This is a genomic window from Pseudomonas sp. MT92, from assembly GCF_058792515.1.
Map to the genome: position 1 here is coordinate 1 of NZ_JBXAFA010000007.1, position 54,665 is coordinate 54,665.

Sequence of the window (54,665 nt, forward strand, 5' to 3'; positions counted from 1 at the left end):
GGCGAATTCTACAGCGTTACTCGCTGCTGTCAACACCTCTTTTTCAACTTCCTTTCGACTTCGATGACCTGAAGCAACCTGCTGCCGAAAACTGCATAACTCATTGTTTATCAAGGAGTTTTCCGTTTCGACTGCGCCGGAAGTGGGGCGAATTATAGGCTTCCAGAATCTGCCGTCAAGCACTGATTTGGGTTTTCTATCAGACAGACAAAATCACCGCTTATATATAGACGTGCCTGCAACGATTGCGCAGTATATTGCCCATTACCAAGAGCAATACCCCAAGCTCTCTACCTTCGGACGATGCCACTCAATGAATGATCAGCCTCGCAGCCTTGCCTCGACCTTGTTTTCGGTCGGCCTGCTATTAATAGCCATGGCATCGATCCAGTCCGGTGCCTCCCTGGCCAAAAGCATGTTCCCTGTTGTCGGCGCACAAGGGACCACCACCCTGCGCCTGATCTTTGCCAGCGTAATCATGCTGCTGTTGCTCCGACCATGGCGGGCGAAGCTCACGGCAAAATCTCTGCGCACTGTCATCGTCTATGGCATGGCGCTGGGCGGAATGAACTTCCTCTTCTATATGTCTTTGCGTACGGTTCCGCTAGGGATCGCGGTGGCGCTGGAGTTTACCGGGCCATTGGCGGTTGCCATCTACGCTTCACGCCGAGCTATCGACTTTTTATGGATCGCCCTGGCAGCTGTCGGTCTCCTGCTATTGATTCCCACAGGAGCAACCACAGCGAGCATCGATTTGGTGGGTGCCGGTTATGCATTGGGGGCCGGTGCCTGCTGGGCGCTGTATATTCTTTTCGGCCAAAAGGCCGGTGCCGACAATGGTGTGCAAACCGCCGCGCTGGGGGTGATGATTGCTGCGCTGTTCGTAGCCCCCATCGGGATTGTTCATGCGGGTGCCGCGCTGCTGACCCCCTCACTGATCCCGATCGCCCTCGGCGTCGCCATTCTCTCCACCGCACTGCCTTACACCCTGGAGATGGTCGCCCTCACACGCATGCCGGCCAGGACTTTCGGCACATTAATGAGTATTGAACCCGCTATTGGCGCCCTTTCAGGGTTGCTGTTCCTCCACGAGTACTTGTCGCTGTCACAGTGGATGGCCATCCTGTGCATCATTCTGGCTTCCGTCGGTGCCACCATGACGATGGGCAGTACCGCAAAGCCCGCTGTTGCGGCAGATTGATACAGGAATTGACGAGACTCTGGTATTTACCGCTCAATTAGGCCATGTTTAGGCCCGCAACCCAGTGACAAACATGGACTTTTCAAGACAGGGATATCAGAACGCTTCATGCGAAAGCGATTACAGCCGAACCCGGGCAAAAGACCCGGGACGCTACAAGGACAGCAATGAAACGAATTTTGATACTGATCGCCGTACTTGCAGTTGCGGGCTGCGCGGCGACATCCCAAACCCAGATCAAACACGGCAAGAAAGGACTGCATATCAACTGTTCCGGCCTGTCGTCTTCCTGGGACAAGTGTTATGCGAGTGCCGCGAACTCATGCGCCCCCAAAGGCTACAAAGTCATCGCCAAGTCAGGGGATGTCGTGGAAGAACCGGGGGATTACCCTTTTGGCCTCAATCCGGCCGGGTATACAAGCCGCAGCATGATCGTCATCTGCAAATAGCTTGAAGCCGCCGTGTCAGGCTCTCGGACTTGCAATCTGGCGGCTGGTCTCATCATAACTGGACTTCAGCACCCTGCGCTGCAGCTCCGGAGTAACGAGCATCCGAGCCACCACCAACGCCCCGATGCACTGCGACAGAATGGCCCAAGCCAGGCTGTCGCTCTCCAGCACCTGCGCCCAGCTTTCCTGAAGCTGGCAGATCCAGTGCTCTGCCTGCTGCCGTATCACTACGTCGGAACGGGCGATCTCGGCACCCAGGACCGGTAATGCACAACCGGTTTCCGGATGATCGACGTGGGACATGCTCAAGTAATGCTTCAAGCATCGCTCGAGTTTATCCCGGTCCTGATCAGCCCCCAGTCGTTCCAGGCTTTGACGCAACTCACGCTCGACAATGGACGCGAACAGCTCGTCCTTCGACGAGAAATGGTTGTAGAACGCGCCCCCGCTCAAACCGATCGCTTTCATCAAGCCGTCCACGCCCACACTGGAAAAACCAGACTTCTTGGCCGACACCGAGCTGCTTTGCAGCAGTTTTTCCTTGGTTTCCAGCTTGTGATTGGCCGAGTAACGCATTGCCTTCCCCCTGAGTTGATCGCCTTGACGCTGGCCCGATCGTAGCATAACGTTCGTTCAGTTAACGATCGTTTATCAAAGGGCTACCCATGAATAACAAGAAGGTCGTACTGGTTGTAGGGGCAGGTGATGCCACAGGTGGCGCCATCGCCAAACGCTTTGCACAGGAAGGTTTCATCGCCTGCGTCACCCGGCGCAGTGCGGAAAAACTCCAGCCGCTGGTAGATTCCATCAAGGCCAATGGTGACGAGGCCCATGGTTTTGCCTGCGATGCACGCAAGGAAGATGACGTGATCGCGCTGGTCGAGCAGATCGAAAGCGAAATTGGCCCCATCGAGGCGTTCGTGTTCAACATCGGCGCCAACGTGCCTTGCAGTATTCTCGAAGAAACCGCCCGCAAGTATTTCAAGATTTGGGAAATGGCCTGTTTCTCAGGGTTTCTCAATGCCCGTGAAGTGGCCAAACGCATGGCCAAACGGGAACGGGGCACGATCCTCTTCACCGGAGCCACTGCTGGAATGCGTGGTGCCGCAGGCTTTGCCGCATTTGCAGGTGCCAAGCACGGGATTCGTGCATTGGCGCAAAGCATGGCTCGCGAACTAGGGCCGATGAACATCCATGTCGCCCACATCATCGTCGACGGCGCCATCGATACCGATTTCATCCGCGACAACCTCCCCGAAAAGTACGCGACCAAGGACCAGGACGGCATCCTCAATCCCGATCACATTGCCGAGAACTACTGGTACCTGCACAGCCAGCCACGCGACGCCTGGACCTTCGAACTGGACCTGCGCCCCTGGAGCGAACGCTGGTAAGCCCTCCCGAATAACAATAAGCAGAGAGCATCAACCATGAGCAAAACCGTGGAGTTCTATTTTGACCTGGGCAGCCCGGCCACCTATCTGGCGTACACACAGTTGCCAAAGATCTGTGAGCGGACCGGCAGCCAGCTGACCTATATTCCGATCCTGCTCGGCGGCGTGTTCAAGGCAACCGGCAACGCCTCGCCAGCGACCGTCCCGGCCAAGGGCCGCTACATGTTTCAGGACCTCGACCGTTATGCCAGACGCTACGGCGTGCCACTGAAATTCAACCCGCACTTCCCGATCAACACCTTGATGCTCATGCGCGCCGTCACCGGAATGCAGCTGCGCCATCCAGAGCGCTTTGCCACCTTCATCGATTGCCTGTTCAAGGCGCTCTGGGTCGACGGTCGCAGCCTCGACGAACCGACAACCGTTGCGGCAGTGCTGACCGAGAACGGCTTTGACCCCAACGAAGTGCTGCCCCTGACCGCCGATGAGCACATCAAGGCCGTGCTCAAGGACAACACTGAGAAAGCGGTGCAACGTGGCGTTTTCGGCGCACCCAGCATGTTTGTCGATAATCAGCTGTTCTTCGGCCAGGACCGTCTGGACTTCGTCGTGGAAGCCCTGGGTTAAATATCGATGACCAACCGCCCTTGCGCCGCTCCCGACAGGAGCAGCTCATGGGCGGCCTCGGCGGATTCCAGGTTGAACCAGTGCGGATCGAGAATGGGCACCACACTGCCCGCTTCTATCAGCCTCGCCGCCTCCTGAAGGATCCGGCCATGGTGCTCACGCCCCTTCCCTGTCAACAAAGGTAACAAGGTGAACACGCCGAAATAGGTTGCTCCGCGAAAGGACAGCGGTGCCAGGCTGTGCTGTCCCCAACCGAGGCAACTCACCACATGACCGTGATAGACCCGTGCCGCCTTGAATGACGCATCCAGGGCTTCACCGCCTACCGTGTCATAGACAATGTCAAAACCCTCCCCGTCCGTATGCTCAGCCACGTAGGCCTCCACCGACGTCTTTCGGTAATCAATGAAGGTCGCGCCCAAGCCTTCGATGATTTCCTGCTGTCCCGTCGACCCGGTGGCGAACACCTTGGCACCGAACGCGCGAGCGATTTGCACCGCCACATGCCCGACACCTCCTGCACCACCGTGAATCAGCACTTTCTGACCCGCACGCACCCGAGCGCGATCGACCAATCCTTCCCACGCCGTAATCAACACCAATGGCAATCCCGCCGCTTCGCGCATGCTCAGATTGGCCGGCTTGCGCGCCAGCAGACGCGCATCGACCACCGCGTATTCAGCCAGAGAACCCTGGGCGCCGCCGATTCCCGTCGCCATGGCATACACCTCATCGCCGGGCAGCCAGTCACTGACATCCCCGCCTGAGGCTTCGATGGTGCCCGCCAGATCTATACCCAGTACGGCTGGCAGTGGCTGGCGCGCGTGGGCGGCCTGGCCCGAACGGATTTTCCTGTCCAGCGGGTTGACCCCGCTGGCCGCGATCCGCACCAGTACCTGTCCCGCTCCAGGCACCGGTCGCTGAATCGAAGCCAGGCGCAGGGGGGCATTAGCAGAGTCAACAATCAGCGCGCGCATATGCATTGAGTCATTCATTTCGGCTATTCCCGTCAAAGGTGGTGGAGCCATCTTCCAACAAGCCACTCATGCCGATAAGACGCCGAATAGCTATAGTGATCATTCCCATCTGGCATCAATGAGAAATCCCGTGGACAAACTCCATGCAATGGCGATTTTCGTCCGGGTGGTCGAACGCGGCAGCTTTTCCGCCGTCGCCCGGGAAATGCAGACCACCCAGCCGACCATCAGCAAAGTACTGCGCGCACTGGAAATCGAGCTGAGTGGAAAGCTGATCGCACGCAGTACCCGTCGGTTATCCCTGACCGATGAAGGCCAGCGCTACTACAGCGAGTGCCGACAAATCCTCGCCGCCGTCGATGCAGCCGAGCACCGTTTCCAATCCGGCAGAGAAACGATTGCCGGTCATCTGCGCATCGGCTCGTCGGTCAGCTTCGGGCGCTTGCAGATTGCTCCGCGCCTGCCGGCATTCCTCAAGCGATATCCAGAGATTGAAATCGACCTGCAATTGAATGATCAGAACCAGGACCTGGTCAGCGAAGGCCTGGACGTGACGTTCAGGATCGGGCCATTGAATGACAGTGGCCTGATCGCTCGTCACATCGGTACCACCCACCGGGTAACCGTCGCAACGCCCGCCTACCTCAAGCAACACGGTCAACCACAAACACCGCAGCAATTGAGCGAACACAACTGCCTGCTATTCAACCTGCTGAACAGTCAGAACCTGTGGGTTTACGAGCGCGACGAACAACTTCACGAGGTGCGGATCAAGGGCAACGCCCAAAGCAACAACTCCGAGGCGATTCGCGAGATGGTGCTGGGTGGCTTGGGTATTGCGATGTCACCGGTGTGGCTGTTCAGCGAGGATCTGAAAGCCGGCAGAGTGACAGCGATTCTGCGCGAGTACACCGCGCAATCACTTCCAATACATGCAGTGTCCCCGGCGAATCGTCGCCAATCCGCCAGGGTCAAAGCCTTTGTCGACTACATGAGCCAGGCGCTGCAAGCGGCGCCCGAACTGCAGGCGGTCAAATAGCCGCGGTACGGGTGTTCAACCACTCCAGTGCCGCACCGTCGAGCAACGGGCTCAAGCGCTTGCGCACTTCGGCGTGGTAAGCATTGAACCACTGCTTTTCTTCTTCCGACAGCAGCGACGGTTCCAGGCAACGGGTGTCGATCGGGCACAGGGTCAGGGTTTCGAACTTCAGGAACTCACCGAATTCGCTGGTGCCCGCTTCGCGGTTCATCGCCAGGTTTTCGATCCGCACACCCCAGCGGCCCGGGCGGTAAGTGCCGGGCTCGATGGAGGTGATCATGCCCGGTTGCATCGCGGTTTGCGGTGCGGGTGCTGCCTGATAGGCAATGACTTGCGGGCCTTCGTGAACGTTGAGGAAGTAGCCAACGCCGTGACCGGTGCCATGGCCGTAATCGACGCTTTCGGCCCAGATCGGCGCACGGGCTATCGAGTCCAGCAGCGGCGACAGGATGCCTTTCGGGAATTGCGCACGGGACAAGGCAATCACGCCTTTGAGCACACGGGTGCAATCGCGCTTCTGCTCGGCCGTCGGTGTGCCGACCGGGACCATCCGCGTGATGTCCGTAGTGCCCCCCAGGTACTGGCCGCCGGAATCGATCAGCAGCAGACCATCACCTTCGATCACCGCGTGTTCTTCTTCGGTGGCGTGGTAATGCGGCATGGCGCCGTTGGCGTTGAACGCGGCGATGGTGTTGAAGCTCAGCGACACATAACCCGGACGGCGTTCACGGGCGGCGGTCAGTTTCTCGTCGATGGTCAGCTCGGTGATGCGCTCGCTGCCCGTGAGTGCCGAGTCCAGCCAGGTGAAGAATTCGCAGAGCGCCGCGCCATCCTGCTCCATGGCCTGACGGATGTGCTCGGCGTCAGCCAGGCTTTTTTGCGACTTGGCCAGGGTGGTCGGGTTCAAGCCTTCGACCAGCTTGACGCCGCTGTCGAGGTTATCCAGCAATCCCGCCGTGACCCGCGCCGGGTCGACCAGCAAGCTCGCCCCTTTCGGAACGGCCCGCAACGCGTCGGCCACTTCGCTGTAATCGCGCAGGGTCACGCCATCCTGTTCAAGGACCGCACGCAGTTCGGCATCGACCTTGCTCAACGCCACGAACAGGGTGGCCTGCTGCTGGCTGATCAAGGCGAAGGAAACGAACACCGGATTGAACGACACATCGCCGCCGCGCAGGTTGAACAGCCAGGCGATGTCATCGAGGGTGGCGATGAAATGCCAGTCAGCGCCGCGCGCCAGCAGGGTTTCCCGCAGTTTGGCCAGTTTCTCGCCACGGCTGACGGTCGCCTGCGGAGGCAAGTGCTGATAGATCGGTGCATTCGGCAGGCTCGGGCGGTCGTTCCAGACCTCGCTCAACAGATCGATATCCGTGCGCAGACGAGCGCCACGCTCTTCCAGCTTGCCGCTCAACGTACGTGCGGAGGCCACGGCCATCACCGCACCGTCGACCGCGACCACACCGCCTTCCGGGGTTTGCTCAGCCAGCCAGTCCAGCGGCCCCGGTTGACCCGGTTGCAGCTTGACCAGTTCGATGCCGCTGCCCTTGAGCTCCTTGGTCGCCTGCTCCCAGTAACGGCTGTCGGCCCAGACGCCAGCAAAGTCCGCAGTCACGATCAGGGTGCCGACCGAGCCATGGAAGCCCGACAACCACTGCCGGCCCTGCCAGTAGCCCGGCAGGTATTCGGACAGGTGCGGGTCCGCCGACGGCACCAACAGGGCGTGAATACCCTCGCGGCTCATCAGTTCACGGGTTTGCGCCAGGCGCTGGGGCACCGATCCATTGATCGAAGACTGCGTACTCATCATGACTCCTGCTAACCACTCATCATTATTGTTTAGCGCCGATCGGTGTCGGCGCTTCGAGGCGCTACTGCCAGAATGCCGGAGCACTGGCGCAGGCCGTTTTAATCAGTTGTACCGCTTGATCGATGTCCTGCTCGGTGGTGAAACGCCCCAGGCTCAAGCGAATGGTGCGACTCGCCAAACGCGCGTCATGCCCCAGGGCCAGCAGCACATGGGACGGAGCATTGCTTGCGGAATTGCAGGCCGAGGTCGCGGAAAATGCAATCGAGGTGAGCAACGCCGCCGAATTGAACTCGCCTTCACTGAAGGTCAGGCTCAGGGTATGGGGGATGCGTCGGGTCGGGCTGCCATTGAGGCGCACGCCGGGAATGCCCAGCAATTGATCGAGCAGGCGTTCGCGCAAACGCACGATCAAGGCTTTTTCTTCATCGAACGCAGCCGCCGCCAGGGCAAATGCCGCGCCCATGGCGGCAATCTGGTGAGTGGCCAGGGTGCCGGAACGCAGGCCACCCTCGTGACCACCCCCGTGAATCTGCGCCTGCAAACGCTGGTGCGCGCGCGGCCCGACATACAGCGCGCCAATGCCTTTGGGTCCGTAGAGCTTGTGCGCCGAGAACGACATCAGATCCACCGGCCATTGCGCCAGATCGATCTGCACTTTGCCCGCACCCTGCGCCGCGTCGACATGAAACAAGGCGTCGCGATCACGCACCACCTGGCCAATGGCCGGGATGTCGTTGACCGTGCCCAGCTCGTTGTTGACCAGCATCAGCGACACCAGGAAGGTGTCCTCACGCATGGCTTCGCTGACGGCTTGCGCGGTGATCAGGCCGTCGGCGTCCGGCACCAGATAGGTCACTGCCACACCCGCGTCCTGCAATTGTCTTGCGGTATCGAGGATGGCCTTGTGTTCGATTTGGCTGGTGATGATGTGGCCGCCGGCAACGCCGCGGGCCTGGGCAACGCCCTTGAGGGCAAGGTTGTTCGATTCGGTTGCGCCGGAAGTCCAGACAATCTGTTCAGGCGTGGCGCCGACCAGTTCGGCGACCTGGCGCCGTGCCTGCTCAACGGTTTGCCGGGCCTGTTGGCCGAATGCGTGGGAGCTGGATGCCGGGTTGCCAAAGTTGCCGCTGAAACCCAGACACTCGACCATGACCTTGATGACCCGCTCATCCACCGGCGTGGTGGCGGCATAGTCGAAATACAACGGACGTTTATTCATAAAAGACTCGCAGAGCGTGTTCCGGGATCAGGAGGCTCGTCACTGTAAACATCAACACGCAGCCTCGTGAGCGGCGCCCGGTTTCAGAACGTTACCAATACCTGATCGGATGCTGTTAAAGAAGTACCACTTCATTAAAAGTGCGTAGGAACGCTCCTGAAAAGCGAGCTTAACAGGCATCGGTCGACCGGTTGAAGCAATGCGTCAGCGAAAGCTTTCGAGCAACAGCGGATACAGCGAAGCCACCAGCAACGCGGCCATGCCCCAGTTGAACAGGCGCAACCAGCGACGGTCCTTCAGGACGTTACGCAACAGCGTGCCGCACGCAGCCCAAACGCCCACGCTCGGCAGGTTGATCAGGGCGAATACCGCGGCAATCACGATGACATTGGTGAAGTAACCCTGCATCGGCGTGTAAGTGCTGATGGCACCGATGGCCATGATCCAGGCCTTGGGATTGACCCACTGGAACGCGGCGGCGCCAAGGTAGCTGATGGGTTTTCCTTCAACCTGCTCGCCATCCGAGACTGGCCCGGAATGGGCGATTTTCCACGCCAGGTACAGCAAATACGCGGCACCGACATAACGCAGCACGGCGTAGAGCAATGGATACGTCTGAAACACCGCGCCCAGGCCAAAGCCCACCGCCACGACCAGCACGAAGAATCCGCAGGTAATGCCAAGCATGTGAGGAATGGTGCGGTTAAAGCCGAAGTTCACCCCGGATGCCAGCAACATCGTGTTGTTCGGGCCTGGTGTGATCGAAGTGACGAGGGCGAACAGGGCGAAGCCCAGCAGCAAATCGAGCGAGAGTGTCATGGGTGGCAGTCCATCAGGGTCGGTCAGGTAACGACCCTATCGCACACCCCGGGGGAAACCCACGGACAGTTGGGTAAACTTCCGGCAGTACAGTTTTCGCTTAGCTAGGACGTCCGTGAAGCTGTACAGCACGTCCAGCGTTCATCTCACCCTGTTTGTCGAAACCGAACGATTTTTGCGGCACACCGAGCAATTCGGCTTTTTTCGCCTGGTATTCGTCGAACGACAGACCCCGGCGATTCAATGCTTCCAGGGCGAGTTCCTGGGTTTCTTCAGCGGTGTAGGGCCTCAGTTCCGGAGCAGGCTGACTGGCGCATCCGGCGAGAACGGAGACGGTCAGCAGCAACAAAGTGGCGATCAGAGGTTTCATGTTCAGGCGTCCTGGCATCTGGGTTCGGGGCAATGAACACAGGCTACTCGCGCCTTTGGCCGGGTAAAAATCATCGCTCTCGATAGTCGCTATCGAGTTTTCCTGATGCTGCCAACCTGTAGCAGCTCTTATATTCAAAAAAGATCTATAAATATCAATCAACGATCTTTTGAGGAATAACAAATAGCCTTTATAACAACTGCATCCCCTGACGCACTGTTGCTCACGCAACTGTTCGCCAGGCAACAGTCAATCAACAAACAGCCCTTGGAAATCAACAGCGCGGCCTGATCAAGTCGCCGCAAGCCCCGTAGAACGTGGCTTCGAGGGATTGGTACAGCTCTTGCTCAATGGGGAAAAGCCCAGTGATGACTCACTGCTCCCACAGCAACTGTTTAAAAAGGAACTGATCATGTCACGTCCATTGAAAGTCGTTGCCGTCTCCGGCGGCACCTGGCGTCCCTCCCGCACCCTGGTGCTGACCCAAGCGCTGTTAGCGCAGCTGGCCGAGCAACTGCCGATCGAGAGCCAGTTGATCGAACTGGGTGACATCGCCCGGCCTTTGGGCGCGGCGCTGTCTCGCCAGGAACTGAGTGAGGACGTCGAAGCCGAACTGCAAGCGATTGAAAATGCCGATCTGCTGATTGTCGCCGCGCCGGTTTATCGCGGTTCCTACCCTGGCCTGCTCAAGCACCTGTTCGACCTGATCGATCTGAATGCACTGGTCAACACCCCGGTACTGCTGGCCGCCACCGGTGGCAGCGAACGTCATGCGCTGGTGCTCGATCATCAGCTGCGCCCCCTGTTCAGTTTTTTCCAGGCGTTGACCTTGCCGATTGGCGTCTATGCCACCGAAGCCGATTTCTCCAATTACCAGATCACCAGCGAACTGCTCAGGGCCCGCATTCAATTGGCTGCAGAACGCGCGGCGCCGTTGTTCGGCGTGCACCCCAACAATCTGCTGAAAATCGCTTAAGGAATTCGTCATGGATGTTTTCTGGTTTCTGCCGACCCACGGCGACGGACATTACCTGGGCACCACTCAGGGCGCACGCCCGGTCACCCTCAACTACCTGAAACAAGTGGCACAGGCCGCGGACAGCCTCGGCTACCACGGTGTATTGATTCCCACCGGACGCTCCTGCGAAGACTCATGGGTGATCGCTTCAGCCCTGGTGCCGCTCACCGAGCGCTTGCGTTATCTGGTGGCGATCCGCCCGGGGATCATTTCGCCAACGGTGTCGGCGCGCATGGCCGCCACCCTGGATCGGCTATCCGGTGGCCGCTTGCTGATCAATGTGGTGACCGGCGGTGATCCCGACGAAAACCGTGGCGACGGCAGCTTCCTCGATCACAGCGAACGCTACGAAGTCACCGACGAGTTCCTGAAGATCTGGCGCCGGGTATTGCAAGGCGAATCGGTGGACTTCGAAGGCAAACACCTGCGGGTACAGAACGCCAAGGCGCTGTATCCACCAGTGCAGAAACCTTATCCGCCGCTGTACTTCGGCGGCTCGTCCGATGCCGCACACGACCTGGCCGCCGAGCAGGTCGATGTCTACCTGACCTGGGGCGAACCACCGGCCGCCGTGGCGCAGAAACTCGCCGATGTCCGTGAACGTGCCGCCCGTCACGGGCGCACCGTGAAGTTCGGGATTCGTTTGCATGTGATCGTCCGCGAAACCGCTGAAGAAGCGTGGAAAGCCGCAGACAAACTGATCGAACACATCAGCGACGAAACCATTGCCGCCGCACAGAAGTCGTTCTCGCGCTTCGACTCCGAGGGTCAACGGCGCATGGCCGCGCTGCATGACGGGCGGCGCGACAACCTGGAGATCTCGCCCAATCTGTGGGCCGGCGTCGGCCTGGTGCGTGGCGGTGCCGGGACGGCGCTGGTCGGCGACCCACAGCAGGTCGCCGCGCGCATCAAGGAGTACGCGGACCTGGGGATCGAGAGTTTCATCTTCTCTGGCTACCCGCATCTCGAAGAAGCGTATCGCTTTGCCGAACTGGTCTTCCCGCTGCTGCCCGAGCCGTACGCGAGTCTCGCCGGGCGTGGCGTCACCAATCTCACCGGGCCGTTTGGCGAAATGATCGCCAATGATGTGTTGCCGGCCAAAGCCACAGCCTGATCCACGCAATACCTGTAGGAGCGAGCTTGCTCGCTCCTACAGGGGATCTGCGTCTTTTGAAAAGGAAAACAGCGTGACTGCCAAGCCGCAAAGCGCCCTGATCCCCCCGTTGCAGACCGCCCGTCAATTGGCCGCCGAATTTGCCCTGACCGCCGTCGAGCGCGACGAACGCGGCGGTACACCCAAGGCCGAGCGTGACGCGCTGCGCCACAGCGGGCTGCTCGCGTTAAGCATTCCCACCCGGTTCGGCGGCCTCGGCGCCAACTGGAGCGAAACCCTGACCATCGTGCGTGAGTTCGCCAAAGTCGACAGTTCGATTGCCCATGTGTTCGGCTTCCATCACCTGATGCTCGCCACCGTGCGCCTGTTCGCCCGCCCCGAACAATGGCAGCCATGGTTTGAACAAACGGCGCGCAAGAACTGGTTCTGGGGCAATGCCCTCAACCCGCTGGACACCCGCACCGTGGTGAAAAAACTCGATGGCTGGCGCGAGTTTTCCGGCAAGAAAAGCTTCTGCTCCGGCGCCAGCGATTCGGAGATGCTGATCGCTTCGGCGGTGGACGAAAGTGCCGGCGGCAAACTGCTGATCGCCGCCATCCCCAGCGGTCGCAGCGGCATCACCTTGCACAATGACTGGAACAACATGGGCCAGCGCCAGACCGACAGCGGCAGCGCCACCTTTGAACGGGTGCGGGTCGAAGAATCAGAACTGCTGCTCGATCCAGGTCCGTTGAGCACGCCGTTCGCTTGCCTGCGCCCACTGATTGCCCAGCTGACGTTCACCCATATGTTCCTCGGCATTGCCGAGGGAGCGTTCGAAGAAGCGCGCCAATACACACTGACCGAGACTCGGCCATGGCACAAATCCAGCGCCCGGGAAGTCAGCCAAGACCCTTATGTACTCGGCCACTACGGCGAATTCTGGGTGGCCCTCGAAGGGGTGCGGCTGTTGGTGGAGCGCGCGGCTGACTTGCTCGACAAGGCTTGGGCGAAAGGCCCGAACCTGAGCGCCGAAGAGCGCGGACATGTGGCCACCGCCATCGCCACGGCCAAGGTCGCCGCCACGCGCAATGGCCTGGAACTGTGCAGCCGCTTGTTCGAAGTCACCGGCGCACGCTCGACCCACGCCTCGCTGCGCCTGGACCGCCACTGGCGCAACCTGCGCACGCAAACCCTGCACGACCCGGTGGATTACAAACTCCATGAACTGGGTGACTGGGCGCTGAACCAGGCCTTGCCGATTCCGACTTTCTATTCATAACTGCCCAACAAGGAGCGTGCCCCATGCAACTGCTGACCTTACCGCCCTCGCCCGCTCTGGCCACGTCGATCCGCGCCACGGCCCAGGTGTTCGAAGACCCGAAATCCCAAGCCTTGCTCGCCCACTTGCAACAAGTCGCCCCGAGCGAAGCCAGTGTGTTGATCATTGGCGAAACCGGCACCGGCAAGGAGTTGGTGGCACGCCATATCCACAACCTCAGCGCCCGGCGCAACCGGCCGTTTGTGGCGGTGAACTGCGGTGCGTTCTCTGAATCCCTGGTCGAGGCCGAGCTGTTCGGCCATGAAAAAGGCGCCTTCACCGGCGCCCTCAGCGCCAAGGCCGGCTGGTTCGAAGAGGCGGACGGCGGCACCCTGTTCCTCGATGAAATCGGTGATTTACCGATGGCCATTCAAGTCAAGTTGTTGCGGGTGCTGCAAGAGCGCGAAGTGGTGCGCCTGGGTTCGCGCAAGAGCATTCCCATCGACGTGCGGGTGTTGGCAGCGACCAACGTGCAACTGGAGAAAGCCATCAACGCCGGCCATTTCCGCGAGGATCTGTACTACCGGCTGGACGTGGTCAGCCTGGAGCTGAGCCCGCTGCGTGATCGCCCCGGCGACATCCTGCCCCTGACCCGTCACTTCATCGACGCCTACAGTCAGCGCCTCGGCTACGGCAGCATCACTATCAGCAAAGAAGCTGAACTGAAACTGCGCAGCTACAGTTGGCCGGGCAACATCCGAGAGCTGGAAAACGTCATTCACCACACCCTGTTGATCTGCCGTAACGGCATCATCGAACGCGATGACCTGCGCTTGTCCAACATGCGTATCGAGCGTCAGGACGATCACCACGCCCAAGTCGACGACTCAGCCGAGGCCCTGCTCGACCGGGCATTCCAAAAGCTGTTCGAGGAACAGGCCGGCGCGCTGCATGAAAAAGTCGAGGACGCCTTGCTGCGGGCGGCCTACCGCTTCAGCCACTACAACCAGGTGCACACCGCCGCGCTGCTGGGCCTGAGCCGCAACGTGACCCGCACGCGCCTGATCAAGATCGGCGAACTGGCGGTGAACAAGCGACGACCGACGGAAAACGTGCAGGGCGAGCGCTTGATGCAGTTGTCCATCTAACAGGCGCTTGCGCCGACTGCTGCGAATGACGGTTGCTGATGTGCTCGGGGCTCGGCTATTGGCATCCGGGACAGATCTGAAATTGTGGCGCGGCCATCGCGGGCAAGCCACGCTCCCACAGGGTTTGAGTAGTTTGCACATTTCGTGAACGACCCAAAAAGCTGTGGGAGCGTGGCTTGCCCGCGATGGCGTCCTTGTCCTCAATAGAGAATCAGAACCCCGGCGCAATCTGCCCCTTGTAGCGCGTCAAAATGAACTGCCGAACCTCATCGGAGTTCAACGCCTTGGCCAGTTTCTGCACGCCTGGGTCGTTGATGTTGTCTGGTCGCGCCACCAGGAATTCGACGTACAGACTCTTGCCCTTCTCGACGATCAACGCGCTGTTGGTGTCGATCCCCGCTTCCAGCGCGTAGTTGGCGAAGACGAACGCCAAATCCACCTGACTCACCGAACGCGCCAGCAGCGCGCCTTCCAGCTCACGGATTTTCAGGTGCTTGGGGTTTTCGGCGATGTCCCGTTGCGTCGCCAGGGTGTTGCTCGGGTCCTTGAGCTTGATCAGTCCCGCTTCGTGCAACAGCACCAAAGCGCGACCGGTGTTCACCGGATCGTTGGGGATCGACACGGTGGCGCCGTCCTTGAGCTCGGAAATGTTTTTGATCTTGGTCGAATAGGCCCCGAACGGTTCGATGTGCACACCGACCACCGGCACCAGGTCGGTGTGGCGGGTCTTGTTGTAGTCATCGAGAAACGGCCGGTACTGGTAGTAGTTGGCGTCGAGGTTCTTCAGCGCCAGTTGCTGGTTGGGCTGGATGAAATCGGTGAAGACCTTGATGTCCAGGTCTACGCCTTCCCTGGCCAGGGTCGGTTTGACGAATTCGAGGATTTCCGCGTGCGGCACCGGCGTGGCGCCGACGGTCAGTTTTTCGTTGGCGTGAACGCTCAGCGAAATCAAGGCAGCCAGAACGGCCAGGGTCTTTTTCATGTTGTGCTCCTAGGCAGATAGAGTGGCCGTCGTGGGGCGGACGTGGGGCCGATTGTTGGTTTTGAACAGAATGTTTATCGGTGGCTGTAGCGCGCCACCAGTCGGTCGCCGCTCATTTGCAAGGCCTGGACCAGGATCAACAGCAGCACTACGGTGACCACCATCACGTCGGTCTGGAACCGCTGGTAGCCATAGCGGATCGCCAGGTCACCCAGACCACCGCCGCCGATCACACCGGCCATCGCGGTGTAGTCCACCAGCACGATGGCGGTCACTGTCACCGCCGCCAGCAGCCCTCCCCGCGCCTCGGGCAGTAAAGTGAAGCGGATGATTTGCCAAGTGTTGGCGCCCATGGCCTGGGTCGCCTCCACCACTCCGCGATCGACTTCGCGCAATGCGGTTTCCACCAGCCGCGCGAAGAATGGCGTGCAACCGACCACCAGCGGCGGAATGGTCCCCGGCACGCCCAGGGACGTGCCCACCAGTAAGGTGGTCAGGGGAATCAGCACGATCAGCAAAATGATGAACGGCAGCGAACGCAGCATGTTCACGATCACCGACAGCACCCGGTAAACCCCGACCGCTTCATGCAACTGGCGCTTGCCGGTGAGGAACAGCAACACCCCCAGCGGCAAACCCAGCAACACGGTGAAACCAAGGGCCGCACCGAGCATGCTCAGGGTGTCGAGACAGGCCTGGCCGATGTCGGCCCAATAAATGTTCTTGAACAATTCAGCCATGGTCACGACCAGTCATGACGCGGCGGTTTCACGCCGTTGAGCAGCCAGTTGCCGACCACGTGGTATTTCCAGCGCACCGGATCGTGCAAGGTATGCACCCGCGCGTTACGCCAGTGGCGGTCAAAATTATGTTTCTTCAGGGTCGAACGAGTACCGCCCAGTTCAAACAGCTTGTTACTCGCTTCAATGGCGATCTCGGTGGTCAGCACCTTGGCCCTGGCCACGGCCAGGGACGCCAGGGCCACGTTGTCCTCATCCGGTGCCGGGCGCGCCGCGTCCAGTGCCCGTCCTGCCCTTTCCAGCAAGGCTTCGGCGGCTTCCAGGCGAATGTCCAGGCCACCGACCTGAATGATGGTCAGCGGATCTTCGCTGGCCCTTTCCACACCTGCGTCGATCCATGGCCGGGCGAATTGCCGGACGAAGGCGATGGTGTCGCGCAGGGCAGCGCGGGCAATGCCGGCATCGATGGCGGCCGTGGTCAACTGGGCGAGCGGGCCGGCCAGGGTCGGGTTTTCGTAGGAGCGATAAGTCGGGAACAGGTTGAACGCCGAGACGTGCAGATCTTCGGCCAGCACGGTGCCGCTGGAGGTGGTGCGCTGGCCGATGCTGTCCCAGTCGTCGACGATCACCAGCCCTTGAGTGCCGCGCTGGACGAACGCCAACTGGCCTTTCTGTTCTTCATCCAGCGCCAGCACCGCGAGCCAGTGCGCATACAACGATCCCGTGCAATACCCCTTGCGTCCGTTGATCACATGGCCGTCGCCGTAACGGCGGAGGGTCGCCTGAATATCCTGCACATTCTTGCCGCCGGTTTCCGACAAGGCGTTGGCGAACCGATGCCCCTGCAGTGCCAGCCCAAAGAAATGCGCCTGCTGCTCCGGGGTGCCTTGCAGACGAATGTCTTCCAGCAGGCAGTAATGGTTTTGCGGGATCTGCCCCAGGGAAGGATCGGCCGCCGAAATGATCGCGATCACCTGCGCCAATACCGCGTAGGACACCTGGGCTCCGCCAAATTCCCTGGGCACCGTAATGCCCCACAGCCCGCTGTTGGAGAACAGATCGACGATATCGGCGGGCACCTGGCGGGTGCGGTCACGTTCGGCGTCCTGCTCCAGCAAAATCGTGGCGATATGCTCGGCTACGCGCAGGGCTTCGGCTTCGCTGGCGATCCGGTGGGCGGCCGGCGGGTTGATCGGATAAACGGCAGATTCAGACATACAGGACTCTCGATACCAGTGTTTACCGAAGGTCATTGCAGCTTCTGTGCCTGACGACGAGACCCCGTTTTTTCGGGCGTTTAAACGAACGTTGGCGGGTTCGACAATGCCGAAGTCAAGGCAATATGTTGCTTCACTGTTGATTGCCGGACAGTGGCGCTGCTGCCGAACGCCGTGATCTTTTTGTGAACTTGGCGAGTGCTGAAGATCAAACACAAGACATCGCCTTTTTCGTCAGGACCTACACTGGGAGTCCTGCCGAAAAGCAGCGAAACGAGATCTTCCATCTACAACAAATCAGGGAGAACGATCATGAGCGTCAAACCTATTCCAGAGGGCTATCACAGCATCACCCCGTACCTGGGCATCAAAAAAGCGGCCGAAGCCATCGATTTTTACAAGAAAGCCTTCGGCGCCATTGAGGTCATGCGCCTGTCCATGCCCGACGGCGGTATCGGTCACGCCGAACTGCGTATCGGCGACTGCCCGATCATGCTCGGTACACCGTGCGACCAAGGCCCGTTGAGCAATCCGGACCAATCGCCATCCGTGGGGCTGCATTTGTATGTGACCGATGTGGACAAGTCCTATAACCAGGCCATTGCGGCGGGCGGCATTGTGGTGTCGGAGGTCAAGGACCAGTTTTATGGCGACCGTTCAGGGACGTTGAAAGACCCCTATGGCCATCTGTGGTTTTTGGCCTCGCGCAAGGAAGATCTGACCCAGGAACAGATCGAACTGCGGGCGAAGGAGATGTTTCAGCAGGGTTAGTGATTTCATGGGTGGCGAGGGGGCTTGCCCCTCGCCACAGGTAGCAACAACAAGTCTCCCGAAAGAAACGGCCTCTCGAAATACGAAACATTTTCTTTCATATCCCTCTTCGGGATTTCCCATACTCATCCGTCTTATCTAGATGCAGTCCTGTCGCGCCGGTAAAAGCCGCGTCCGGCCCCGGATCGACCTCATCGCTGCGAAGCCCGTGGCAGAGGCCTTCTCATCGAACCAAGACCCTTGATCATGTCGAAGAAATCCCGTTCCAAACTCTGGTTTCTGGTCCACAGCTGGCTGGCGCTGCCGATCTGGTTTTTTGTCCTGATCGTCTGTGTGACCGGCACTCTGGCGGTGGTCAGTCAGGAAATTCTCTGGCTGGCCAACCCGCCCATGCGCGCCAGCCAGCCCTCGGACGATGCACCACGGCTCAACTACGACCAAATTGTCGCCGCCATCAAGAAGGCCGAGCCCGACACACTGATCGAAAGCATCAGCCGGCCCGACGAGTCACACTTTGCTCTGGACGTGGAAGTCAGCTACCCCGACGGGCGTTCGGCGACGGTCTATGTCAATCCTTACACCGGCACCATTCAAGGCACGGCCCCGACCTTCGACTTCAAGGCCTTTACCCGAGCGCTGCATGGCTGGTGGCTGGTGCCATTCACCAATGGCTACAGTTGGGGCTGGTACCTGGTGTCGTTCCTCAGCCTGCCGATGCTGGCGTCCCTGGTGACCGGGCTGGTGGTGTACAAGCGTTTCTGGAAAGGCTTTTTTCGCCCGACCCTGCGGATTCGTCACGGGGCGCGCATTTTCTGGGGCGATTTCCACCGCCTCAGCGGCATCTGGTCGATCTGGTTCATCGCAGTGATTTCCATCACCAGTACCTGGTTCCTGATCCAGGCGTTCTTGTTCGATAACCAGATCTCGATCTCCACCGAACCGGTCACCGCCGTGGTACCCCGTGAAAGCGTACCGCTCAGCGCCGATGGTTCGCCGGCACCGATGATCAGCCTGGAGACCGCGATCCGCCAGGCCAGGGCACGTATTCCCGGACTCGACGAGGGTTTTGTCAGCCTGCCCGACAATGCCTACGGCTATCTGTCGGTGGGCGGTCGCAGCGGGTATCCGTTGATGTACCAGACCGTAGACATCAACCCCTATACCGGCGATGTCGCCGCCACACGCCTGCTCTCGGACCGCTCGGGCCTGGAGTGGGTGACCGAGTCCATGCGGCCGCTGCACACCGGAGATTTTGGCGGGATCTGGATCAAGCTGATCTGGTTTTTCTTCGGCCTGTTGCTGAGCATGATGGTGCTCAGCGGCCTGTTGATCTGGACCAAGCGAACCGCCCTGGCCACGGCCAATGCCCTCAAGCGCAACCACAAAACGTCACGCAGCCAGACGGCTGCGGCCATCCGCCACGAGTCCAGGCAGGTCAGCCAATGAACCCGGTCACCGCTGAAAAACCGCGTTCGCCGCTGAGCCGTTTATGGCACAAATGGCGCTTTCACCTCAACGTTCTGCTGTTGCTGGTGCCGCTGGGTTTCATGCCCGAGTATTTCGCCGACGCTGCGCTGTCGCGGGGTGACACCGGCCTGGGCGAACGGGACATCGGCGAAGTCACCGTCGGCCCGTGGAGCCTGCGCCTGGCCGAGTTGCACGACGAGGCCCCACAGCTCGATGGCCCGGCCGGCTACATGAAGAGTTTCAACGCGGCGCTGTGCGCCCGCTGCCGCGAACAGGTCAAGGCGACTTACCTGCGCATCGGCAAACCGCGCAGCCTGCGCGCCGCCGGGGTGATTTTCGTCGGCACGCCGTACCGCATGAGCGCGATGTTGCCGATCCCGGCCAGAACCAGGGCCGACGCGGAACTGTGGATCACCATGGAAGGTTGGGACGGCGCGATGCACCAGGCATCCATTCCTCTGAGCCAGGCCTCCCCCGCCACCCTCGCCTGGCTGAGCACACAAAGAGGTACACCATGATCGACCTTATTCGCCAGGTGAGCGCCGCACTGCTGATGTTCAGCGCCAGCGCCCTGGCCCATAACCCGATCTGCGAATGCAAAGCCATCGACGCCGGGCAGATCAAGTGCACGGGCGGTTTTTCCGATGGCAGCGGCGCGCCTGGCGTGACCCTGGATGTGATCGGTTACGACGAAACCATTCTCGTGCCCGGCAGGCTCGGAGCCGATTCGACCCTGACCTTCAAGAAGCCGGACACCGAGTTTTATGTGCTGTTCGACGTGGGGCCCGGCCACGTGGTCGAAATCGATCAGGCGGACATTCAGGCCCCATGAGCAGCCCAACCGCGCCCATCGTCCGCCCGGTCGGTGCCAGCCTTGAAACCGCGCCTGCCCCCCACCGCGACGAAACCACTCCGGTTGCACTTCACAAAACGCCACCTTGCCATTGCTTGCGGCCATCGCGATGCCAAAGGGTATGTCCTGCAACAGGGCGAGATTCGTTTACAACCGTGGGTCACCCAACCAGGGCTGAGGTGTTCGATGGTTTTGTTGTGCGACTCTAAACCTTCTGGGAGCGGGCTCGCTGTGCTTATCAGACCGGTTGCAACGGCATCGTCAACTCAACCCGCAACCCGTCCGGTCGACTGTCGAAACGCAGGGTGCAGCCGCAGCGCTGGACGATGGCCTGAACAATCGCCAGGCCAAGGCCGCAGCCGGTGCTTTGACCGTTGCGCCAGAAGCGTTGGGTCAAGTGCTGCAGATCGTCTTGAGCAATGCCCGGCCCGTGATCCCGCACCACGAACTGCACGCGATCGCCGTTGGTTTGCAAACTCAACTCCACCGGACCTTCACCAGAGGTATGGCGCAGGGCGTTGTCCAGCAGGTTGCGCAACGCCGCGATCGACAGCACGGCGGGCATTTGCACCGGGGCGTGCGAAAGCCTGGCCGGCACCTCGAACCGGATACGCTCGCGATCACCGCCGGCCGCATCTTGTATCGCCAGTTTCGCCACTTGCTCGGCGCTGCATTGCACGCCGTCATCGAACGACAGACTGCCTTCGACCCGTGCCAGTAACAGCAATTGCTCCAGGGTCCGGTGCAGGCGGTCGGCCCCCTCTTCGGCCCGGGCCAGGGACTGATCCCGCGCGGCACCCTCGGTCATGCGCGCCACCTGCAGGTGGGTCTTGATCGCGGTCAAAGGGCTGCGCAACTCGTGAGCCGCATCGCCGGTCAGTCGGCGCTCACGCTCGATGGTCTTGCCGATTCGCTGGAACAACTGATTTTGCGTATCCAGCAAGGGTTGCAGTTCGCTGGGCAAAGGCTGGACCTGCAAGGGCTCGAGCGAATCAGGGCTGCGCCGCATTAGCGCATCGCGCATGCGATTGAGCGGCGCGAGCCCTTGGCCGATCCCCAGCCACAGCAGGCACAGACAAACGAGCAGCGCCACGCCCACCGGCACGGAAGCGGCCAGCAGGATCGACATGTTCAACGCCTCGCGCTCGATCTGCCGGTCGGCGGTGGTGATCCGCAGATCGCCACGGGCCAAGGTGAAACTGCGCCACGGCGCACCATCGATCATCTGATCGTGGAAGCCCATTTTCTCCGCTTCCAGGGTTTGCCCCGGATCACTATGGCTACGGGCAAGAATTTCCCCGCGCAACGAACTGACCTGACAGGCCATGCCACCGGGGATATTCAGTTGTTCGGCGCTGAAATGGGTGCCCTCGCCCTTGCTCGGCACGGGCGGCAATTGCTCCATCAACCCGGCCACCATCCGCGCCGAGGCCACCAGCCGCTGGTCGAGGGAAAACATCATTTGATTGCGCAGGTCGCTGAGCATCCAGGCCGCAGCCAGCGCCCAGATCAACGCAAACGCGGCACCGAGCGTCAGGCTCAGGCGCAAACGCAAACTCATCACTTCTGAGGTTCTCCACCATCAGCCGGTCCCAGGCGATAGCCCAGGCCGCGCACGGTCTCGACAATGCCATTGCCGAGTTTGCGCCGCAGGTGATGGATGTGGACATTGAGGGCGTTGCTTTCCAGTTCGTCGTTGAACCCGTAGACGCTGTCCTTGAGCTGCTCGGTCGACAATACGCGGCCACGGTTGTGCAACAGGGCCTGCAACAGCGACTGTTCACGACGCGACAGGTCCACCGGCTGGCCGGCGAGCGTGGTCTCGCGACTGCTCGGGTCATAGGTCAGGGCGCCGTGTTCGATCAGGTTGACGCTGCGTCCCGCCACCCGACGCAACAAGGTGTGCAGGCGTGCAGCCAGTTCACGCAGGTCAAAAGGTTTGAGCAGGTAGTCGTCGGCACCGGCCTGCAGGCCGTCGACGCGGTCGGTGACCGAGTCCCGGGCCGTCAGGATCAACACCGGCAACTCCAGGCCGTTGTGGCGCAGTTGCTGCAATAACTTCAGACCGTCCTCGTCAGGCAACCCGAGGTCGAGCACCATCACATCGAACTCCGCGACCTTGAGCATCGCCCGTGCGGCGGACGCCGTGGCCACGTGCTCCACGGTCAAGCCCTGGGCGGAGAGGCCGGCGACGATGCCGCTGGCGATCAACTCATCGTCTTCGCAAACCAGAACGTGCATGGCAACTCCACGAGTAAAAAGGCGAGTCAAACAGTTGAGGATTAAGCGGTAATTATGGCAAGGGCACCGGCCGACGAACAGCGCGGAGCTGACGGCAGGACGTTCGTCCGGACCTCAACACAATCCATCCACTTTCAAGGCAAATTAGCCAGCGAGAAAAGCGAAACAAACAGCCATCAAAATCCCCTATAAAAATTCATATAAAACGGTAGTTTCAAACCCGGCTTCGATATAAGGCAAGCCGAGATTGTCCAACTAATGAAACACATTTATCTGAAAGGATTCAGATCATGCCGAAACTTGAAAACGTGGTTGCCGTGGATTGGCGATCCGGTAAGGACCGCTGCTACTTCTTCTTCAAAGACAACAATACCTATACCCGATTTGATATCGGAACCAACAACGTACCGCAGGGATATCCCGCCGAAGTCAACGCCGGCAATTGGGGACAGTTTCACACTCACGTAAAAAGCCTGCGCTTCGGATTTACGACCACAGGGCTCCCTGACGGCACGGCAAACGGTTCTGACGATGACATTCTATGGTTCTTCTATGACGACAACGGCACGCCCATGGTCTGTAAGTACGATCAGGATCTGGACGAAGTCAGGCGCACTCAACCCGTTGCCAAAACGATATGGGCGCCGTTACTGCCGTACTTTTACCGCATCGTCGCCGGAACCTGGTGGCCTCGACCCGGGTATAGCCTGAGCTTTCGATTTCTCATGAATGACGGGCACTCCCTCACCTACGATTACAAACAACAACGCCTAAAACATGAAACCATCAACGCCAGTTCGTGGCCCGGGCTGGAGCCGTACAAACACCGAATAATCACCGCTGTGCAAAACGACCGCACGCTGGCCGACAGCTACCTCTATATTTTCCTGACCAACCATCAATACATCCGCTACAACATGCCGCTCAACCGCGCGCAGTCCCGCCCCATCAATGTCGACGACGAGTCGTGGCCCGGTTTGTTGGACGACTGACCCTGCAACGAGGCCCTTTCCCTCAGGATCGGGCCTCACCGCAGTGGTTAATCATCGGTTAATCGCCACCGCCCATTGTGCATGCACTTGCACAGAACCAAGGCTTATTCATGCGTCGTCTGTTTTTACTTTTTTTTCTCTTGCTCTCGGGTCTGGCCCAGGCGGGAACCAATCCGTTTGAGACCAAACCCGACTTTCTTCCGGTCGGTAAAGCTTTCACTTTCACCTCTGAACGCCTGGAATCCGGTGAAACCCAACTGTTCTGGCAGATTGCCGATGGCTATTACCTGTATCAAAAGCGCCTGAAATTCGATGGCTTGCCTGCTGAACAGCATCCAGCGCTGCCGGAAGGCGAAGCTCACAGCGACGAGTTTTTCGGTGATCAGCAGGTCTATCGCCAGGGCCTGGAACTGAAGATTCCCGCCGGTGCCAGCGGCCAGATCAAGGTGGGTTTCCAGGGTTGTGCCGATGCCGGTTTGTGCTATCCGCCGCAGACCCAAGTCGTCGATCTGGGGGGTAAAGTTGCCAGCGTCGCGACAGACGAAGCCGCGGATCAAGCCTTGGCCAATGGCCTGCAGCAGCGGGCACTCGGCTGGAGCCTTCTGGTGTTCTTCGGCCTGGGCCTGCTGCTGGCCTTTACCCCGTGCTCGCTGCCCATGTTGCCGATCCTGGCCGGGCTGATCGTCGGCAGCGGCGCCTCGCCCAAGCGCGGTTTTGCCCTGGCCAGCAGTTATGTGGTGAGCATGGCGCTGGTCTATGCGGCGATGGGCGTGCTCGCGGCGCTGCTCGGTGCGAACCTGCAGGCACTGTTACAGAACCCGTGGCTGCTCGGCAGTTTCGCGGCGATTTTCGTCCTGCTGGCGTTGCCGATGTTCGGTTTCTTCGAACTGCAGCTGCCGGTGGCCGTACGCGATCGCCTGGAAAACGTTTCGCGCAATCAGCGTGGTGGCAGTCTGGTCGGTGCCGTTGTACTGGGGGCCTTGTCGGGCCTGCTGGTCGGCCCGTGCATGACCGCTCCGCTGGCCGGCGCCCTGCTCTACATCGCACAAAGCGGTAACGCGCTGCATGGCGGGTTGATCCTGTTTGCCATGGGCATCGGCATCGGCGTGCCACTGTTGCTGCTGGTGACCGTCGGTAATCGCTTCCTGCCCAAACCTGGCGCCTGGATGAACCTGCTCAAAGGCATCTTCGGCTTCCTGTTCCTCGCCACCGCGTTGCTGATGCTGCGCCCGGTGCTGGATGAGTCGCTGTGGGTCGGCTTGTGTGGGGCGTTGTTGTTGATTGCGGCGTATAGCGCCTGGAAACAGTCGGAAGGCTTTGGCCGTGTCGCTCATCTGTTCGGCGCCAGTTCACTGCTGCTCGGGTTGTGGGGCAGTCTGTTGATGATCGGTGCGGCGGGTGGCGCGGATGATCTGTTCAAGCCATTGCAGGTCTATAGCGTCGTCAACGCGCGCGGCGCCACAAACCCGGTCGGCCACGACGCCTTCACCACCATCAAGGACCCCGCCGAACTGCAACGGCAACTCGACGCGGCGCAGGCTCAGGGCCAGTGGGTGCTGCTGGATTACTATGCGGACTGGTGCGTGTCCTGCAAGGTCATGGAAAAACAGGTGTTCGCCAAAACTGACGTGCTCCAAGCCCTGAGCGACGTACGCTTGCTCCGCCTGGACGTCACCGCCGACAATGCCGCCAGTCGCCAATTGCTCGGCCGCTATAAAGTGCCGGGACCACCGAGCCTGCTGTGGATCGGTGCCGATGGCAACGAGCGTCGCAGCCAACGCATCACTGGCGAGGTCGATGCCACCACTTTCCTGCAACGCTGGACCACCACCCGAGACGCCCGTTAATGCTGACATTCACTCTCGGCACCTTTGCCATTGCGCTTAACCATCTACTGCTGATCAGTGCATTGGCACTGGCGACATTCGTCGGCTGGCGGGTGGCCAAGCGCGGTGGCGAAAACCCCGAGTCGGTGCTGTTCAGTCTGTTCCTGATCGGCATGCTCGCGGCGCGGATCAGTTTCGTCGCCGTTTACTGGATGCACTATCGCAACGATCCCTGGCAGATCATCGACCTACGCGACGGCGGTTTCCTCGCCTGGCCGGGAGTGATCGCGCTGGTACTTGCCACGCTGTACCGCGCCTGGCGCCGTCCGGGACTGCGCCGCCCGTTGGGCTTTGGCGTGGCGAGTGGCCTGGCCTTCTGGCTGCTGGCGACGTTCTCCTTGAGTATCTACGAACAAGGCACGCGCCTGCCGGACATCACCCTGCGCAACGCCGCCGGTGAAACCGTGCAACTGGCCGACTACAAGGGCGGTCCGCTGGTCATCAATCTCTGGGCCACCTGGTGTCCACCGTGTCGCCGGGAAATGCCTGTGCTCGAAAGCGCCCAGCAACAACGCCCGGACCTGACCTTCTTGTTCGTCAATCAGGCGGAAAGCATGCAAAGTGTCAGCACCTTTCTGGAAACCCAGGGCCTGAGCCTGTCCAACGTGCTGTTCGACGGTAGCGGCCGTTTGGGCCATGCCGTCGGCTCCATGGCGTTGCCGACTACGCTGTTCTATAGCCCTGAGGGTCGCCTGCTGGGCAGCCATCTGGGCGAGTTGTCGCAAGCCAGCCTGGCTCGCGCACTGGAAAATTTCGATACCGCTCCTGCCACCTCTTCAAGGAAACTGCCATGCCCCGCCTCCGCCACCTGCTGACCCTGAGCCTGGGTGCCGCCCTGCTGCACTTGCCATCGGTGCAGGCTGAAGAGCTGCCCGAGGCGATCAAGAAGATCGAAGCCAAAGGCGCGAAAATCGTCGGCCAGTTCGACGCTCCCGATGGCCTGCGCGGTTATGCGGCGCAATATCAGAACCGCGGCATGGCGCTGTACCTGACACCGGATGGCAAGCATGTGCTGCTGGGCAATCTGTACGACGCCGAGGGCAATGACCTGAGCAGCGCGCCGTTGCAGAAACTGGTCTACGGGCCTATGTCCAAGGAGGTCTGGGGCAAGTTCGAGGCGAGCAGCTGGATCGGCGACGGCGACAAGAGTGCCCCGCGCATCGTCTACCTGTTCAGCGATCCGAACTGCCCCTACTGCAACCTGTTCTGGGAACAGGCGCGGCCATGGGTCAAGGCTGGCAAGGTGCAGTTGCGCCACATCATGGTCGGTATCATTCGCGAAGACAGTCCGGGCAAGTCCGCCGCACTGCTCGCCGCCAAGGACCCGCAAAAAGCCCTGGCGGACCACGAAGCCGCTGGCAAGGGCAGTTCGCTCAAGGCGTTGAAGGATGTACCACCGGCGATTCAAGCGAAACTCGCGGCGAACATGCAGTTGATGGAAGACCTGGAGTTGCAAGCCACGCCGGCGATCTTCTACATGGACGACAAGGGCGAGCTGCAACAGCAGCAAGGTGCGCCGTCGCCGGACAAACTGGTGAAGATTCTCGGGCCCAAGTGACCTCATCGGCCCCTTCGCGAGCAATGGGGCCATTACAACCGACTAGTGTCTCTCGGCTAAAAAACCGAGCAACACTTCAGTGACGAACTGCGGATTTTCCAGATTGGAAATATGCCCCGCGTCCGGCACCCACACACACGGGCAACCGATCAGCTCGGCCATTTCCCGCGCTTCGCCGGGTGGGCGTGGCTTGTCCTGATCGCCACAGATCACCAGCGTCGTCGCGGCGTTCAATTCGCCCAGGCGTGGCAACAGGTCCTCTCGGCCAAAGGTGATCCGCCCCATCGGCACGATGCTTTCGCGCAGGCGCTCAGGCGGCAACGCGGCGAGTTTGGCGCGGAAGTCCCGGTACAGTGCCGACTGCGGATCGATGCCCGGACGGAAAAAGATCGGCACCACGATGTCGAGCAGTTGCGGCGATATTTCGCCGCTTTCCTCGATCATCTTGAACAGCGAAAAATAGTATTGCCGGGTCGGCTCCGGCTCGACGCCGACATAGGTGTCCATCAGCACCAGGCCGTTGAGTCGTTGCGCAGACGACAACGCCAACCGCACGCCCCACATGCCACCGACCGAAAGCCCCACCAGCGTGAAGCGTTCTATTTCCAGATGATCGATCAACGCCAGCGCCTGACGAGCGATATCGTCCAGCGACCGTGTGCCCTGCGGAAGTCGCCCGGATTCACCATGGCCCCACAGGTCCAGCGCAATCACCCGATACTGTTGCGACAACGCAGCAATCTGCGGCGCCCACATGTTCTGGTCCCACAGGTAACTGCCGGCCAGCAGCACCGCCGGGCCAGTGCCTTGATCAATATAGTGAAGGGCTTGTCCGTCTATGGTCAGGAAGGGCATCGGATGACTCCGCTTGAAAAAATGGAGCCGGAAGGCTGAGCTGCTGACGACCGGCAGTCAATCGCGAAAATGTACGCGATTGTACAGCGCCTTGCGATCCAGTTTGCCATGGAGCGGGCTCACGATAATCGTCGACAGTTCAACGATGTAACGCATTCCGGGGCGTGAAATTCAAGCGGGGTCGGTCAATTCGCGAGCTGCGGCGCGCTCTGTGTCGCCGGGACCGGCAACACCGCAATTTTGTACGGATCGAATATCCTCAGCATCTGACCGTTATCCCGCAGCCCTTGCAACAACTTGCCGAATGCCTCGCTGCTGATGGGCGAGGCCGGGCGCAGGATCGCGTAATGGTGATAGACCTGATCGACGCGCTCGGACACCAGAAATTGATCGGCGACCTTGTCGTTGCGCAAAAAATAGTCGCTGAGATAGGAACGCGTGACCAGGGCGATGTCGGCGCGCCCGCGCAGCACCATCAGCAAATTGCTGTCATGGGAATACGTCAGCGTAGCGTTGTAGTTCTGCGCGAGGAATTTGGGATCGGCATTGAAACCGGCAAATTCGTAGTGATAGCCGCTGAACATCGCCAGACGCTTGCCCGTCAGGTCGGCAAAGTAGTTTTGCTGCCGCACTGGCTGACCTTCATGCTGGCGCTGCGCGACAAAAATCTCGGCGTCTTCCAGGCCCATGTCGACACTGGTGTGGGGGATGTCCTTCCAGCCCCAGTCGGGGTTTTCGAAGATCGCCATATCGACCCGCCCTTGTTTGAAATCACCGAAACGCCGGGGAATGGAGGTGGGCACCAGGACGAACTGATAGTCGTTTTGCAGGGCATTGAGCGCCTCGACCAATTGCGGCAGCAAACCGGTGTCGGCACCGGACTCCGGGCGCACGGTGTAGGGCGGAAAGTGCGCCGCACCGATACGCACCAACTGTGCAGCCTGGGACGGCATCATCCATAACGCAGCAAGCGCCATCAGCAAAAGCCGCGAAGCCGTCCGAATTGGCGAAGGCATCAAAACTACCACTCCAAAAAAGTACTGCATCAATGCATTCAAGCTAGGCGGTTTCACCCAATTAGCCAGTTTCCTGCCGACCAATGCAATCTAATTATTTTTCCCCCAGCACCAGAATCAGCGCCTCGTCGGCCAGTTGATCGAGGCTCATGCTGCCACCGGCGCGAAACCAGGTGGTGGTCCAGGACAGTGCCCCGGTGAGAAAGCGTCGCGTGACAAACACATCACCGCGAATGAGACCGGCACTCTTCGCTTCCCCCAGTACCTGCAACCAGATGTCTTCGTAAATATCGCGCAACGCCAGGACCTTGGCCTGACCGTCCTCGGACAGTGAGCGCCATTCGTAGACCAGCACCGCCATGGCCTCGCCACTGCCGCCCATGATCGACTGCAATTCACAACGGATCAGCGCCAGCACCCGCTCGCGCACGTTGCTGGCGTCGGCGATGGCTGCACGCATCAGCGCGGTGTTGTAGCGAATGGTCTCCTCCATCACAGCCCGCAGGATTTCTTCCTTGCTTTTGAAGTGATGAAAAATGCTCCCTGACTGAATGCCCACGGCACCGGCCAGATCACGCACCGTGGTGCGTTCGTAGCCTTTATTGCGAAACAGGTGAGCCGCCACTTGCAGGAGCTTGCCGCGGGCACTGTCCGGATCGGTCAATTGGCCGTTTTCGACCAGTTCGTGCATGACCCTCAGGGCTTTTTGCTCGTCCACCCGTTTTCTCCTACAGTCGAGATCACCGCTAAAACAGCGGGGTTGCGCGGGCAATTTAAGCTGCTGCCCGCAACCAAGCAAGCGCTCGGGCAGAAGTTATTTTAGCCGTTTACAAACCAAGCGCTTGCTTGGTAGTCTCGAAACACTTCTGTCGGAGGTGGTTATGGAGTTGACTGCGCCAAAAACGATCCGCATCGGTTGCGCCAGCGCCTTCTGGGGCGACACCTCGACCGCCGCCGCGCAACTGGTGGAAGCTGGGCGCCTGGACTATCTGGTCTTCGACTACCTGGCGGAAATCACCCTGTCGATCATGGCCGGCGCACGGATGAAAGATCCCCAGGCGGGCTATGCCAGCGACTTCATCGAAGTGCTCAGTCCGCTGCTCAAGCAACTCTGCGAACAAAAGATCCGTGTCATCAGCAATGCCGGCGGGGTCAACCCACAGGCCTGCGCCGCCGCGCTGCAAGCGGCGTGCGACAAGGCCGGCGTTGCACTGAAGATCGCCGTCCTGCTGGGCGATGACCTGCAACCGCAGTTCAAACAACTGGGTTCTCGCGGCATCCATGAGATGTTCAGCGGCGCGCCGCTGCCGCCCCTGTGCGTCTCGACCAACGCTTACCTTGGCGCACCGGGCATTGTCGAAGCCCTGCGTCTGGGGGCGGACATCGTGATCACCGGGCGCGTGGTCGACAGCGCGGTGGTCAGCGCCGCGCTGGTGCATGAGTTCGGCTGGTCGTGGCATGACTACGACAAACTGGCCCAGGCGGCCCTGGCCGGCCACATCATCGAATGCGGCGCCCAGTGTACCGGCGGCAACTTCACCGATTGGCGCGACGTGCCCGACTACGAGCACATCGGATTTCCCATCGTCGAAGTCAGCGCCGACAGCCAGTTCATCGTCAGCAAACCCGAAGGCTCTGGCGGGCTGGTCACCCCGCTGACGGTGGGCGAGCAAATGCTTTATGAAATCGGCGACCCAAGGGCCTATCTGCTGCCCGACGTGGTCTGCGATTTCACCCGGGTCAAACTCGTGCAGCAAGGCAAAAACGCGGTGCAGGTGCACGGTGCGAAGGGATTGCCGCCGACCGATCAATACAAAGTCAGCGCCACCTACCCGGATGGTTTTCGCTGCACCGCCAGTTGCCTGATCGCCGGCATCGATGCGGTCGACAAGGCTCGGCGGGTCAGCGAAGCGATCATCAACAAGACCTCGGAGATCTTCAGCCAGCGCGGCTGGGCGCCCTATAGCGAGGTCAACATCGAACTGCTCGGCAGCGAGGCCACTTACGGCCCCCATGGCCAGCGTCGCGACAGCCGCGAAGTGGTGATCAAACTCGCCGTGCGCCACCCGAATAAACAGGCATTGATCGTGTTCTCCCGGGAAATCGCCCAGGCCGCCACCGGCATGGCACCGGGCCTGACCGGGATTGTCGGCGGCCGCCCCACCGTGTACCCGCTGATCCGCCTGTTCTCGTTCCTGATCGACAAAACCGCCTGCACGCTGGAAATTGATCTCATGGGCCAGCGCCATCCGTGCGCCCTGCCCGCTGTCGATCTGCTCGACAGCGCCGACTTGCCCGTGCCGCTCGAACCACCCAAGCCTGCGGGCATGGCCGACGCCAGCGTGGCGCTGGTCAAACTGGCGGTGGCCCGTTCGGGCGACAAGGGCAACCACAGCAACATCGGCGTGATGGCCCGCGACCCCGAGTACCTGCCCTGGATCGCCGAAGCCTTGACCCCGGCGGTGCTCGTCGACTGGATGAGCCATGTGCTGGACCCGATCCACGGCCGTGTCGAGCGCTGGTATCTACCCGCCTCCCACAGCCTGAACTTCCTCCTGGAAAACGCCCTCGGGGGCGGCGGTGTCGCCAGCCTGCGGATCGACCCACAAGGCAAGGCATTCGCCCAGCAACTGCTGGAAATCCAGATTCCGGTGCCTCAGCGCATCGCCGACCAGGTCAACTAGAGGGCTGCCACCATGGCCTACGATTCGATTTTCAAAGCCGATTTGTTTGCAGGTTTTACCGTCATCGTCACCGGTGGCGGCAGTGGCATTGGCCGTTGCACCGCCCATGAACTGGCCGCCCTCGGCGCGCACGTGCTGCTGGTCGGACGCAAGGCCGACAAGTTGAAAGCCGTCGCTGCCGAAATTACCGAAGACGGCGGCAGGGCCGACTGGAGCACCTGCGATATTCGCGAGGAAGATGCAGTGACGCACCTGGTTGGCGAACTGATCCGCAAGCACGGCCCGATCCACGGTCTGGTCAACAATGCCGGCGGGCAGTACCCGTCGCCCCTGGCTTCGATCAATCAGAAGGGGTTCGAAACGGTGATGCGCACCAATCTGGTCGGCGGTTTCCTGATGGCCCGGGAAGTGTTCAACCAGTCCATGAGCAAACACGGCGGCGCCATCGTCAACATGCTCGCCGACATGTGGGGCGGCATGCCGGGCATGGGCCACTCGGGCGCCGCGCGTTCCGGCATGGACAACCTGACCAAGACCGCGGCGTTCGAGTGGGGTTACGCCGGGGTGCGGGTCAACGCCGTGGCGCCGGGCTGGATCGCGTCCAGTGGCATGGACACCTATGAAGGCGCGTTCAAGGCGGTGATCCCGACCTTGCGCGAACACGTGCCGCTCAAGCGGATCGGCACCGAGTCGGAGGTCAGCGCGGCCATCGTTTTCCTGCTCAGCCCGGCGGCGGCGTTCATCAGTGGCAGTACCTTGCGCATCGATGGCGCCGCGAGTCTCGGTGGCCGCGCATGGCCGATTCACAAGGCGACCCACAGTGAGTCGTACAACGGCTTTCACCGTGCGTACCTTCCAGACGTGCTCAAGGATAAGGAATAACCCATGCCGGTGATTCAGTCGCAACTCGATCCCCACAGCGAACAGTTCGCCCGCAATCGCGCGGCCATGCTGGTGGGGATCGAGCAGGTCCGCGAACTCGAGCAGAACCTGTTGAACAAGGCAGCCGAGGCCAAGCCCAAGTTCGACAAGCGCGGACAATTGCTGCCCCGCGAACGCCTCAATCTGCTGCTGGACCCCGGCGCGCCCTTCCTCGAACTGGCGAGCCTGGCCGGTTACAAACTGCACGACGACAAGGATGGCAGCTCGGCCGGTGGCGGCCTGATCGCCGGCATCGGTTACGTGTCCGGCGTGCGCACTCTGGTGGTGGCGAACAACAGCGCGATCAAGGGCGGGACCATTTCCCCCAGCGGTTTGAAAAAGTCCCTGCGCCTGCAACAGATCGCCATGGAAAACAAACTGCCGGTGATCACCCTGGCCGAAAGCGGTGGCGCCAACCTCAACTACGCGGCGGACATTTTCGTCGAAGGCGCGCGCAGCTTTGCCAATCAGGCGCGGATGTCAGCCATGGGCCTGCCGCAGATCACCGTGGTGCATGGCTCGGCAACGGCGGGCGGTGCTTATCAACCCGGATTGTCGGATTACGTGGTGGTGGTACGGGGCAAGGCCAAGCTGTTTCTCGCCGGCCCGCCGCTGCTCAAGGCGGCGACTGGTGAAGTGGCGACCGACGAAGCACTGGGCGGCGCCGAGATGCACGCGCAAATCGCCGGCACCGCTGAATACCTGGCGGAAAACGATGCCGACGGTGTGCGTCAGGTGCGCGAGATCGTCAGCCTGTTGCCGTGGAACGACCGATTGCCTGCGCTGCCGGAACGTCACTGGGAAGAACCGCTCTACCCCATCGATGAATTGCTCGGCCTGATCCCGGATGATCCGAAAAAGCCCTACGACGTCCGCGAGATCATCGCCCGTATCGCCGACGGTTCGAACTTCCTCGAGTTCAAGGGCGAGTTCGACCAGCAAACCGTCTGCGGCCAACTGAAAATCCAGGGCCGCGCCTGCGGCTTCATCGGCAATAACGGCCCGATCACGCCCCAGGGTGCGAGCAAGGCTGCGCAGTTCATCCAGCTGTGCGACCAGAGCCAGACGCCATTGCTGTTTTTCCATAACACCACGGGGTTCATGGTTGGCACCGAATCGGAGCAACAAGGCGTGATCAAGCATGGCGCCAAGATGATTCAAGCGGTGGCCAACGCCGGGGTGCCGAAACTGACGATCGTCGTCGGCGGTTCCTATGGCGCCGGCAACTATGCGATGTGCGGCCGCGGCCTCGACCCGCGCTTCATCTTCGCCTGGCCCAATAGCCGTACAGCGGTGATGGGCGGTGCCCAGGCCGGCAAAGTGCTGCGCATCGTCACCGAGGCCAAACAGGCCAAGGACGGCCTGGTGCCCGATCCGAAAATGCTCGACATGCTGGAACAGGTCACCGCGCAGAAACTCGACAGTCAGTCCACGGCGCTCTACGGCAGCGCCAATCTATGGGACGACGGCCTGATCGATCCGCGCGATACCCGGACCTTGCTCGGTTACTTGCTGGATATCTGTCACGAGGCCGAGGTACGGCCGCTGCACGCCAACAGTTTTGGTGTCGCACGGTTCTAGGCCGGCGACCAAAGGGAGAACAATAAAAATGATTTTCACCCAGGAACATGAAGCCCTGCGCCGCACCGTCCGCCAATTCGTCGACAACGAGATCAATCCCCACGTCGAAGAATGGGAAAAGGCCGGACGCTTTCCGATTCACGAGATTTTCCGCAAGGCTGGCGACCTTGGCCTGCTGGGGATATCCAAACCGGAAAAATTCGGCGGCATGGGCCTGGACTACAGCTACTCGATCGTCGCCGCCGAAGAATTCGGCACCATTCATTGCGGCGGCATTCCCATGTCCATCGGCGTGCAGACCGACATGTGCACCCCGGCCCTGGCGCGTTTCGGCTCCGATGAATTGCGCGACGAATTCCTCCGTCCGGCCATCAGCGGCGAGCAGGTCGGCTGCATCGGCGTCTCCGAAGTCGGTGCCGGTTCCGACGTCGCCGGGTTGAAGACCTCCGCACGCAAGGACGGCGACGATTACGTGATCAACGGCAGCAAGATGTGGATTACCAATTCGCCGTGCGCCGATTTCATCTGTTTACTGGCCAACACCTCGGACGACAAACCGCACATCAACAAATCACTGATCATGGTGCCGATGAACACGCCGGGGATCAGCCTCAGCTCGCACCTGGACAAACTCGGCATGCGCAGCTCGGAAACCGCCCAGGTGTTTTTCGACAACGTGCGCGTGCCGCAACGCAACCGCATCGGCCATGAAGGTGCGGGGTTCATGATGCAGATGCTGCAGTTCCAGGAGGAACGCCTGTTCGGCGCGGCGAACATGATCAAGGGGCTGGAGTACTGCGTCGACAGCACGATCGACTACTGCAAGGAGCGCAAGACCTTCGGCAGTGCATTGATTGACAACCAGGTCATTCACTTTCGCCTGGCCGAACTGCAAACCGAAATCGAATGCCTGCGAGCGCTGGTTTATCAGGCCACCGAGCAATACATCAAGGGGCAGGACGTCACTCGCCTCGCGTCCATGGCCAAGCTCAAGGCCGGCCGGTTGGGCCGCGAAGTCAGCGACAGCTGCCTGCAATACTGGGGCGGCATGGGCTTCATGTGGGACAACCCGGTGGCCCGCGCCTACCGCGATGTACGGCTGGTGTCGATCGGCGGCGGTGCTGACGAAATCATGCTGGGGATCATCTGCAAACTCATGGGCATCCTGCCGGGGAAAAAGAAATGACGACCTTGCCGGTTTGCCAGACCTTGCTGCTGGAGCCGCATAACGGCGTGCTGCACATCACCCTCAATCGCCCGGACAGCCGCAACGCCATGAGCTTGCAGATGGTCAGCGAGCTGCGCGCGGTGCTGGCGGCGGTGCACGATGACCGGGCGACCCGCGCCCTGGTCATTGGCGGCGCCGGCGGGCATTTCTGTGCAGGCGGCGACATCAAGGACATGGCCAATGCCCGCGCCCAAGGCCAGGATGCTTACCGCGATTTGAACCGCGCCTTCGGTGCCTTGCTCGAAGAAACCCAGCATGCGCCACAAGTGGTGATCACCGTGCTGCAAGGCGCAGTGCTGGGCGGCGGTTTCGGCCTGGCCTGTGTCAGTGACATCGCCCTGGCCGATCATCAGGCGCAATTCGGCCTGCCGGAAACCAGCCTTGGCCTGCTGCCGGCTCAGATCGCGCCGTTCGTGGTCCAGCGCATTGGTTTGACCCAGGCCCGGCGACTGGCCCTGACGGCGGCGCGATTCGATGGGACCCAGGCGCGGCGGATGGGACTGGTGCATTTTGTCGAGCACGATCCACAAGCACTGGCCGAACGCCTGGATGACGTGTTGGCCCATGTGCTGTGTTGTGCGCCGGGAGCGAATGCGGCGACGAAAAAGCTGTTGCTGGCGAGCGCCGCGCAGCCATCGGCTGAACTGCTGAATCAAGCGGCCGAGTGGTTCAGCGAGGCGGTGACCGGAACAGAAGGCATCGAGGGCACCATGGCCTTTGTGCAGAAGCGTAAACCGGGGTGGGCCTCCTGAAAAACATCGCTGGCAAGCCAGCTTCCACGGTGGATTTGTGCCACACACAACCCTGTGGGAGCTGGCTTGCCAGCGAAGAGGCCAGCACTTTCACCGCAAAACCAAGGGAAAAACCCATGCCCGCACTCAAGAAAATCCTCATCGCCAACCGCGGTGAAATCGCCTGCCGCATCCAGCGCACCGCCCAGGCCCTGGGCTACCGCACCGTCGCCGTGTTCAGCGATGCCGACGCCGATGCGCTGCATGTGCGGATGGCCGACGAAGCGGTGAACATTGGCCCGGCTGCGGTGCAACAGTCTTATCTGAATATCCCGGCCATCATCGAGGCCGCCCGGCGCACGGGCGCGGATGCGATCCATCCCGGCTATGGCTTTCTCTCGGAAAACGCCGGTTTCGCCCTCGCCTGTCAGCACGCCGGCATTACCTTCATCGGCCCCAGCCCCGAGGCGATTGAGTTGATGGGCAGCAAACGCCTGTCGAAGATCGCCATGCTCGAGGCCGGTGTGCCGTGCATCAAAGGCTATCAAGGTGCCGAACAGGACGACGCAACCCTGAGCCGCGAAGCCGAACGCATCGGCTATCCGCTGATGATCAAGGCCAGCGCTGGCGGTGGCGGACGCGGCATGCGCCTGGTACACACGGCCGGCGACTTGCCGGAGCAGCTTCGCACCGCGCGCTCCGAAGCCCTGCACGGTTTTGGCAGCGAAGAACTGATCCTCGAACAGGCCCTGATCGAACCACGGCATGTCGAAGTGCAATTGTTCGGCGATCAGCACGGCAACCTGATCTACCTCGGCGAACGGGATTGTTCGATTCAACGCCGCCATCAGAAGGTCATCGAGGAAGCCCCCTGCCCGGTCATGACCACCGAGCTGCGCCAGGCCATGGGTGAAGCGGCGCTCAAGGCAGGGCGCGCGGTGAATTACGTTGGTGCCGGTACGGTGGAGTTTCTGCTGGATGCGCGCGGACAGTTTTTCTTTCTGGAAATGAACACGCGGCTGCAGGTGGAGCATCCGGTGACGGAGCTGATCACCGGGCTTGATCTGGTGGCCTGGCAACTGAATATCGCCGAGGGGCAGCCTTTGCCGCTGCGTCAGGAACAGGTGCAACTCAACGGCCACGCCATGGAAGTCCGGGTGTATGCCGAGGACCCGGCCCAGGGTTTTCTGCCGCAGACCGGGCGCGTCGACGCCTGGGAACCGGCCGCGCAAAGCGGTGCACGGATCGACCATGGCCTGATCGAAGGCCAGCAGATCAGCCCTTTCTATGACCCCATGCTGGGCAAGATCATCGCCCATGGCGCCACCCGCGAGGAAGCCCGGCGCAAGTTACTGCGAGCGGTGCAGGACACCGTGCTGCTGGGAGTGCAGAGCAATCAGCGTTTGCTCGCCAGCCTGTTGGATCATCCACAATTCATCAGCGGCAAATTCAGCACCGGGTTCATCGCGCAGCATTTCGCCGACCATACCTGCCTTCACCCACACGTCCCCGGCGCCGAGGAACTGGCGATTGCCGCGGCGCTGTTCTATCAGGCCTCTGCTCAATCGCATCGCGCCCCGCTGGCCGGTTGGCGCAACAACGCCAGTGTGCCGCTCCAGTATTGTCTGGGTTTGGAGGATCAGACGTGGTCGGTAGAGCTGAAGGCTATGCCGGGCAAGGCCTACCGGATTCGGATCGCGACCCGCAGCCTGGATCTGAACATCATCGAATGCGACGGACGCTGGGCCACTTTGGAAATCGACGGCATCCGCAAGCGCCATGCCTACCGATTGGAAGCCCGGCAACTCTGCCTGTTCACCCGCCCGGGCAGTTTGAGCCTGACAGACCGGACCCAGGCGCTGGTCAGCAGTCTGGCCAGCGTCAGTTCCGGCACCTTAAAGGCGCCAATGGACGGAGCGATCGTCGATGTGCTGGTCCATGAAGGCAGCCCGGTGAGCAAAGGCCAATTGCTGGTGGTGCTGGAGGCCATGAAGATGGAGCATCCGCTCAAGTCGGGTATCGACGGCGTCCTCAAGCGCTTGCAGGTGCAGGTGGGCGATCAGGTGAAAAACCGGCAGATTCTGTTGGAGGTCGAATAAGCCGCTAGGCGGATCCGCCGGGTTTGGCTACGCTCAAGCCCTATCAAGACGCGGATACCAGGAACCCTGCAATGCCTCACTGGCTGGTCATTGATCTGGAAGCCACCACCGATGAAGGTGGCTGGCCCATCACGGAAATGGAAATCATCGAAATCGGCGCCAGCCTGGTGGACCGCAAGGGCCGGGAGCTGGACCACTTCCAGCGCTTCGTCAAACCGGCACGGCGTCCGTTACTGACATCGTTTTGCCGGGAACTGACCCACATAACCCAGGCCAATATCGATGCCGCGCAGCCATTGGACGAGGTATGGGAATCGTTCGAGCGTTGGCTCGGCCAACATCGCACGCACCTTGAAGGCTGGGCCAGTTGGGGCGACTACGATCGCAAACAGCTGCTTCAGGAATGGCAGCGCCTGCACATCGACAGTGCACTGGCCAAGGTGCAACACATGAACCTCAAGCAGCGCTTTGCCAAGGTCCGACGCCTGGAGCGTCCGCTGGGGCTCAATGGTGCCCTGCAACTGGCGGGTTTGCAGTTCACCGGCCAGCAACACCGGGCGCTGGAAGATGCGCGCAATACCGCACGGCTGCTGCCACTGGTTCTTCCCCTTTAGAGAGGTGACTCGGCGTTGGGCCTTGTGCATACTGGCCGGCCCTTTTTAGCCCTTTTCGAGGAATCGCCCATGTTTAAAGTCAACGAGTACTTCGACGGCAACGTCAAGTCGATCGCCTTTGACAACGCTGAAGGTCAGGCGACCATCGGTGTCATGGCTCCGGGTAACTACGACTTCGGTACCAGCCAGCGTGAAATCATGCACGTGGTGTCCGGCGCGTTGACCATTCAACTGCCGGATAGCACCGAATGGGAAACTTTCAACGCCGGTGAACAGTTCAACGTTCCGGCCAATAGCAAGTTCAAGGTGAAAGTGGCCGTCACCACCGCTTACCTGTGCGAATACCGCGGCTAACCCCCGGGTTTCACAGCAGCAAAAAAATGCCCGTGTCCAAGGACTCGGGCATTTTTATTGAGCGCCGTTACTCGAGGATGGTCACCGGCATACCGACTTGCAGCCGGCCATTGCCGTCATTGACCAGATTCTGGCCGAACATCGCGCCATCGGCTTCAGACCGGTACTTCTGTAGGGAGGCCAAGGGTTCGCGATCTGCGCTGCGCTCGCCGGTCTGCGGATCGATGGTGGTCAAAATGCAACGCGCGCACGACTTGACCACCCGGAACTCGACATCGCCGATGCGAATGCGCTTCCAGCTATCCTCGGCATACGCCTCGCTGCCTTCGATCACCAGATTCGGCCGAAAACGCAGCATTTCCAGCTCACGTCCGACTTTTTGCGACAGGTCTTCCAGCGATGCCTGGCCGATCAGCAGCAGCGGATACCCATCGGCAAACGCCACCTGATCGTCGTCCTTGCCATAACCGGCCTCGGTCATGCGCGCACGATCCAATGGCACTTGTACCAGGCGGGTCGGTTTGCCAATGAATTGGCTGACCCATGCGCCCGCTTCATCGCCGGCATCGGGCACACGCAGGGTGTCGCGCCAGATGGTGACGCCACGCAGTTCGGCGTCGCTTGCGGGCAAGGCGATATCGATCGGTGGGTGGCCGGGGGCGCTGAGGGTCAAGCCGCCTTCAGCATTCCACAACGCTGACAATTGGCTCATCTGCGCCACCGCACGCTGGGTCAGAAAGCGCCCGCTGGCCTCGTCGACCAGCATCCAGCGTCGATCTCCGTCCAGCCCCAGTTTGTCGAGGCTGACCTGCTGCAAAGGCTCACCCTTGCCAGATTTCAACGGATAACGATAAAGCGCGCTCAGACGCAACATGACCAGCTCCCTGGGAGGTAAAAACGCCACCCTATACGAGCTTGATCGCTGAATCAAAGGCCAAAAAACAGTGGGAGCGGCTCGCCGGATAAAGCGACGTCACAGACTCAGCCGGCTCCACAGGTTGTTTGCGGGCGCGGTCAGGCCGGCACGGCGTCAAGCATCAGGCGCTGACGCACCACGTCGACGAGTTTGTCGGGCTGGAACTTGGAGAGGAAATTATCGCAGCCAACCTTCTTGACCATGGAGTCGTTGAAACTGCCGGACAAAGACGTATGCAACACCACATACAGGCCTCGCAGACGTGGATCGTTGCGGATCTCGGTGGTCAGGCGATAGCCGTCCATTTCCGGCATTTCCGCGTCGGTGAAAACCATCAGCAGTTTGTCGGTCATGTTAACGCCGGTATCGGCCCAGCCCTTGAGCATGTTCAGCGCCTTCAAGCCATCGCTGGCAATGTGCATCTTCACGCCCAACTGCCCCAGGGTGTCACGCAACTGCGACAGGGCCACATTCGAGTCATCCACCAGCAACACTTCACGACCACGGGCACGCTCCAGCACCGGATCGTCGAGCTTGTCGCGCGACACCTTGGCGTTGTACGGGACGATTTCCGCCAGGACTTTTTCAACGTCGATGATTTCCACCAACTGATCATCGACCTTGCTGATGGCGGTCAGGTAATGCTGACGACCGGCGCTGGTCGGCGGCGGCAGAATGGCTTCCCAGTTCATATTGACGATACGGTCCACACCCCCCACCAGGAATGCCTGTACCGAACGGTTGTACTCGGTGACGATGATCGTGCTGTTCGGGCCTGGCACCAGTGGACGCATGCCGATGGCCTGGGACAGGTCAATCACCGGCAGGGTCTGGCCACGCAGGTTGACCACGCCACAAACGAACGGGTGACGCTGAGGCATCAGGGTCAGCTTCGGCAGTTGCAGGACTTCCTGCACTTTAAAGACGTTGATCGCAAACAATTGCCGTCCGGCCAGCCGGAACATGAGAATTTCCAGGCGATTCTCACCCACCAGTTGCGTACGTTGGTCTACCGTATCGAGAATGCCGGCCATTCAATGACTCCTGGGCTTGTTCTGATGAATTCACTATTGGAGGGTTATCGGCTGTTTTTGCCGGAGCTTGACCCCTTGCAAAATGCCACGCACAGGCATTGATGTCACATTAACATCATGCTTTACTGGCGTTGTGATTTCATCTGCTACACTCCTGCAACGCGACCACAGCTTTCGCGTTCGGTTCCTTTGCGTAAGGGATTCCCCTAGCATCAATCAGGTAAAACCTGATATTCGCAATATCCAATAGCCATTAATGTGACGCCATTCTCATTGCATGAATGGAGTCAGGCTTGTGTGTGCGATTGCAGGTAAGTGGCCAGCCACCCTTTCGATTACTACTGCCCGCACTCCAGCAGGTCGTAGTGCGATCCCACGACCAAACGGTTACGTCGGGACGCTGTCCGTCCTGATCGACACGCGCGACATCCCCTCATTAGTCATGACGTTGTGGAGATAAGCATGCCGAACAATCGCAATGAATGGGCACAGCGGATCCCTGAATTTCTCGTCGAAGCTGAAACACTCCTGGCCAAGACCGAGGAATGCCTGAGTCATTTGCAACTGATCAGCAATGACAAGGACGCGATCGACTGCATGCTCAGTACCCTCCTCAAGCTGGCCAACAAGGCCGATGCCCTGGCGCTGGCCGCTGTTTCAGAATTCTCCTTACACATACACGGCTTGCTCAATCATGCGCAGAATCATATGGATCTGCATGACGAGGCCCTGAGCGCGCTGAAAGACTGCCTGACACTGATTGCCTGGCAACTCGAACTCATCGACCAGAAAACCGGCCAGCTCAGCCTTGATGAAAGTGAACAGACCACCCTGATTGAAGCGTTTGCCTGTCAGGTTGGACAAAGTCAGTTTCGGCCACCGATTAACTCCAAACCCTTCACAATCATTTCCTATGCTGAACAGACTTAAAACGACAGAACGCCCCGTATTTCTTTTTTTCCCGATGACGACTCAGTAACTTGAGCAAACACACATCGCAACTGGCTATTGCATATTTAAGCGACAACCCCCAACAAATAACTAATCTCCTCGACAGCCGACAGCCTAGGGTTTTGCCTGATATTAAATGACAAAAACCTATAGACAAACGCCCCCCCATGCGCCGACGAAACAGCCTCCTTTTTGCTGGCTGGAGCCAGGGTTTGGACTCGTGTTTCCTGACTCCAGGGACATCTATCGCGTACGCGACCAACGGTATCTTAAGTGGTATTATGCCGCCCAATAGTTTGCGTCAAGTAATGGCAACGTGATTGCAGACGGTCGTAATCCGATCAAGTTCCAGACTGGACTTCTTATTCAGAATACGCCCCGTTGAAATCGATGCCTGATACTAAAAAACATTGACCCGTCAGCTTGCATGACCGGTCTGCCCGCAGCGAACATCCATTGGCTCCATCCGCTATGCACGCCAGCCTCAAGTCCATCGCCAAGTGGCCACCTTCCAGAGAAAATGCAAGTCGGTTCACCCTTGCTCTGTGCGCCGCCTCGACGCTCGGCAATCTGCTGATCTACAGCCTGTCCGCGTATCTGCCACCAGGTTTGCTGGTGCTCAACATAGCGGCACTGGGTTGCGTCTGGATGCAGTATCACCTGTCGCGCAAGTCGATCAAATTCCAGCCTCAGGAGTTGGCCGACCGCTTGCTGCAGGTTCAGGAAAACGAGCGTCATCGACTGAGCCGCGAACTGCATGACGACATCGGTCAGTTGCTGACGGCAGCAAAGCTTCAAAGTGACTGGCTCAGGCGCCGGATGCCGGAAGACCTGCAGGGACAATGCTCGGTGCTCTGCGATACGCTGGACGAAACCCTGACCAAAGTTCGCGATGTATCGGCCATCCTCAATCCCCGACAACTGACCAGCCTTGGGCTGGAAGCCAGCCTGCGTGCACATTTGCTCAAGACGCTGACCAATACGTCGGTACACTGGAGCCTTGAATGCCATCAACGCCTGACGGGCATCCCGGAAGAGATGGCAGTGGCCGCTTTTCGAATCACTCAGGAAGCGATCACCAACATACTGCGACATGCCGAAGCGAAAAACCTTCTGGTCTGCCTCCAGCGCTTGCCGCAAGGCCTGTCGCTGCTGATCAGTGACGACGGCCTGGGGTTTGCGCCGGCTACAGATCCCGGTCGCGAGGGGCAACGTGGTATGGCCGGGATGTCGGAACGGATCGCTCAGTTGGGTGGCACACTGACCGTGACCAGCGAACCGGGCAAAGGCACTCAAATCGAAGCTCTCCTCCCTTGGGCACCTCGCGCGCTCGAACGGGCCAGTACGAAAAAGGTTATACATTGACTTGTAACTTACTTCTGGTGGATGACCACTCGCTGATCAGGGCTGGCGTACGCGCCCTGGTGCTCGACCTTCCTGGCTACGCGGTCATTGGCGAGGCCGATGACGGCTCGCAATTGCTCGCGATGGTCGAGCATCTGTCCCCGGATATCGTGCTGCTGGACATCTCCATGAAGCAAACCGGCGGCGTTGAAGCCTTGCAGCAGCTCAAGCGGATACGCCCACAGGCCAAGGTGCTGATCCTGTCGATGCACACCGACCCGGCACTGATCATGCAGGCGCTGGAATCGGGTGCCCATGGCTACCTGCTAAAGGACACCACAGCCACTGAACTGGAACAGGCGCTGGAGGCGTTGCGAAACAACGAACGTTACCTGAGCCCGGCCATCGCCCATACGGTTATCAACCAGGCGCTGACCCGAACCCAGAAAAACCAGACGGAATCCGCTGATTCGCACAACCTGACGCCCCGTCAGCTGGAAATCCTTCGTTTGATTGTTCGGGGAAAATCCACCCGGGAAATCGCCAACGGCCTGGGCCTGAGCGTCAAGACTGTCGAAACCCATCGCTCGCAGATCATGAAACGCTTGCAGATCTTCGATGTGGCAGGCCTTGTTTTATTCGCCGTGCGCGAGCAGATCATCAGTCTGGACGATTAACACTGGCGCCCAACAACGGCGAATGCTCGGGCAGATGCACCCGTAGCGCCCCCGGTCGAGCCGAGAATCGCAGGTTGTCACCTTCCAGCGGCTCGCCATCGAGGTTGATGTGCAGGCCTTCGGAGGCCTTGATCTCGACCCAAGGCAGGCGTGCCCGTACGAACATGTTGTCGATACCAAAGCCATCGGCCAGCAGGTTTTTCAAGGTGCCCACCAGTTCCTGCGGTGCCGGCAAAATGCTGATATCGAGCAGACCGTCGTCCGCCAGCGCTTGCGGACATAACGCATGGCCACCTCCCGCCTGCCGGCCATTACCGATGCCCAACGCCAACAGCTCGCCACTCCAGTGAAAATCCGGCCCGTGCAACTCGCCATAAGCCGCGTGCAACTCACTGAAACGTGACAGACCCGTGAAGAGATACGCAGCGCCACCGAGGACTTTTTTCAGCTCCTCCGAGGTATTGGCGGTGACCTGGCTGCCGAAACCGCCCGTGGCCATGTTCAAGAACACTTGCCCGCCCACGTCCCCCAGATCGATGGCACTGGGCGCACGCTCCAGAAGTTCCAGTGCCTGATCCGGCTCCAGTGGAATACCGGCGGCGCGGGCAAAATCATTGGCGGTTCCCAGAGGCATCAGCACCAGGCTGGCCCCGGTCGAATGCGCCGCCATGGCCTCGGCAATATCACGCAACGTGCCATCGCCACCGCCAGCAATGATTTGCCGGTAGCCGGCGGTCAGTGCTTCATCCACCAGCCGCTGTGCGTCACCGGCCTCCCAGGTCACCCGGACAGCCAGTTCCCAACCCTGCTCGCGCTTGCTTTCGACGGCAGCACGCACTGCCTCGTTGAGCGCCTGCTTACCATGCAATATCAACAGCGCCTTGCGTTCGCTCATCGGTGTCACTCCCGGGATTGATTGGCCTATGGGAGATGTTGACCGCGACGCTACCGATAAAAGTCGCAAGCAATTGAATTATTTCCAGTCGAGTCGACTTGAACCCTATGCAGCAGGATTTTTCTTACAAAACGTGAGGAATCGGCTCAATTGACCAGAAAGTGTGATTGGTCCACTTTGGTGCCTTCGGTTTTTAGTGATCAGCAGCACAAACACAAGGACGTGCCATGCAGAGCCATCACTCCAGCCTATCGGTGTTTCCGGTCGCACCACTCGCAGAGAAACAGGCCAACCAGCCGGCTGAAATCAAAAACAGCATGAAACTCAACGGAGAAGTTGATATGGAACCTCGCGTCACTGAACTGGAAACACGCCTCAAGTGCATCCGAAGGGACATGGAAGACATTCGCAGTGACCTCAAATCCATCAAGCACCGACTCGCCTATTCGGCTGGCGGCACAGCCGTAGTCCTCGGGCTTCTCGGCTGGATCGCCAATAGTCGTTTCGAGCAGCTCGTGACACTGCTTCTGGCGAATTAAAGCCTCATCAACGCAAAACCCGGTTCGATCAACCGGGCTTGCAAGACGAAGATTGTTCACCGGGTCAGCCCAGGACTTCGCTCAACGGTATGAAGTACACACTGTCACCTACGACAAGCGTACGATCCTCGAGCACCTCAACCAGTCCATCGGCCCAGGCGGCGCTGCGCAACACCCCGGAACTCTGGTTCCTGTAGATGATCGCCCGACCATTCTCCAGGCGACCGCGCAAATACTCGCGTCGATTGCCGGCTTTGAGCCAGTCAAATCCTGCCTGTACCTGCACTTTCAACGGCTCGACTTCCTTTACCCCCTGACGACGCAGGAGATAGGGCCGTGTCAGCAAGGCAAAGGTCACCAGGGTTGATGCCGGATTGCCGGGCAAGCCAATGACCGGAACGCCACGGAAGTGCCCGAATGTCAGTGGTTTTCCGGGTTTGATGGCGAGTTTCCACAATGCCAACTCACCCTCTTCCCGCAGGGCAATGCCCAAAAAGTCCGCCTCACCTACCGATACGCCCCCCGTCGAGAGAATCAGATCGACATCCTTCAACTCGCCAAGGCGCGCTCGCGTGGTGGTCAGGTCATCCGGCAGAATACCGGCATCGATCACTTCGCAACCCAAACGCTGTAACCAACTGCAGAGCAACACACGGTTGCTGTTATAGATCTGGCCAGGCCCCAGCGCCTGCCCTGGTTCAATCAATTCGTCCCCGGTGGAAAGAACCGCGACACGAACCTTACGAATCACGTCCAGCTCGGCACACCCCAGCGAAGCCGCCAGGCCTTGCTCGATCGGCCCCAGACGAGTCCCCGCCGGCAAAATCAGTTCACCGATGGTGGTTTCCTGACCTTGTGGGCGGATGTTTTGCCCAAGGGTCATGGTTTCGGTGAAATGTACTCGCTCATTCGCCTGGATGACCGCGTTTTCCTGCATCTCGACGCAGTCAGCACCCGCCGGTACAGGGGCACCCGTGAAGATTCTGGCACAGGTACCCGGCTGCAATGGCTCGGGTGCCTGTCCGGCAAATATCTTCTGACTGACAACCAACGGCTCACCCGTCCAGTCAGCCAGGCGCAAGGCATAACCGTCCATGGCGCTGTTGGGCCATGGGGGCAAATCAAGGGTCGACACCAAATCGTCCGCCAGCACACGGCCTTGCACCTGCGCCAACGGCAAGCGTTCACGCTCGTGAATCCGGGAGTTGTCGGCCAATTCCAGCAGGCGCGCCAGCGCCACCTCGACCGGCATCAGGCTGCCGGTCTTGCCCGGTTTACCCACGGGATTCACAGGGTGCCGCCTGTTTCAAATGAGTCACGAAATTACAGGGGCGATGGCGCGAGTCCAGTTGTTCGGAAAGAATGCCATCCCAACCCGTGCGCACCGCATTGGTCGAGCCTGGCAGGCAGCAGACCAGCGTCCCGTTCGCCAGACCGGCCAGGGCGCGGGACTGAACAGTGGAGGTGCCGATGTCCGCCACCGAAATCTGCCGGAACAACTCACCGAAGCCATCGACTTGTTTATCGAGCAGGCAGCTCACCGCTTCCGGGGTGCTGTCGCGACCGGTAAAACCGGTGCCGCCGGTGATCAGCACGACCTGCACCACATCATCGGCAATCCAGTTGGCGACTTGCGCGCGAATTTTGTAGAGGTCATCTTTAAGCAATACCCGGGAGGCCAGGTTATGGCCGGCAGCCGTCAAGCGGTCGACGAAGACCTGGCCTGAGGTATCGGTTTCCAGGGTACGGGTATCGCTGACAGTCAGCACCGCAATGTTGAGCGGCGCGAAAGGTACATCAGCCTTGGCTTTCATAGGCTCGTCCAGTTGTAGGAGAAACAGCCCGGTGTTATATCACAGCGCCTCATTTTTTCGCCGCCCTCCCATGTCTGATGGAGAACCGCCATGACTTCGAATCAGTTGCCGCCCTGCTCCATTCTGCTCCTGGCAGGCGGTCGCGGCCAGCGCATGGGAGGGCAGGATAAAGGGTTGCTGGACTGGCACGGTGAACCGCTGATTGCACATCTGCATCGCAAGACACGGCCACTGAGCGATGACCTGATCATCTCCTGCAACCGGAACCCGGAAAAATACGCGCCTTATGCCGATCAACTGGTGCATGACGACGAAGGTGACTTTCCCGGGCCGTTGGCCGGCATTCGTGCAGGATTGAAAGCCGCTCGCCATACACATCTGCTGGTCTTGCCGTGTGATGTTCCACGCATCGATGCCGCCCTGGTCAACAGCATGCGCGAAACCGCCAACCAGCATCCCGACAAGCCGTTGATGCTGCGCCATGGCGAGCACTGGGAACCTCTGCTATGCGTCATTCCCGTGGCACTTCGCGCTGACTTCGAAAGCGCCTGGAACGACGGCGAGCGCAGCCCGGGCCGACTTATGCGCAAACTGGGCGCTACCGCATTGCAGTGTCCTGATAATGATCCACGTCTGGCCAATCTCAACACACCGGAACTGTTAAGCGCGCACAACACTGTGTCAGACTGAACCTATCAAGGAACTTGCACGTTCTGCATACGTCTCAAGCTCAGTAACCAAAAGAATTCATTTTCGGAGATACACCCATGACTCAACGGATCCTGGCCACTTTCATGCTCGCACTGGGTCTAGCTACCCTGGCCGGTTGCGCGTCACCTGCAGTAATCACCTTGAACGACGGTCGCGAAATCCAGGCCGTCGACACGCCACACTATGACAAGGATTCGGGCTTCTACGAATTCGAACAACTGGATGGCAAACAGACCCGCATCAATAAGGATCAGGTTCGTACCGTTAAAGAGTTGTAATTCGCGCAGCGGACACCTGATACAAGAATGCCCCGACTCGTCGGGGCATTTTTTGTCTGCATCAAATTCATGAAGCCGAATCGGATTGACGCGATTACGGATTCGGTTCGTTGCTCAGCTTATCCGCGCGTGACAGGGCTTGCGTCGCTTCGGTAACGCATTTTGTGTTATCCCCGGCAAGCTTGGACGCTTCGGCACTGGCCAACAACCGCCTGATTTCCATGGTGGTGTTTTCAGAGGTGGCTGGCAGGCTCGTGACTTTGTCCTTGAGCTCCTGAAGCTTGGCGGTGCATAGATTGTTGTCTGCGGCGAATGCAGGAGAGGCCAACATTGCAGCGCAAATGAATATTCCAGCGAAAGCGGTACGTTTCATGGGGGTTTCCTTGCACGATAGGTCTCGGTGCTACCGGGCGATCCGGCTGCTATGCCGAGGTCGTTGAAAGCCAAGATCGCGAGGCCTTATCAACTGACTGTAGAGCGGCCCTTAAATTCGATATTTTTGCAGGCACGGCTAAATAAAACGCCCTGGTTCATCACCATTGAAGGGTAATGGCGCTCTCGAACTCTCGTTCCTGCCCCGTGACCGGATCGACAAATTTCAGTCCTTGGGCCAGCAGCTTCAAAGGATTGGCGTAGTCATCCTCGACATCCTTGAGAACCCGGGGATAAAACGGATCATTACAAATGCTCGCACCCAGCGCCGTCATGTGTACCCGCAGCTGATGCTTCTTGCCTGTCACCGGGTAAAGTCCATAACGCCAGAGATCCCCGTTTTTCTCCCTGACCTCGACGGCTGTCTCGGTATTGCTGGCGCCCGGCCCTTCCTGCATGCGGAAAAAAGGCTCGCCATCGACAAGACGGCTCTTGTGCACCAAGGGAAATGAGAGATCAGGCAATGCCCCGGCAATGGCCTCGTACCGTTTCTCGATCTGCCGCGCAGGAAACAACGACTGATACGCCGATCGGCTCTGCGGGTTGGCAGAAAACAACACAAGCCCGGCGGTATGCCGGTCAATTCGATGCAAGGGCACCAGGTGCGGGTTATCCAGGCGACGAATCAGCCGTCTGAGCAAGGTCTGCTCCACATACTCCCCCGCCGGAGTCACAGGCAGAAAGTGCGGCTTGTCTGCCACGACCAGGTGCTCATCCGCGTACAAAATCGACTCGACCACCGGGATCGTTTTCTCGCCCGGTATTTCGCGAAAATAGTGAATTCTCAGGCCTTCCCTGTAAGGCAGGTCAACGGAGATGGGCACACCATGCCCGTCGAGGACGCGGCCGCGGGCAATTCGATCCAGCCATTGTTCACGCCCGATGGCACTGAAGTGCTCGCACAGACAGTCGAGCACGGTCTTCCACGGGCCGGGGGGCAAATAGAGCGTGCTCGCCTGGTGGTGTGCAGCCGAAAAAGTTGAAGTGGACATACGAAAGCTCTAACCCTCAATGCAGGGCGGCATTATCCGACAGAGACAGGAGTGAGCCTAGAAGAGATTCTCAAGCAGGAATCTGCTTGCGCGCTGCGGCTTCTGTGTATTCCTTGAGCCAGCGCAGCACATCGACCGCTTCCCAGCGCGCCGGGTCATAAAGCGCATACAACAAACCCTGGTAGCCCACGACGTCCAGTTGCCGGTGATAGCCAGCGCGCTGAAACAAGGCTTCGATTTCTGCAAAACAGGTGTTGAAATGCAGTTTGTTGAAGGGTGTTTTGCCTTCCGTCACCAGACCATCAAGACGCAGTTCGAGAACCGCTTCGCGTACTACGTCCACCGACATCCGGTTCACGCTGCTTTTCAATTGTTCGACATTGACCACGATTCATCCCTCTCACGCCCGGGCTCGCCTGCTCAAACCCTGAAGTCAGGGGTAACAAGGGCGGCAATCCGGATAACTGTATGCGCATACAGTATCCGAATCGCATTGATTAAGCCAAGGGGATCATTCGCGAAGATCGACAGGCGGGAACAGGCCATCGCAAAAAACGTTTATCGCAGGAACGCCACCACGTCATCGGCACTGAACGGCCAGCCTAGCTCCGCGCCATTATCGACCCGCCGTAAAACAGGAATGCGCAGGCTGTAGGCTTCGAACCAGGTCTCGTCCTCAGCGATATCCACCAGTTCCACCAGCAAGCCGCGCTCAACAAATTCCATCAGCATGGCTTCGGCCACTTCACAGAGATGGCACCCGAGGGTGCCGAACAACTGACATTCAGGAAGCATGAGCGCTCAACCTAAAAAATGAAGTGCTTATTCTAGGCCTGCCCCGAAAAGCCGTCGAGCCATTGAATCCTCTGCCTTGAAACGTGAATTTCTGCAGTCTCAATCCTGACTGACGGCACCAATCTTGTGTACCGACAAGTCTGCACCGTAATACTCCTCCTCCTGGCTCAACCGCAGACCATGGAGCGCCTTGATCACGCCATACACCGCAAAACCACCGGTCAATGCCACGCCAACGCCCAAAGCGGTACCAATTAACTGGCTGATCAGGCTCACCCCACCCAACCCACCCAGCGCACCCTGACCGAAGATGCCGCAAGCGATACCGCCCCACGCGCCACACAGGCCATGCAGGGGCCAGACACCCAGCACATCGTCGATATGCCACTTGCTTTGAGCGGCGGTGAAACACCAGACGAACAACGCACCGGCAATCGCACCGGTCACCAGCGCGCCCACCGGGTGCATCAGGTCGGAACCGGCACAGATGGCCACCAGCCCGGCCAATGGACCGTTGTGCAGAAAGCCCGGGTCATTGCGCCCGACGATCAATGCCGCCACGGTGCCGCCAACCAAGGCCATCAATGAGTTTACCGCCACCAATCCACTGACACCTTGCAGGGTTTGGGCGCTCATGACGTTGAAACCGAACCAGCCGACAATCAGGATCCATGAACCCAACGCCAGAAAGGGAATGCTCGAAGGCGCGAACGCCACCAGGCGTCCTTCGCGATAACGGCCATTACGCGGCCCCAGCAACAGCACCGCCGCGAGCGCCAGCCAACCGCCCATGGCATGGACTACCACAGAGCCGGCAAAATCATGGAAACCTGCGCCAAAACGTTCCAGCAACCAGGCCTGCAAGCCAAAGTTGCCGTTCCAGATCATGCCCTCGAAAAAGGGATAGACGAACGCTACGATCAAGGCGGTCGCGCACAACTGCGGGACGAACCGGGCGCGTTCGGCAATGCCCCCGGAAATGATCGCCGGGATCGCCGCCGCAAAGGTCAGCAGAAAGAAAAACTTCACCAGGCCATAACCGTGATCGGCATTGATCACCGCGGCCGGTTGCATGAAAGTGACGCCGTAGGAAATCCAATAGCCTATAAAGAAGTAAGCCAGGGTTGAAACGGCGAAGTCGCTGAGGATCTTGGACAGCGCGTTAACCTGGTTTTTTTGGCGAACCGTTCCGACTTCAAGAAAGGCAAAACCGGCGTGCATGGCCAGTACCATGACGGCGCCGATCAGTATGAACAATGTATTGGAGCTATGGACCAGACTGTCCACAGCACTTTGCAGATTTTCCATGGATTTGGCAGACCTTTAAGGCTGAAAAAAGCACCAAAGCAGTTCGTGCGGGCAATCCATGCACCAAGTTGTGACCTTCCCGCATCGAGCAGGTCACCCCAATGAACCGATTTGGCGCACAGGGTTCGTCATGGCCAACGATGACCGGGACAATTTCACGGGTTTTGATTGTTTGAGTTAAGGTTTTACTGAAATCATGCCCAGCGACAGCGCAACGGCGCAGACTGACGCACCACGACATAGCAAAAGTTGTACCAGTCATTTGTACTGAACCTTCATCCAAGGCTCATACTCGAACGTTTCAGAAGCCACTTATGGAGATCACCCATGGCCAGCATCAAGGCAAAGACTGCTCAAGAAATCCTGATGAGCGATTTTCAGACTCTGGTCAACGACACCGAACGGTTGCTCGAACACACCGCCACCCTGGCCGGTGATCAGGCCGACGAGCTGCGCGACCAGATCCACGACAGTCTGCTGCGTGCCCGCGAAACCTTGCGACTGACCGAAGACTCCCTGCGTGACCGCGGCAAGGCAGCCGTCACTGCCACCGAGGATTATGTCCAGGCCAACCCATGGCAATCGGTCGGGATCGCGGCCGGCGTCGGCTTCCTGATTGGCCTGCTGGCGACGCGGCGCTGATATGGCAATCGGTGAATCCGGTTCGTCCGAGACGGGGCAAAGCTCCTCACCGCGGCGCCTGGGCGCTGCATTCCTGGGCCTGCTGCACAGCCATGTCGAGCTGTTCGGCATCGAACTGCAGGAACAAAAAGCCCGCACCGTAAGCCTGTTGCTGTTTGCCGGGTTGGCGCTGGTGTTTGCGTTGCTGTTGCTGGTGGGGTTGTCGACGCTGGTGCTGATCCTGTTCTGGGACACCTATCGCCTGCCGGCCATCATTGGGCTCTGTGTGTTTTACGCCCTCGCCGCCCTCTTCTGTGGCCTGCGCCTGAAAGCGGCGATCTTCGATGAGTCCTCTCCCTTCCACGGCACTCTGGAAGAGTTGGCCAATGACCGGGAGCGCCTGCTGCCATGAGCCTGCCTGAACTGCCTCGAAACAGCACGCGCACAGAGATGCGCAAGGCGCTGATTCGCCTGCGCATGGAAATGCATCGCCAGGAAATCCGCCACGAGTCCGCGCAACTGCTACAACCCCTGAACCGTGTGCGCGGGATGACGCAAAGCCTGCAGGACGGCTTCGGCATCAAGCACGCTCCGCTCTGGGGCGTAGCCGCCGTAACGTTGCTCGGTTTCCTGACCGGCAAGGGCGCAAAAAACGGCGGAGGTCTTAGCAGCCTGACCCGGCTGGTTCGCCTTGGCACCACATTGGTGCCCCTGATCAAGCTGATCTTGCAAGGCTCATCGCGTAAACAGTAAACCATCGTTATCTGGCTGCATTCTTGCAACACGCACGGGCTGAGCCTCTTTATAGAGGGGTTCAGTCCTGTTCGCCCACCCGGTGATCAGGCTCATTCCAAAAACAAGATCTGCTAAGGAGGCCTCGTGATCGACGGGCAACCGCTCGCTTGCTTTCAGCCGTTCATCGATACCGCTACCGGCCGTATCGCGGGTGTAGAGGCACTGGGTCGACTGCGGCAAGCCGACGGTCAATTGGCGTCAGTGGGTCCGCTGTTCGCCGACCCGCGAACAAACGCCATCATCCTGCGTCGGCTGGATCGCCAATTGCGCGATGACGCCTTGAGGCGTCTGCATGAAGCGCCTTCCGACTGGTTCTTGAGCCTGAACATTTCACCCCGCTGGATCAGCCGCCTGCGTCCGGACCAGCCGCTGCCGAGCCTCAAGCAACTGAGCAGTCAGGGCATCGATCCACGGCGAATCGTCTTCGAGATCACGGAACTGGGGGGCGATATCCAGCGCCTGGCCCAAGTGGTGACACGTTACCGTCAGGCCGGCGCACGGATCGCCATCGACGATTTCGGTGCCGGCTACTCTCAACTCGATCGTGTTCTGGCGTTGCAGCCAGACATTCTCAAACTCGACATGCGCCTGTTCCAGGCGGCGGCGCTGGGTGGGCCCAGCACTGACGTGGTCAAGGCCCTGGCCTTGATGGCCGAGAAAACCGGTTGCTGGATCATCGCCGAAGGCGTGGAAACCGAAGCCCAACTGAATTTTGCCCTGGAATGCGGCTCACGCTACGTGCAGGGTTTTCTGTTTGCCGGGGCGCAAGAGGAATTCTTCGCCACCGACGCCTTTGTCGAGCGCTTTGCACAACTGCGCCAGCGTTATGTTCAGCAAAAGCTGGCCGAGCGTGGTCGCTTGATGAACATGCGCCAGCAACTTGGCGAACTGATGGCGATCCTGCAAGCCTGGGCACAAAACCGCGCCCCGCTCAGCGCCCTGCCCCAACTGGACGCCTTTCCCTGGCTGTTGCGCTTCTACCAATGCGACCGGCACGGAACCCAACTGACACCAAACCTTGAATGGCGCAATAACGGCTGGGTCGCCGATGACCGTTATCTGGGCCACAACTGGTCGTGGCGCCCCTATTTCTATCATCTGTTGGCCGAGGGCTGGGATGAGCGTCGACTGACCCTTTCCAACACTTACCGCGACGCCACCAGCAATCAGTACTGCCTCACCGCCGGGCAATTTTTCGACAATGGCGAACGCTTGCTGCTGATCGATATCGATGCCGTCGGGCTCTAGGAGCCGAGACCGCCCGGCGATGGCGACAGCTGACTCGACGTTGCAGCGCCCGATGCACCACCATCGCCGGCAAGTCTTGCACCTGCAGGTAGGCGTGTTTTTC

At 59.8% G+C, this 54,665-nt stretch carries 59 protein-coding genes and 1 pseudogene; 35 read left to right on the forward strand and 25 right to left on the reverse strand.

Features of this window, described 5'->3' with window-relative positions:
• Positions 1-313 precede the first annotated feature (313 nt).
• Entirely contained in the window at positions 314-1,201 is an 888-nt protein-coding gene (rhtA, locus tag AC1Q6D_RS14380; RefSeq protein WP_103406312.1) for a threonine/homoserine exporter RhtA, read from the forward strand.
• Positions 1,202-1,368: 167 nt separating this feature from the next.
• On the forward strand, positions 1,369-1,650 hold the full coding sequence (locus tag AC1Q6D_RS14385) for a hypothetical protein (protein ID WP_047527319.1): 282 nt from the start codon (positions 1,369-1,371) through the stop codon (positions 1,648-1,650).
• A 15-nt stretch (positions 1,651-1,665) separates the two neighbouring features.
• Here the strand turns inward: AC1Q6D_RS14385 and AC1Q6D_RS14390 are convergent, their stop codons facing one another.
• Positions 1,666-2,226: a TetR/AcrR family transcriptional regulator gene (locus AC1Q6D_RS14390; protein ID WP_047527317.1), complete on the reverse strand. Its 561-nt coding sequence runs from the start codon at positions 2,224-2,226 to the stop codon at positions 1,666-1,668.
• A gap of 89 nt (positions 2,227-2,315) precedes the next feature.
• Here AC1Q6D_RS14390 and AC1Q6D_RS14395 point away from each other — a divergent pair, with 89 nt between their 5' ends.
• Positions 2,316-3,044 (forward strand): SDR family oxidoreductase, encoded by a 729-nt coding sequence (locus tag AC1Q6D_RS14395; protein WP_103406274.1) that lies wholly within the window; start codon positions 2,316-2,318, stop codon positions 3,042-3,044.
• 36 nt (positions 3,045-3,080) lie between these two features.
• Positions 3,081-3,671, forward strand: coding sequence for a 2-hydroxychromene-2-carboxylate isomerase (locus tag AC1Q6D_RS14400; protein ID WP_103406275.1), 591 nt, complete (start codon positions 3,081-3,083; stop codon positions 3,669-3,671).
• Here the strand turns inward: AC1Q6D_RS14400 and AC1Q6D_RS14405 are convergent.
• Complete coding sequence (locus AC1Q6D_RS14405; protein ID WP_103406276.1) at positions 3,668-4,666, reverse strand: zinc-dependent alcohol dehydrogenase family protein; 999 nt, start codon at positions 4,664-4,666, stop codon at positions 3,668-3,670. The two genes, AC1Q6D_RS14400 and AC1Q6D_RS14405, sit on opposite strands and share 4 nt — an antisense overlap.
• 100 nt (positions 4,667-4,766) lie before the next feature.
• Here AC1Q6D_RS14405 and AC1Q6D_RS14410 point away from each other — a divergent pair, with 100 nt between their 5' ends.
• Positions 4,767-5,687 (forward strand): LysR family transcriptional regulator, encoded by a 921-nt coding sequence (locus AC1Q6D_RS14410; RefSeq protein ID WP_178083163.1) that lies wholly within the window; start codon positions 4,767-4,769, stop codon positions 5,685-5,687.
• Here AC1Q6D_RS14410 and AC1Q6D_RS14415 read toward each other — a convergent pair.
• The 4 genes from AC1Q6D_RS14415 to AC1Q6D_RS14430 form a co-directional block, all read right to left on the reverse strand.
• Entirely contained in the window at positions 5,680-7,491 is a 1,812-nt protein-coding gene (locus AC1Q6D_RS14415; protein WP_103406278.1) for an aminopeptidase P family protein, read from the reverse strand. The two genes, AC1Q6D_RS14410 and AC1Q6D_RS14415, sit on opposite strands and share 8 nt — an antisense overlap.
• A 64-nt stretch (positions 7,492-7,555) precedes the next feature.
• Positions 7,556-8,713, reverse strand: coding sequence for a cysteine desulfurase family protein (locus AC1Q6D_RS14420; RefSeq protein ID WP_103406279.1), 1,158 nt, complete (start codon positions 8,711-8,713; stop codon positions 7,556-7,558).
• Positions 8,714-8,917: 204 nt separating this feature from the next.
• Complete coding sequence (locus AC1Q6D_RS14425) at positions 8,918-9,532, reverse strand: LysE family translocator (protein ID WP_103406280.1); 615 nt, start codon at positions 9,530-9,532, stop codon at positions 8,918-8,920.
• Between the two features lie 100 nt (positions 9,533-9,632).
• Complete coding sequence (locus tag AC1Q6D_RS14430) at positions 9,633-9,902, reverse strand: hypothetical protein (protein WP_103406281.1); 270 nt, start codon at positions 9,900-9,902, stop codon at positions 9,633-9,635.
• Positions 9,903-10,314: 412 nt separating this feature from the next.
• On the opposite strand from AC1Q6D_RS14430, the gene msuE reads away from it, so the two are divergent.
• The 4 genes from msuE to AC1Q6D_RS14450 all read left to right on the forward strand — a co-directional run bounded on the left by msuE (position 10,315) and on the right by AC1Q6D_RS14450 (position 14,422).
• On the forward strand, positions 10,315-10,878 hold the full coding sequence (msuE, locus tag AC1Q6D_RS14435) for an FMN reductase (protein WP_103406313.1): 564 nt from the start codon (positions 10,315-10,317) through the stop codon (positions 10,876-10,878).
• A 10-nt stretch (positions 10,879-10,888) separates the two neighbouring features.
• Entirely contained in the window at positions 10,889-12,034 is a 1,146-nt protein-coding gene (ssuD, locus tag AC1Q6D_RS14440) for an FMNH2-dependent alkanesulfonate monooxygenase (RefSeq protein WP_103406282.1), read from the forward strand.
• 73 nt (positions 12,035-12,107) lie between these two features.
• Positions 12,108-13,295, forward strand: a complete 1,188-nt coding sequence (locus tag AC1Q6D_RS14445) for an acyl-CoA dehydrogenase family protein (protein WP_103406283.1) — start codon at positions 12,108-12,110, stop codon at positions 13,293-13,295.
• 23 nt (positions 13,296-13,318) lie between these two features.
• Entirely contained in the window at positions 13,319-14,422 is a 1,104-nt protein-coding gene (locus tag AC1Q6D_RS14450) for a sigma-54 interaction domain-containing protein (RefSeq protein ID WP_103406284.1), read from the forward strand.
• Positions 14,423-14,633: 211 nt separating this feature from the next.
• Here AC1Q6D_RS14450 and AC1Q6D_RS14455 read toward each other — a convergent pair whose 3' ends face one another.
• From AC1Q6D_RS14455 to AC1Q6D_RS14465, 3 genes are all read right to left on the reverse strand, one after another.
• On the reverse strand, positions 14,634-15,404 hold the full coding sequence (locus AC1Q6D_RS14455) for a MetQ/NlpA family ABC transporter substrate-binding protein (RefSeq protein WP_103406285.1): 771 nt from the start codon (positions 15,402-15,404) through the stop codon (positions 14,634-14,636).
• A 74-nt stretch (positions 15,405-15,478) separates the two neighbouring features.
• Complete coding sequence (locus AC1Q6D_RS14460; RefSeq protein ID WP_047527298.1) at positions 15,479-16,144, reverse strand: methionine ABC transporter permease; 666 nt, start codon at positions 16,142-16,144, stop codon at positions 15,479-15,481.
• A 2-nt stretch (positions 16,145-16,146) separates the two neighbouring features.
• On the reverse strand, positions 16,147-17,361 hold the full coding sequence (locus tag AC1Q6D_RS14465; RefSeq protein WP_103406286.1) for an SfnB family sulfur acquisition oxidoreductase: 1,215 nt from the start codon (positions 17,359-17,361) through the stop codon (positions 16,147-16,149).
• 312 nt (positions 17,362-17,673) lie between these two features.
• Here AC1Q6D_RS14465 and AC1Q6D_RS14470 point away from each other — a divergent pair, with 312 nt between their 5' ends.
• The 4 genes from AC1Q6D_RS14470 (at position 17,674) to AC1Q6D_RS14485 (ending at position 20,431) form a co-directional block, all read left to right on the forward strand.
• A complete protein-coding gene (locus AC1Q6D_RS14470) occupies positions 17,674-18,132 on the forward strand; it encodes a VOC family protein (protein ID WP_103406287.1) in 459 nt (152 codons plus the stop codon).
• Between the two features lie 246 nt (positions 18,133-18,378).
• Positions 18,379-19,578, forward strand: coding sequence for a PepSY-associated TM helix domain-containing protein (locus AC1Q6D_RS14475; protein ID WP_103406288.1), 1,200 nt, complete (start codon positions 18,379-18,381; stop codon positions 19,576-19,578).
• On the forward strand, positions 19,575-20,117 hold the full coding sequence (locus AC1Q6D_RS14480) for a PA2404 family protein (protein ID WP_103406289.1): 543 nt from the start codon (positions 19,575-19,577) through the stop codon (positions 20,115-20,117). The genes AC1Q6D_RS14475 and AC1Q6D_RS14480 overlap by 4 nt, the downstream gene beginning before the upstream one ends.
• The gene (locus tag AC1Q6D_RS14485; protein WP_103406290.1) at positions 20,114-20,431 is read left to right on the forward strand and encodes a hypothetical protein; all 318 of its coding nucleotides are present in this window, start codon (positions 20,114-20,116) and stop codon (positions 20,429-20,431) included. The genes AC1Q6D_RS14480 and AC1Q6D_RS14485 overlap by 4 nt, the downstream gene beginning before the upstream one ends.
• 42 nt (positions 20,432-20,473) lie before the next feature.
• On the opposite strand, the pseudogene AC1Q6D_RS14490 reads toward AC1Q6D_RS14485, so the two are convergent.
• The 3 genes and pseudogenes from AC1Q6D_RS14490 to AC1Q6D_RS14500 form a co-directional block, all read right to left on the reverse strand.
• A pseudogene (locus AC1Q6D_RS14490) lies at positions 20,474-20,655 on the reverse strand (GNAT family N-acetyltransferase); the annotation flags it as partial.
• A gap of 35 nt (positions 20,656-20,690) precedes the next feature.
• Entirely contained in the window at positions 20,691-22,016 is a 1,326-nt protein-coding gene (locus AC1Q6D_RS14495; RefSeq protein ID WP_103406291.1) for an ATP-binding protein, read from the reverse strand.
• Complete coding sequence (locus AC1Q6D_RS14500; protein ID WP_047527280.1) at positions 22,013-22,693, reverse strand: response regulator; 681 nt, start codon at positions 22,691-22,693, stop codon at positions 22,013-22,015. The genes AC1Q6D_RS14495 and AC1Q6D_RS14500 overlap by 4 nt, the downstream gene beginning before the upstream one ends.
• A gap of 290 nt (positions 22,694-22,983) precedes the next feature.
• On the opposite strand from AC1Q6D_RS14500, the gene AC1Q6D_RS14505 reads away from it, so the two are divergent.
• From AC1Q6D_RS14505 to dsbG, 4 genes are all read left to right on the forward strand, one after another.
• The gene (locus AC1Q6D_RS14505) at positions 22,984-23,685 is read left to right on the forward strand and encodes a hypothetical protein (protein ID WP_103406292.1); all 702 of its coding nucleotides are present in this window, start codon (positions 22,984-22,986) and stop codon (positions 23,683-23,685) included.
• Between the two features lie 110 nt (positions 23,686-23,795).
• Entirely contained in the window at positions 23,796-25,532 is a 1,737-nt protein-coding gene (gene dsbD / locus AC1Q6D_RS14510; protein WP_207291554.1) for a protein-disulfide reductase DsbD, read from the forward strand.
• Complete coding sequence (locus AC1Q6D_RS14515; protein WP_047527276.1) at positions 25,532-26,386, forward strand: TlpA disulfide reductase family protein; 855 nt, start codon at positions 25,532-25,534, stop codon at positions 26,384-26,386. The genes dsbD and AC1Q6D_RS14515 overlap by 1 nt, the downstream gene beginning before the upstream one ends.
• On the forward strand, positions 26,362-27,129 hold the full coding sequence (gene dsbG / locus AC1Q6D_RS14520) for a thiol:disulfide interchange protein DsbG (RefSeq protein ID WP_103406294.1): 768 nt from the start codon (positions 26,362-26,364) through the stop codon (positions 27,127-27,129). Before AC1Q6D_RS14515 ends, dsbG begins: the two co-directional genes overlap by 25 nt.
• 42 nt (positions 27,130-27,171) lie before the next feature.
• On the opposite strand, the gene AC1Q6D_RS14525 is transcribed toward dsbG, so the two are convergent.
• The 3 genes from AC1Q6D_RS14525 to AC1Q6D_RS14535 form a co-directional block, all read right to left on the reverse strand.
• The gene (locus tag AC1Q6D_RS14525) at positions 27,172-27,984 is read right to left on the reverse strand and encodes an alpha/beta fold hydrolase (protein WP_103406295.1); all 813 of its coding nucleotides are present in this window, start codon (positions 27,982-27,984) and stop codon (positions 27,172-27,174) included.
• Between the two features lie 185 nt (positions 27,985-28,169).
• Complete coding sequence (locus AC1Q6D_RS14530) at positions 28,170-29,000, reverse strand: substrate-binding periplasmic protein (protein WP_103406314.1); 831 nt, start codon at positions 28,998-29,000, stop codon at positions 28,170-28,172.
• A gap of 94 nt (positions 29,001-29,094) precedes the next feature.
• Positions 29,095-29,718, reverse strand: a complete 624-nt coding sequence (locus AC1Q6D_RS14535) for a TetR/AcrR family transcriptional regulator (RefSeq protein ID WP_047527272.1) — start codon at positions 29,716-29,718, stop codon at positions 29,095-29,097.
• A 163-nt stretch (positions 29,719-29,881) separates the two neighbouring features.
• Here AC1Q6D_RS14535 and AC1Q6D_RS14540 point away from each other — a divergent pair, with 163 nt between their 5' ends.
• The 8 genes from AC1Q6D_RS14540 (at position 29,882) to ppnP (ending at position 39,212) form a co-directional block, all read left to right on the forward strand.
• Positions 29,882-31,684, forward strand: coding sequence for an acyclic terpene utilization AtuA family protein (locus AC1Q6D_RS14540; protein ID WP_103406296.1), 1,803 nt, complete (start codon positions 29,882-29,884; stop codon positions 31,682-31,684).
• Between the two features lie 12 nt (positions 31,685-31,696).
• Entirely contained in the window at positions 31,697-32,566 is an 870-nt protein-coding gene (locus AC1Q6D_RS14545; RefSeq protein ID WP_103406297.1) for an SDR family oxidoreductase, read from the forward strand.
• 3 nt (positions 32,567-32,569) lie between these two features.
• Entirely contained in the window at positions 32,570-34,186 is a 1,617-nt protein-coding gene (gene atuC, locus AC1Q6D_RS14550) for a geranyl-CoA carboxylase subunit beta (protein ID WP_103406298.1), read from the forward strand.
• Between the two features lie 28 nt (positions 34,187-34,214).
• Positions 34,215-35,372 carry a citronellyl-CoA dehydrogenase gene (atuD, locus tag AC1Q6D_RS14555; RefSeq protein ID WP_103406299.1) on the forward strand — a complete coding sequence of 386 codons (1,158 nt, stop codon included), beginning with the start codon at positions 34,215-34,217 and terminating at the stop codon, positions 35,370-35,372.
• Positions 35,369-36,166, forward strand: coding sequence for an enoyl-CoA hydratase/isomerase family protein (locus tag AC1Q6D_RS14560; protein WP_103406300.1), 798 nt, complete (start codon positions 35,369-35,371; stop codon positions 36,164-36,166). Before atuD ends, AC1Q6D_RS14560 begins: the two co-directional genes overlap by 4 nt.
• Positions 36,167-36,282: 116 nt before the next feature.
• Positions 36,283-38,244 (forward strand): acetyl/propionyl/methylcrotonyl-CoA carboxylase subunit alpha, encoded by a 1,962-nt coding sequence (locus tag AC1Q6D_RS14565; protein WP_103406301.1) that lies wholly within the window; start codon positions 36,283-36,285, stop codon positions 38,242-38,244.
• Between the two features lie 71 nt (positions 38,245-38,315).
• Positions 38,316-38,858: a 3'-5' exonuclease gene (locus AC1Q6D_RS14570; protein ID WP_103406302.1), complete on the forward strand. Its 543-nt coding sequence runs from the start codon at positions 38,316-38,318 to the stop codon at positions 38,856-38,858.
• A 69-nt stretch (positions 38,859-38,927) separates the two neighbouring features.
• A complete protein-coding gene (gene ppnP, locus AC1Q6D_RS14575; RefSeq protein WP_103406303.1) occupies positions 38,928-39,212 on the forward strand; it encodes a pyrimidine/purine nucleoside phosphorylase in 285 nt (94 codons plus the stop codon).
• Positions 39,213-39,279: 67 nt separating this feature from the next.
• On the opposite strand, the gene AC1Q6D_RS14580 is transcribed toward ppnP, so the two are convergent.
• Positions 39,280-40,086 carry an MOSC domain-containing protein gene (locus AC1Q6D_RS14580; RefSeq protein WP_103406304.1) on the reverse strand — a complete coding sequence of 269 codons (807 nt, stop codon included), beginning with the start codon at positions 40,084-40,086 and terminating at the stop codon, positions 39,280-39,282.
• A gap of 140 nt (positions 40,087-40,226) precedes the next feature.
• On the reverse strand, positions 40,227-41,162 hold the full coding sequence (locus AC1Q6D_RS14585; RefSeq protein WP_103406305.1) for a chemotaxis protein CheV: 936 nt from the start codon (positions 41,160-41,162) through the stop codon (positions 40,227-40,229).
• 462 nt (positions 41,163-41,624) lie between these two features.
• Between AC1Q6D_RS14585 and AC1Q6D_RS14590 the strand changes: the two genes are divergently transcribed.
• From AC1Q6D_RS14590 to AC1Q6D_RS14600, 3 genes are all read left to right on the forward strand, one after another.
• On the forward strand, positions 41,625-42,092 hold the full coding sequence (locus AC1Q6D_RS14590; RefSeq protein ID WP_103406306.1) for a hypothetical protein: 468 nt from the start codon (positions 41,625-41,627) through the stop codon (positions 42,090-42,092).
• A gap of 492 nt (positions 42,093-42,584) precedes the next feature.
• Positions 42,585-43,478, forward strand: a complete 894-nt coding sequence (locus AC1Q6D_RS14595; RefSeq protein WP_103406307.1) for a sensor histidine kinase — start codon at positions 42,585-42,587, stop codon at positions 43,476-43,478.
• On the forward strand, positions 43,475-44,134 hold the full coding sequence (locus AC1Q6D_RS14600; protein ID WP_047527256.1) for a response regulator: 660 nt from the start codon (positions 43,475-43,477) through the stop codon (positions 44,132-44,134). The genes AC1Q6D_RS14595 and AC1Q6D_RS14600 overlap by 4 nt, the downstream gene beginning before the upstream one ends.
• On the opposite strand, the gene yegS is transcribed toward AC1Q6D_RS14600, so the two are convergent.
• Complete coding sequence (yegS, locus tag AC1Q6D_RS14605) at positions 44,118-45,029, reverse strand: lipid kinase YegS (protein ID WP_103406308.1); 912 nt, start codon at positions 45,027-45,029, stop codon at positions 44,118-44,120. The genes AC1Q6D_RS14600 and yegS overlap by 17 nt on opposite strands.
• Before the next feature lie 227 nt (positions 45,030-45,256).
• Here yegS and AC1Q6D_RS14610 point away from each other — a divergent pair, with 227 nt between their 5' ends.
• Entirely contained in the window at positions 45,257-45,568 is a 312-nt protein-coding gene (locus AC1Q6D_RS14610) for a hypothetical protein (protein ID WP_047527253.1), read from the forward strand.
• A 64-nt stretch (positions 45,569-45,632) separates the two neighbouring features.
• On the opposite strand, the gene AC1Q6D_RS14615 is transcribed toward AC1Q6D_RS14610, so the two are convergent.
• Both AC1Q6D_RS14615 and moaB read right to left on the reverse strand, forming a co-directional pair.
• Positions 45,633-46,859, reverse strand: a complete 1,227-nt coding sequence (locus AC1Q6D_RS14615; RefSeq protein WP_103406309.1) for a molybdopterin molybdotransferase MoeA — start codon at positions 46,857-46,859, stop codon at positions 45,633-45,635.
• The gene (gene moaB / locus AC1Q6D_RS14620; RefSeq protein WP_090318170.1) at positions 46,843-47,382 is read right to left on the reverse strand and encodes a molybdenum cofactor biosynthesis protein B; all 540 of its coding nucleotides are present in this window, start codon (positions 47,380-47,382) and stop codon (positions 46,843-46,845) included. The genes AC1Q6D_RS14615 and moaB overlap by 17 nt, the downstream gene beginning before the upstream one ends.
• Positions 47,383-47,472: 90 nt before the next feature.
• On the opposite strand from moaB, the gene mobA reads away from it, so the two are divergent.
• Complete coding sequence (gene mobA / locus AC1Q6D_RS14625) at positions 47,473-48,072, forward strand: molybdenum cofactor guanylyltransferase MobA (protein WP_103406310.1); 600 nt, start codon at positions 47,473-47,475, stop codon at positions 48,070-48,072.
• Positions 48,073-48,149: 77 nt separating this feature from the next.
• The gene (locus AC1Q6D_RS14630) at positions 48,150-48,371 is read left to right on the forward strand and encodes a YgdI/YgdR family lipoprotein (protein ID WP_047527245.1); all 222 of its coding nucleotides are present in this window, start codon (positions 48,150-48,152) and stop codon (positions 48,369-48,371) included.
• Between the two features lie 94 nt (positions 48,372-48,465).
• Here AC1Q6D_RS14630 and AC1Q6D_RS14635 read toward each other — a convergent pair whose 3' ends face one another.
• From AC1Q6D_RS14635 to AC1Q6D_RS14655, 5 genes are all read right to left on the reverse strand, one after another.
• The gene (locus tag AC1Q6D_RS14635) at positions 48,466-48,744 is read right to left on the reverse strand and encodes a PA2433 domain-containing protein (protein WP_047527243.1); all 279 of its coding nucleotides are present in this window, start codon (positions 48,742-48,744) and stop codon (positions 48,466-48,468) included.
• A 160-nt stretch (positions 48,745-48,904) separates the two neighbouring features.
• Positions 48,905-49,795, reverse strand: coding sequence for a pseudouridine synthase (locus AC1Q6D_RS14640; RefSeq protein WP_103406311.1), 891 nt, complete (start codon positions 49,793-49,795; stop codon positions 48,905-48,907).
• A gap of 70 nt (positions 49,796-49,865) precedes the next feature.
• Positions 49,866-50,183 carry a hypothetical protein gene (locus tag AC1Q6D_RS14645; RefSeq protein ID WP_047527238.1) on the reverse strand — a complete coding sequence of 106 codons (318 nt, stop codon included), beginning with the start codon at positions 50,181-50,183 and terminating at the stop codon, positions 49,866-49,868.
• Between the two features lie 170 nt (positions 50,184-50,353).
• Positions 50,354-50,590, reverse strand: a complete 237-nt coding sequence (locus AC1Q6D_RS14650) for a glutaredoxin family protein (protein ID WP_047527235.1) — start codon at positions 50,588-50,590, stop codon at positions 50,354-50,356.
• A gap of 99 nt (positions 50,591-50,689) precedes the next feature.
• Positions 50,690-51,898 (reverse strand): ammonium transporter, encoded by a 1,209-nt coding sequence (locus AC1Q6D_RS14655; protein ID WP_047527233.1) that lies wholly within the window; start codon positions 51,896-51,898, stop codon positions 50,690-50,692.
• Between the two features lie 327 nt (positions 51,899-52,225).
• On the opposite strand from AC1Q6D_RS14655, the gene AC1Q6D_RS14660 reads away from it, so the two are divergent.
• The 4 genes from AC1Q6D_RS14660 (at position 52,226) to AC1Q6D_RS14675 (ending at position 54,562) form a co-directional block, all read left to right on the forward strand.
• Positions 52,226-52,540 (forward strand): ElaB/YgaM/YqjD family protein, encoded by a 315-nt coding sequence (locus tag AC1Q6D_RS14660; protein ID WP_047527230.1) that lies wholly within the window; start codon positions 52,226-52,228, stop codon positions 52,538-52,540.
• A gap of 1 nt (position 52,541) precedes the next feature.
• Positions 52,542-52,931 (forward strand): phage holin family protein, encoded by a 390-nt coding sequence (locus AC1Q6D_RS14665; RefSeq protein WP_047527227.1) that lies wholly within the window; start codon positions 52,542-52,544, stop codon positions 52,929-52,931.
• Positions 52,928-53,272: a hypothetical protein gene (locus AC1Q6D_RS14670; protein ID WP_047527226.1), complete on the forward strand. Its 345-nt coding sequence runs from the start codon at positions 52,928-52,930 to the stop codon at positions 53,270-53,272. The genes AC1Q6D_RS14665 and AC1Q6D_RS14670 overlap by 4 nt, the downstream gene beginning before the upstream one ends.
• A 126-nt stretch (positions 53,273-53,398) precedes the next feature.
• The gene (locus tag AC1Q6D_RS14675) at positions 53,399-54,562 is read left to right on the forward strand and encodes an EAL domain-containing protein (protein ID WP_103405339.1); all 1,164 of its coding nucleotides are present in this window, start codon (positions 53,399-53,401) and stop codon (positions 54,560-54,562) included.
• Positions 54,563-54,665: the final 103 nt, after the last annotated feature.

What these genes read in the sequence shown, in the direction of transcription:
- rhtA (WP_103406312.1), top strand. Translation starts at nt 314, where the DNA reads ATGAATGATCAGCCTCGCAGCCTTGCCTCGACCTTGTTTTCGGTCGGC.
- AC1Q6D_RS14385 (WP_047527319.1), top strand. Translation starts at nt 1,369, where the DNA reads ATGAAACGAATTTTGATACTGATCGCCGTACTTGCAGTTGCGGGCTGC.
- AC1Q6D_RS14390 (WP_047527317.1), bottom strand. Translation starts at nt 2,226, where the DNA reads ATGCGTTACTCGGCCAATCACAAGCTGGAAACCAAGGAAAAACTGCTG.
- AC1Q6D_RS14395 (WP_103406274.1), top strand. Translation starts at nt 2,316, where the DNA reads ATGAATAACAAGAAGGTCGTACTGGTTGTAGGGGCAGGTGATGCCACA.
- AC1Q6D_RS14400 (WP_103406275.1), top strand. Translation starts at nt 3,081, where the DNA reads ATGAGCAAAACCGTGGAGTTCTATTTTGACCTGGGCAGCCCGGCCACC.
- AC1Q6D_RS14405 (WP_103406276.1), bottom strand. Translation starts at nt 4,666, where the DNA reads ATGAATGACTCAATGCATATGCGCGCGCTGATTGTTGACTCTGCTAAT.
- AC1Q6D_RS14410 (WP_178083163.1), top strand. Translation starts at nt 4,767, where the DNA reads ATGAGAAATCCCGTGGACAAACTCCATGCAATGGCGATTTTCGTCCGG.
- AC1Q6D_RS14415 (WP_103406278.1), bottom strand. Translation starts at nt 7,491, where the DNA reads ATGAGTACGCAGTCTTCGATCAATGGATCGGTGCCCCAGCGCCTGGCG.
- AC1Q6D_RS14420 (WP_103406279.1), bottom strand. Translation starts at nt 8,713, where the DNA reads ATGAATAAACGTCCGTTGTATTTCGACTATGCCGCCACCACGCCGGTG.
- AC1Q6D_RS14425 (WP_103406280.1), bottom strand. Translation starts at nt 9,532, where the DNA reads ATGACACTCTCGCTCGATTTGCTGCTGGGCTTCGCCCTGTTCGCCCTC.
- AC1Q6D_RS14430 (WP_103406281.1), bottom strand. Translation starts at nt 9,902, where the DNA reads ATGAAACCTCTGATCGCCACTTTGTTGCTGCTGACCGTCTCCGTTCTC.
- msuE (WP_103406313.1), top strand. Translation starts at nt 10,315, where the DNA reads ATGTCACGTCCATTGAAAGTCGTTGCCGTCTCCGGCGGCACCTGGCGT.
- ssuD (WP_103406282.1), top strand. Translation starts at nt 10,889, where the DNA reads ATGGATGTTTTCTGGTTTCTGCCGACCCACGGCGACGGACATTACCTG.
- AC1Q6D_RS14450 (WP_103406284.1), top strand. Translation starts at nt 13,319, where the DNA reads ATGCAACTGCTGACCTTACCGCCCTCGCCCGCTCTGGCCACGTCGATC.
- AC1Q6D_RS14455 (WP_103406285.1), bottom strand. Translation starts at nt 15,404, where the DNA reads ATGAAAAAGACCCTGGCCGTTCTGGCTGCCTTGATTTCGCTGAGCGTT.
- AC1Q6D_RS14460 (WP_047527298.1), bottom strand. Translation starts at nt 16,144, where the DNA reads ATGGCTGAATTGTTCAAGAACATTTATTGGGCCGACATCGGCCAGGCC.
- AC1Q6D_RS14465 (WP_103406286.1), bottom strand. Translation starts at nt 17,361, where the DNA reads ATGTCTGAATCTGCCGTTTATCCGATCAACCCGCCGGCCGCCCACCGG.
- AC1Q6D_RS14470 (WP_103406287.1), top strand. Translation starts at nt 17,674, where the DNA reads ATGAGCGTCAAACCTATTCCAGAGGGCTATCACAGCATCACCCCGTAC.
- AC1Q6D_RS14475 (WP_103406288.1), top strand. Translation starts at nt 18,379, where the DNA reads ATGTCGAAGAAATCCCGTTCCAAACTCTGGTTTCTGGTCCACAGCTGG.
- AC1Q6D_RS14480 (WP_103406289.1), top strand. Translation starts at nt 19,575, where the DNA reads ATGAACCCGGTCACCGCTGAAAAACCGCGTTCGCCGCTGAGCCGTTTA.
- AC1Q6D_RS14485 (WP_103406290.1), top strand. Translation starts at nt 20,114, where the DNA reads ATGATCGACCTTATTCGCCAGGTGAGCGCCGCACTGCTGATGTTCAGC.
- AC1Q6D_RS14500 (WP_047527280.1), bottom strand. Translation starts at nt 22,693, where the DNA reads ATGCACGTTCTGGTTTGCGAAGACGATGAGTTGATCGCCAGCGGCATC.
- AC1Q6D_RS14505 (WP_103406292.1), top strand. Translation starts at nt 22,984, where the DNA reads ATGCCGAAACTTGAAAACGTGGTTGCCGTGGATTGGCGATCCGGTAAG.
- dsbD (WP_207291554.1), top strand. Translation starts at nt 23,796, where the DNA reads ATGCGTCGTCTGTTTTTACTTTTTTTTCTCTTGCTCTCGGGTCTGGCC.
- AC1Q6D_RS14515 (WP_047527276.1), top strand. Translation starts at nt 25,532, where the DNA reads ATGCTGACATTCACTCTCGGCACCTTTGCCATTGCGCTTAACCATCTA.
- dsbG (WP_103406294.1), top strand. Translation starts at nt 26,362, where the DNA reads ATGCCCCGCCTCCGCCACCTGCTGACCCTGAGCCTGGGTGCCGCCCTG.
- AC1Q6D_RS14525 (WP_103406295.1), bottom strand. Translation starts at nt 27,984, where the DNA reads ATGCCCTTCCTGACCATAGACGGACAAGCCCTTCACTATATTGATCAA.
- AC1Q6D_RS14530 (WP_103406314.1), bottom strand. Translation starts at nt 29,000, where the DNA reads ATGCCTTCGCCAATTCGGACGGCTTCGCGGCTTTTGCTGATGGCGCTT.
- AC1Q6D_RS14540 (WP_103406296.1), top strand. Translation starts at nt 29,882, where the DNA reads ATGGAGTTGACTGCGCCAAAAACGATCCGCATCGGTTGCGCCAGCGCC.
- AC1Q6D_RS14545 (WP_103406297.1), top strand. Translation starts at nt 31,697, where the DNA reads ATGGCCTACGATTCGATTTTCAAAGCCGATTTGTTTGCAGGTTTTACC.
- atuC (WP_103406298.1), top strand. Translation starts at nt 32,570, where the DNA reads ATGCCGGTGATTCAGTCGCAACTCGATCCCCACAGCGAACAGTTCGCC.
- atuD (WP_103406299.1), top strand. Translation starts at nt 34,215, where the DNA reads ATGATTTTCACCCAGGAACATGAAGCCCTGCGCCGCACCGTCCGCCAA.
- AC1Q6D_RS14560 (WP_103406300.1), top strand. Translation starts at nt 35,369, where the DNA reads ATGACGACCTTGCCGGTTTGCCAGACCTTGCTGCTGGAGCCGCATAAC.
- AC1Q6D_RS14565 (WP_103406301.1), top strand. Translation starts at nt 36,283, where the DNA reads ATGCCCGCACTCAAGAAAATCCTCATCGCCAACCGCGGTGAAATCGCC.
- AC1Q6D_RS14570 (WP_103406302.1), top strand. Translation starts at nt 38,316, where the DNA reads ATGCCTCACTGGCTGGTCATTGATCTGGAAGCCACCACCGATGAAGGT.
- ppnP (WP_103406303.1), top strand. Translation starts at nt 38,928, where the DNA reads ATGTTTAAAGTCAACGAGTACTTCGACGGCAACGTCAAGTCGATCGCC.
- AC1Q6D_RS14580 (WP_103406304.1), bottom strand. Translation starts at nt 40,086, where the DNA reads ATGTTGCGTCTGAGCGCGCTTTATCGTTATCCGTTGAAATCTGGCAAG.
- AC1Q6D_RS14585 (WP_103406305.1), bottom strand. Translation starts at nt 41,162, where the DNA reads ATGGCCGGCATTCTCGATACGGTAGACCAACGTACGCAACTGGTGGGT.
- AC1Q6D_RS14590 (WP_103406306.1), top strand. Translation starts at nt 41,625, where the DNA reads ATGCCGAACAATCGCAATGAATGGGCACAGCGGATCCCTGAATTTCTC.
- AC1Q6D_RS14595 (WP_103406307.1), top strand. Translation starts at nt 42,585, where the DNA reads ATGCACGCCAGCCTCAAGTCCATCGCCAAGTGGCCACCTTCCAGAGAA.
- yegS (WP_103406308.1), bottom strand. Translation starts at nt 45,029, where the DNA reads ATGAGCGAACGCAAGGCGCTGTTGATATTGCATGGTAAGCAGGCGCTC.
- AC1Q6D_RS14610 (WP_047527253.1), top strand. Translation starts at nt 45,257, where the DNA reads ATGCAGAGCCATCACTCCAGCCTATCGGTGTTTCCGGTCGCACCACTC.
- moaB (WP_090318170.1), bottom strand. Translation starts at nt 47,382, where the DNA reads ATGAAAGCCAAGGCTGATGTACCTTTCGCGCCGCTCAACATTGCGGTG.
- mobA (WP_103406310.1), top strand. Translation starts at nt 47,473, where the DNA reads ATGACTTCGAATCAGTTGCCGCCCTGCTCCATTCTGCTCCTGGCAGGC.
- AC1Q6D_RS14630 (WP_047527245.1), top strand. Translation starts at nt 48,150, where the DNA reads ATGACTCAACGGATCCTGGCCACTTTCATGCTCGCACTGGGTCTAGCT.
- AC1Q6D_RS14635 (WP_047527243.1), bottom strand. Translation starts at nt 48,744, where the DNA reads ATGAAACGTACCGCTTTCGCTGGAATATTCATTTGCGCTGCAATGTTG.
- AC1Q6D_RS14640 (WP_103406311.1), bottom strand. Translation starts at nt 49,795, where the DNA reads ATGTCCACTTCAACTTTTTCGGCTGCACACCACCAGGCGAGCACGCTC.
- AC1Q6D_RS14650 (WP_047527235.1), bottom strand. Translation starts at nt 50,590, where the DNA reads ATGCTTCCTGAATGTCAGTTGTTCGGCACCCTCGGGTGCCATCTCTGT.
- AC1Q6D_RS14655 (WP_047527233.1), bottom strand. Translation starts at nt 51,898, where the DNA reads ATGGAAAATCTGCAAAGTGCTGTGGACAGTCTGGTCCATAGCTCCAAT.
- AC1Q6D_RS14660 (WP_047527230.1), top strand. Translation starts at nt 52,226, where the DNA reads ATGGCCAGCATCAAGGCAAAGACTGCTCAAGAAATCCTGATGAGCGAT.
- AC1Q6D_RS14665 (WP_047527227.1), top strand. Translation starts at nt 52,542, where the DNA reads ATGGCAATCGGTGAATCCGGTTCGTCCGAGACGGGGCAAAGCTCCTCA.
- AC1Q6D_RS14670 (WP_047527226.1), top strand. Translation starts at nt 52,928, where the DNA reads ATGAGCCTGCCTGAACTGCCTCGAAACAGCACGCGCACAGAGATGCGC.